Origin of the sequence: Pseudomonas sp. DCB_BI, assembly GCF_026240995.1 — a bacterium.
Lineage (GTDB): Bacteria > Pseudomonadota > Gammaproteobacteria > Pseudomonadales > Pseudomonadaceae > Aquipseudomonas.
The window spans coordinates 1-55,448 of record NZ_JAPFCG010000018.1 but is presented as its reverse complement, the minus strand read 5'-3'; the positions used below and the strand labels follow the sequence as shown (position 1 = coordinate 55,448).

Annotated in this window: 56 protein-coding genes (1 of these 56 running past the window's edge); 28 read left to right on the top strand and 28 right to left on the bottom strand. The window is 61.7% G+C overall.

The features are described from left to right. The 3 genes in view from yidD to rpmH are tightly spaced (at most 13 nt apart) and all read right to left on the bottom strand, a layout consistent with a single transcriptional unit that may run on beyond the window. On the bottom strand, positions 1-187 hold the 5' portion of the coding sequence (gene yidD, locus OO258_RS19525) for a membrane protein insertion efficiency factor YidD (protein WP_003253169.1). It extends 59 nt beyond the left edge of the window; only the first 187 of its 246 coding nucleotides appear in the window; its start codon is at positions 185-187; its stop codon lies beyond the left edge, outside the window. Then, positions 180-584, bottom strand: a complete 405-nt coding sequence (gene rnpA, locus OO258_RS19520; RefSeq protein ID WP_110743492.1) for a ribonuclease P protein component — start codon at positions 582-584, stop codon at positions 180-182. Before rnpA ends, yidD begins: the two co-directional genes overlap by 8 nt. Before the next feature lie 13 nt (positions 585-597). Next, a complete protein-coding gene (gene rpmH / locus OO258_RS19515; protein ID WP_003253163.1) occupies positions 598-732 on the bottom strand; it encodes a 50S ribosomal protein L34 in 135 nt (44 codons plus the stop codon). 595 nt (positions 733-1,327) lie between these two features. On the opposite strand from rpmH, the gene dnaA reads away from it, so the two are divergent. Genes dnaA through gyrB form a run of 4 tightly spaced genes read left to right on the top strand, consistent with a single transcriptional unit; the run spans position 1,328 to position 7,560 of the window. Continuing rightward, positions 1,328-2,872, top strand: a complete 1,545-nt coding sequence (dnaA, locus tag OO258_RS19510) for a chromosomal replication initiator protein DnaA (RefSeq protein WP_266032103.1) — start codon at positions 1,328-1,330, stop codon at positions 2,870-2,872. A gap of 40 nt (positions 2,873-2,912) precedes the next feature. Then, positions 2,913-4,016, top strand: a complete 1,104-nt coding sequence (gene dnaN / locus OO258_RS19505) for a DNA polymerase III subunit beta (protein ID WP_266032101.1) — start codon at positions 2,913-2,915, stop codon at positions 4,014-4,016. A gap of 15 nt (positions 4,017-4,031) precedes the next feature. Beyond that, entirely contained in the window at positions 4,032-5,135 is a 1,104-nt protein-coding gene (gene recF, locus OO258_RS19500; protein ID WP_110743495.1) for a DNA replication/repair protein RecF, read from the top strand. A gap of 4 nt (positions 5,136-5,139) precedes the next feature. Further along, entirely contained in the window at positions 5,140-7,560 is a 2,421-nt protein-coding gene (gene gyrB, locus OO258_RS19495; protein WP_266032098.1) for a DNA topoisomerase (ATP-hydrolyzing) subunit B, read from the top strand. Positions 7,561-7,621: 61 nt separating this feature from the next. Here the strand turns inward: gyrB and OO258_RS19490 are convergent, their stop codons facing one another. Both OO258_RS19490 and OO258_RS19485 read right to left on the bottom strand, forming a co-directional pair. Further along, positions 7,622-8,029 (bottom strand): RcnB family protein, encoded by a 408-nt coding sequence (locus OO258_RS19490; protein WP_110743497.1) that lies wholly within the window; start codon positions 8,027-8,029, stop codon positions 7,622-7,624. A gap of 129 nt (positions 8,030-8,158) precedes the next feature. Then, entirely contained in the window at positions 8,159-9,457 is a 1,299-nt protein-coding gene (locus tag OO258_RS19485; RefSeq protein WP_266032096.1) for a sigma-54 interaction domain-containing protein, read from the bottom strand. 221 nt (positions 9,458-9,678) lie between these two features. On the opposite strand from OO258_RS19485, the gene OO258_RS19480 reads away from it, so the two are divergent. Genes OO258_RS19480 through OO258_RS19470 form a run of 3 tightly spaced genes read left to right on the top strand, consistent with a single transcriptional unit; the run spans position 9,679 to position 12,685 of the window. Next, positions 9,679-10,563: an MBL fold metallo-hydrolase gene (locus tag OO258_RS19480; RefSeq protein WP_266032157.1), complete on the top strand. Its 885-nt coding sequence runs from the start codon at positions 9,679-9,681 to the stop codon at positions 10,561-10,563. Positions 10,564-10,601: 38 nt separating this feature from the next. Next, positions 10,602-11,870, top strand: a complete 1,269-nt coding sequence (locus OO258_RS19475) for an NAD(P)/FAD-dependent oxidoreductase (RefSeq protein ID WP_266032095.1) — start codon at positions 10,602-10,604, stop codon at positions 11,868-11,870. Then, positions 11,867-12,685, top strand: coding sequence for a sulfite exporter TauE/SafE family protein (locus OO258_RS19470; RefSeq protein ID WP_266032094.1), 819 nt, complete (start codon positions 11,867-11,869; stop codon positions 12,683-12,685). The genes OO258_RS19475 and OO258_RS19470 overlap by 4 nt, the downstream gene beginning before the upstream one ends. On the opposite strand, the gene OO258_RS19465 is transcribed toward OO258_RS19470, so the two are convergent. Further along, positions 12,674-13,561 carry a LysR family transcriptional regulator gene (locus tag OO258_RS19465; protein ID WP_266032093.1) on the bottom strand — a complete coding sequence of 296 codons (888 nt, stop codon included), beginning with the start codon at positions 13,559-13,561 and terminating at the stop codon, positions 12,674-12,676. The two genes, OO258_RS19470 and OO258_RS19465, sit on opposite strands and share 12 nt — an antisense overlap. A 238-nt stretch (positions 13,562-13,799) precedes the next feature. Between OO258_RS19465 and OO258_RS19460 the strand changes: the two genes are divergently transcribed. Together OO258_RS19460 and OO258_RS19455 are read left to right on the top strand one after the other, a co-directional pair. Beyond that, positions 13,800-15,446, top strand: coding sequence for a GMC family oxidoreductase (locus OO258_RS19460; protein ID WP_266032092.1), 1,647 nt, complete (start codon positions 13,800-13,802; stop codon positions 15,444-15,446). Between the two features lie 97 nt (positions 15,447-15,543). Continuing rightward, positions 15,544-17,163, top strand: coding sequence for an MFS transporter (locus OO258_RS19455; RefSeq protein ID WP_266032091.1), 1,620 nt, complete (start codon positions 15,544-15,546; stop codon positions 17,161-17,163). 187 nt (positions 17,164-17,350) lie between these two features. Here the strand turns inward: OO258_RS19455 and OO258_RS19450 are convergent, their stop codons facing one another. From OO258_RS19450 to glyQ, 4 genes are read right to left on the bottom strand one after another with little or no spacing between them, the layout of a single operon-like run. After that, entirely contained in the window at positions 17,351-18,136 is a 786-nt protein-coding gene (locus OO258_RS19450) for a lysophospholipid acyltransferase family protein (protein WP_266032090.1), read from the bottom strand. 46 nt (positions 18,137-18,182) lie between these two features. After that, the gene (gmhB, locus tag OO258_RS19445) at positions 18,183-18,710 is read right to left on the bottom strand and encodes a D-glycero-beta-D-manno-heptose 1,7-bisphosphate 7-phosphatase (protein ID WP_266032089.1); all 528 of its coding nucleotides are present in this window, start codon (positions 18,708-18,710) and stop codon (positions 18,183-18,185) included. A 3-nt stretch (positions 18,711-18,713) separates the two neighbouring features. Further along, positions 18,714-20,768 (bottom strand): glycine--tRNA ligase subunit beta, encoded by a 2,055-nt coding sequence (gene glyS / locus OO258_RS19440; protein WP_266032088.1) that lies wholly within the window; start codon positions 20,766-20,768, stop codon positions 18,714-18,716. Then, complete coding sequence (glyQ, locus tag OO258_RS19435) at positions 20,765-21,712, bottom strand: glycine--tRNA ligase subunit alpha (protein ID WP_003253126.1); 948 nt, start codon at positions 21,710-21,712, stop codon at positions 20,765-20,767. The genes glyS and glyQ overlap by 4 nt, the downstream gene beginning before the upstream one ends. An 83-nt stretch (positions 21,713-21,795) precedes the next feature. Between glyQ and OO258_RS19430 the strand changes: the two genes are divergently transcribed. Together OO258_RS19430 and OO258_RS19425 are read left to right on the top strand one after the other, a co-directional pair. Beyond that, positions 21,796-22,347: a DNA-3-methyladenine glycosylase I gene (locus tag OO258_RS19430; RefSeq protein ID WP_266032087.1), complete on the top strand. Its 552-nt coding sequence runs from the start codon at positions 21,796-21,798 to the stop codon at positions 22,345-22,347. 41 nt (positions 22,348-22,388) lie between these two features. Continuing rightward, positions 22,389-23,276 carry a lysophospholipid acyltransferase gene (locus OO258_RS19425; protein ID WP_266032086.1) on the top strand — a complete coding sequence of 296 codons (888 nt, stop codon included), beginning with the start codon at positions 22,389-22,391 and terminating at the stop codon, positions 23,274-23,276. A gap of 139 nt (positions 23,277-23,415) precedes the next feature. On the opposite strand, the gene OO258_RS19420 is transcribed toward OO258_RS19425, so the two are convergent. Genes OO258_RS19420 through def form a run of 5 tightly spaced genes read right to left on the bottom strand, consistent with a single transcriptional unit; the run spans position 23,416 to position 27,948 of the window. Further along, complete coding sequence (locus OO258_RS19420) at positions 23,416-23,730, bottom strand: tetratricopeptide repeat protein (RefSeq protein ID WP_266032085.1); 315 nt, start codon at positions 23,728-23,730, stop codon at positions 23,416-23,418. An 11-nt stretch (positions 23,731-23,741) separates the two neighbouring features. Beyond that, positions 23,742-25,115, bottom strand: a complete 1,374-nt coding sequence (trkA, locus tag OO258_RS19415; protein ID WP_012269873.1) for a Trk system potassium transporter TrkA — start codon at positions 25,113-25,115, stop codon at positions 23,742-23,744. A 26-nt stretch (positions 25,116-25,141) separates the two neighbouring features. Beyond that, on the bottom strand, positions 25,142-26,452 hold the full coding sequence (gene rsmB / locus OO258_RS19410) for a 16S rRNA (cytosine(967)-C(5))-methyltransferase RsmB (RefSeq protein ID WP_266032084.1): 1,311 nt from the start codon (positions 26,450-26,452) through the stop codon (positions 25,142-25,144). Then, positions 26,449-27,381, bottom strand: coding sequence for a methionyl-tRNA formyltransferase (gene fmt, locus OO258_RS19405; RefSeq protein WP_266032083.1), 933 nt, complete (start codon positions 27,379-27,381; stop codon positions 26,449-26,451). Before fmt ends, rsmB begins: the two co-directional genes overlap by 4 nt. A 60-nt stretch (positions 27,382-27,441) precedes the next feature. Then, positions 27,442-27,948 carry a peptide deformylase gene (gene def / locus OO258_RS19400; protein WP_016712797.1) on the bottom strand — a complete coding sequence of 169 codons (507 nt, stop codon included), beginning with the start codon at positions 27,946-27,948 and terminating at the stop codon, positions 27,442-27,444. Between the two features lie 207 nt (positions 27,949-28,155). On the opposite strand from def, the gene dprA reads away from it, so the two are divergent. Both dprA and OO258_RS19390 read left to right on the top strand, forming a co-directional pair. Then, on the top strand, positions 28,156-29,253 hold the full coding sequence (dprA, locus tag OO258_RS19395) for a DNA-processing protein DprA (RefSeq protein WP_266032082.1): 1,098 nt from the start codon (positions 28,156-28,158) through the stop codon (positions 29,251-29,253). Between the two features lie 42 nt (positions 29,254-29,295). Continuing rightward, positions 29,296-29,853: an L-threonylcarbamoyladenylate synthase gene (locus OO258_RS19390; protein WP_266032081.1), complete on the top strand. Its 558-nt coding sequence runs from the start codon at positions 29,296-29,298 to the stop codon at positions 29,851-29,853. A gap of 417 nt (positions 29,854-30,270) precedes the next feature. Here OO258_RS19390 and OO258_RS19385 read toward each other — a convergent pair whose 3' ends face one another. Continuing rightward, positions 30,271-31,248, bottom strand: coding sequence for an NADPH:quinone reductase (locus tag OO258_RS19385; RefSeq protein ID WP_266032080.1), 978 nt, complete (start codon positions 31,246-31,248; stop codon positions 30,271-30,273). Between the two features lie 134 nt (positions 31,249-31,382). On the opposite strand from OO258_RS19385, the gene hemF reads away from it, so the two are divergent. Together hemF and aroE are read left to right on the top strand one after the other, a co-directional pair. Next, positions 31,383-32,294, top strand: a complete 912-nt coding sequence (gene hemF, locus OO258_RS19380; RefSeq protein ID WP_266032079.1) for an oxygen-dependent coproporphyrinogen oxidase — start codon at positions 31,383-31,385, stop codon at positions 32,292-32,294. Positions 32,295-32,319: 25 nt separating this feature from the next. Beyond that, positions 32,320-33,144 (top strand): shikimate dehydrogenase, encoded by an 825-nt coding sequence (aroE, locus tag OO258_RS19375; protein ID WP_266032078.1) that lies wholly within the window; start codon positions 32,320-32,322, stop codon positions 33,142-33,144. Positions 33,145-33,182: 38 nt separating this feature from the next. Here aroE and OO258_RS19370 read toward each other — a convergent pair whose 3' ends face one another. The 3 genes from OO258_RS19370 to betC form a co-directional block, all read right to left on the bottom strand. Further along, entirely contained in the window at positions 33,183-34,748 is a 1,566-nt protein-coding gene (locus OO258_RS19370; protein ID WP_266032077.1) for a SulP family inorganic anion transporter, read from the bottom strand. A gap of 126 nt (positions 34,749-34,874) precedes the next feature. Next, positions 34,875-35,804: a choline ABC transporter substrate-binding protein gene (gene choX, locus OO258_RS19365; protein ID WP_266032076.1), complete on the bottom strand. Its 930-nt coding sequence runs from the start codon at positions 35,802-35,804 to the stop codon at positions 34,875-34,877. Between the two features lie 14 nt (positions 35,805-35,818). Further along, complete coding sequence (gene betC, locus OO258_RS19360) at positions 35,819-37,336, bottom strand: choline-sulfatase (RefSeq protein WP_110743518.1); 1,518 nt, start codon at positions 37,334-37,336, stop codon at positions 35,819-35,821. 108 nt (positions 37,337-37,444) lie between these two features. Here betC and OO258_RS19355 point away from each other — a divergent pair, with 108 nt between their 5' ends. Continuing rightward, the gene (locus tag OO258_RS19355) at positions 37,445-38,344 is read left to right on the top strand and encodes a choline sulfate utilization transcriptional regulator (protein WP_266032075.1); all 900 of its coding nucleotides are present in this window, start codon (positions 37,445-37,447) and stop codon (positions 38,342-38,344) included. Between the two features lie 20 nt (positions 38,345-38,364). Here the strand turns inward: OO258_RS19355 and OO258_RS19350 are convergent, their stop codons facing one another. Next, positions 38,365-38,919 carry an NAD(P)H-binding protein gene (locus tag OO258_RS19350; protein WP_266032074.1) on the bottom strand — a complete coding sequence of 185 codons (555 nt, stop codon included), beginning with the start codon at positions 38,917-38,919 and terminating at the stop codon, positions 38,365-38,367. Between the two features lie 52 nt (positions 38,920-38,971). Here OO258_RS19350 and OO258_RS19345 point away from each other — a divergent pair, with 52 nt between their 5' ends. Further along, positions 38,972-39,304, top strand: coding sequence for a DOPA 4,5-dioxygenase family protein (locus OO258_RS19345; protein ID WP_110743521.1), 333 nt, complete (start codon positions 38,972-38,974; stop codon positions 39,302-39,304). 101 nt (positions 39,305-39,405) lie between these two features. Here OO258_RS19345 and trpA read toward each other — a convergent pair whose 3' ends face one another. Both trpA and trpB read right to left on the bottom strand, forming a co-directional pair. After that, positions 39,406-40,215, bottom strand: a complete 810-nt coding sequence (trpA, locus tag OO258_RS19340) for a tryptophan synthase subunit alpha (RefSeq protein ID WP_110743522.1) — start codon at positions 40,213-40,215, stop codon at positions 39,406-39,408. Next, a complete protein-coding gene (trpB, locus tag OO258_RS19335) occupies positions 40,212-41,429 on the bottom strand; it encodes a tryptophan synthase subunit beta (RefSeq protein ID WP_110743523.1) in 1,218 nt (405 codons plus the stop codon). Before trpB ends, trpA begins: the two co-directional genes overlap by 4 nt. A gap of 110 nt (positions 41,430-41,539) precedes the next feature. Between trpB and OO258_RS19330 the strand changes: the two genes are divergently transcribed. Beyond that, on the top strand, positions 41,540-42,436 hold the full coding sequence (locus tag OO258_RS19330; RefSeq protein WP_266032073.1) for a LysR family transcriptional regulator: 897 nt from the start codon (positions 41,540-41,542) through the stop codon (positions 42,434-42,436). On the opposite strand, the gene OO258_RS19325 is transcribed toward OO258_RS19330, so the two are convergent. After that, positions 42,433-42,756: a DUF883 family protein gene (locus tag OO258_RS19325; RefSeq protein ID WP_110743525.1), complete on the bottom strand. Its 324-nt coding sequence runs from the start codon at positions 42,754-42,756 to the stop codon at positions 42,433-42,435. The genes OO258_RS19330 and OO258_RS19325 overlap by 4 nt on opposite strands. Positions 42,757-42,906: 150 nt before the next feature. Between OO258_RS19325 and OO258_RS19320 the strand changes: the two genes are divergently transcribed. Both OO258_RS19320 and OO258_RS19315 read left to right on the top strand, forming a co-directional pair. Next, positions 42,907-43,122: a dodecin gene (locus tag OO258_RS19320; protein WP_003253076.1), complete on the top strand. Its 216-nt coding sequence runs from the start codon at positions 42,907-42,909 to the stop codon at positions 43,120-43,122. Positions 43,123-43,223: 101 nt separating this feature from the next. Next, complete coding sequence (locus OO258_RS19315) at positions 43,224-43,445, top strand: DUF1161 domain-containing protein (protein ID WP_110743526.1); 222 nt, start codon at positions 43,224-43,226, stop codon at positions 43,443-43,445. Between the two features lie 93 nt (positions 43,446-43,538). Here OO258_RS19315 and OO258_RS19310 read toward each other — a convergent pair whose 3' ends face one another. Continuing rightward, complete coding sequence (locus tag OO258_RS19310) at positions 43,539-44,543, bottom strand: LLM class flavin-dependent oxidoreductase (protein WP_266032072.1); 1,005 nt, start codon at positions 44,541-44,543, stop codon at positions 43,539-43,541. 152 nt (positions 44,544-44,695) lie between these two features. Here OO258_RS19310 and OO258_RS19305 point away from each other — a divergent pair, with 152 nt between their 5' ends. Together OO258_RS19305 and OO258_RS19300 are read left to right on the top strand one after the other, a co-directional pair. Continuing rightward, positions 44,696-45,121 (top strand): OsmC family protein, encoded by a 426-nt coding sequence (locus OO258_RS19305; protein ID WP_110743528.1) that lies wholly within the window; start codon positions 44,696-44,698, stop codon positions 45,119-45,121. 74 nt (positions 45,122-45,195) lie between these two features. Then, entirely contained in the window at positions 45,196-45,429 is a 234-nt protein-coding gene (locus OO258_RS19300) for a DUF1161 domain-containing protein (RefSeq protein WP_266032071.1), read from the top strand. A 36-nt stretch (positions 45,430-45,465) separates the two neighbouring features. Here the strand turns inward: OO258_RS19300 and OO258_RS19295 are convergent, their stop codons facing one another. Next, positions 45,466-45,879: a hypothetical protein gene (locus tag OO258_RS19295; protein ID WP_110743530.1), complete on the bottom strand. Its 414-nt coding sequence runs from the start codon at positions 45,877-45,879 to the stop codon at positions 45,466-45,468. Between the two features lie 55 nt (positions 45,880-45,934). Further along, positions 45,935-46,348 (bottom strand): hypothetical protein, encoded by a 414-nt coding sequence (locus OO258_RS19290; RefSeq protein ID WP_110743531.1) that lies wholly within the window; start codon positions 46,346-46,348, stop codon positions 45,935-45,937. Positions 46,349-46,434: 86 nt separating this feature from the next. Here OO258_RS19290 and OO258_RS19285 point away from each other — a divergent pair, with 86 nt between their 5' ends. Further along, positions 46,435-47,508 (top strand): aminopeptidase, encoded by a 1,074-nt coding sequence (locus OO258_RS19285; RefSeq protein WP_266032070.1) that lies wholly within the window; start codon positions 46,435-46,437, stop codon positions 47,506-47,508. A 105-nt stretch (positions 47,509-47,613) separates the two neighbouring features. On the opposite strand, the gene OO258_RS19280 is transcribed toward OO258_RS19285, so the two are convergent. Next, complete coding sequence (locus tag OO258_RS19280) at positions 47,614-48,264, bottom strand: HAD family hydrolase (RefSeq protein WP_266032069.1); 651 nt, start codon at positions 48,262-48,264, stop codon at positions 47,614-47,616. 121 nt (positions 48,265-48,385) lie between these two features. Further along, the gene (locus OO258_RS19275; protein WP_266032068.1) at positions 48,386-48,934 is read right to left on the bottom strand and encodes a gamma carbonic anhydrase family protein; all 549 of its coding nucleotides are present in this window, start codon (positions 48,932-48,934) and stop codon (positions 48,386-48,388) included. A 102-nt stretch (positions 48,935-49,036) separates the two neighbouring features. Between OO258_RS19275 and prlC the strand changes: the two genes are divergently transcribed. The 5 genes from prlC to OO258_RS19250 all read left to right on the top strand — a co-directional run bounded on the left by prlC (position 49,037) and on the right by OO258_RS19250 (position 55,260). Beyond that, a complete protein-coding gene (gene prlC / locus OO258_RS19270; protein ID WP_266032067.1) occupies positions 49,037-51,088 on the top strand; it encodes an oligopeptidase A in 2,052 nt (683 codons plus the stop codon). Further along, entirely contained in the window at positions 51,085-51,363 is a 279-nt protein-coding gene (locus tag OO258_RS19265) for a YheV family putative zinc ribbon protein (protein WP_110743536.1), read from the top strand. The genes prlC and OO258_RS19265 overlap by 4 nt, the downstream gene beginning before the upstream one ends. 81 nt (positions 51,364-51,444) lie before the next feature. After that, positions 51,445-52,503, top strand: coding sequence for a PA0069 family radical SAM protein (locus tag OO258_RS19260; RefSeq protein ID WP_266032066.1), 1,059 nt, complete (start codon positions 51,445-51,447; stop codon positions 52,501-52,503). A gap of 312 nt (positions 52,504-52,815) precedes the next feature. Next, positions 52,816-53,535 carry a carbonic anhydrase gene (locus OO258_RS19255; RefSeq protein ID WP_110743538.1) on the top strand — a complete coding sequence of 240 codons (720 nt, stop codon included), beginning with the start codon at positions 52,816-52,818 and terminating at the stop codon, positions 53,533-53,535. 192 nt (positions 53,536-53,727) lie between these two features. Next, the gene (locus OO258_RS19250) at positions 53,728-55,260 is read left to right on the top strand and encodes a SulP family inorganic anion transporter (RefSeq protein ID WP_266032065.1); all 1,533 of its coding nucleotides are present in this window, start codon (positions 53,728-53,730) and stop codon (positions 55,258-55,260) included. Positions 55,261-55,448: the final 188 nt, after the last annotated feature.

The window sequence follows — 55,448 nt, the reverse complement described above, 5'->3', positions numbered from 1 at the left end:
CGTCATTCCACGGATGACAACGCCCCAGGCGACGAACGGCCAGCCACCCACCACGCCAGATGCCATGGTTTTCGATGGCTTCATACGCGTAACAGGAGCAACTGGGGAAGAAACGACAGTGATTGGCCATCAGAGGACTAATGGCATAACGGTAAAACTGGATCGGAACGAGTGCCAGTTTACGCATCTTGGCTGTCTACCCCTGCGGAATCGGCGATTACTGCTGGGGTTGGCCGGCTGCGCGCCAGGCGTTTCCAGAGCTTGCCAAAGTGTTGGTGCAATTCCGGGTTTTCTACCTCACCCAATCCCTTGCGCGCGACGATCACGATGTCCAACCCGGCAAGCATGTGCTGGTTCAGACGAAAGGAATCGCGCATCAAGCGCTTGAGGCGATTGCGTTGAACGGCGAGCTTGACGCTCTTCTTGCCGATCACCAGGCCGAGGCGTGGGTGATCAAGGCCGTTCTCGCGAGCAAGGATCAGCAGGTTTTTCCCTGGAACCTTGCCGGTTGGGGAGTCGAAGACCGCTTTGAAGTGCCGGGGTGTAAGCAGTCGCTTTTCCCGACTGAAGTCCTGACTCACCACCTGTGCCGAAAAATCAAATGGCCAGACGCTTACGGCCTTTGGCACGACGACGCGACAGAACAGCACGGCCGTTCTTGGTAGCCATACGGGCACGGAAACCGTGAGTGCGCGCGCGCTTGATGGTGCTTGGTTGGAAAGTACGTTTCATGGCGTGTTACCTGGTTTGTCGACGACGGGCCGGGATGGCCCCCTTTTTAAGAGACCGGCGATTCTAGAGAAAGCAAGCCCGTAGGTCAATTTCCAACCAGTCTTTCCATATAGAGCATGTGATGGACGGTGCCTATGGGTGGATCACCGACTGCTGCTTGATCGGACACATGAATCGGGGACAACATGAAAAAAAAAGAGAGACATATAAAAAGCTTTTCTGAAGAACTTATAAATCTTAGGTAGGCGACTATCTGTGGATAACATGCTATAGGCCAGTAAATACGGGCTGTACAGAATTTCACAACCGTGTTCTCAACCGGTGCTCCGCTTGTTCCCATCGTGCGCAGAAGCTGTGGATGAAATCGGTGATTATCCACAAGCAAGTTATCAACAGGCTGACACCCAGGGTTGTGCATAGCCCTCAGTGTCGGTTATCCACAGGGTTTATTCACAGCGCGGTAAAGACGTTTTGGTCGATAAATGGCTGTTTTGTCATGGATCCTAACGTGTCCACATGTGGATAACTGAACGCTCGACCGGTACAATGGCGGTTTGTTTTTGCCTCATCCGGCTTTCAAACTCAGGGGATATCCGTGTCAGTGGAACTTTGGCAGCAGTGCGTAGAGCTTCTGCGCGATGAACTGCCTGCCCAGCAATTCAACACCTGGATCCGTCCGCTACAGGTCGAAGCCGAAGGCGACGAGTTGCGCGTCTATGCGCCTAACCGTTTCGTTCTCGATTGGGTCAATGAAAAGTACCTGGGCCGCTTGCTCGAGCTGTTGGGGGAAAATGGCAGCGGTATTGCACCGGCCCTCTCCTTGTTGATAGGCAGTCGTCGCAGTTCTGCGCCCCGTGCTGCACCCAACGCGCCGGTAAGCGCGGCGGTGGCGGCTTCGCTGGCGCAAAACCAGGCGCAGAGCCAGCCCCAAAAACCTGTGTCGGCAGTACCGGCGGTCGATCCGGTCCCGGTCACCCTTGCCGAGCCTGCGCTCGTCGATGAAATGGCTGAGGCGTCCACACGCGACAGCTTCGATGCCATGGCTGAACCGGCCACGGCGCCGGCCAGCAGTGGCCGGACCGAGCAGCGCACTGTGCAGGTTGAAGGTGCGCTCAAGCACACCAGCTACCTGAACCGAACTTTCACTTTCGACACCTTTGTCGAAGGCAAGTCGAACCAGCTGGCACGCGCGGCTGCCTGGCAGGTAGCGGATAACCCTAAGCATGGTTATAACCCGCTGTTCCTTTATGGTGGCGTGGGCCTGGGTAAAACCCACCTGATGCATGCTGTGGGTAACCACCTGCTGAAGAAGAACCCGAATGCCAAGGTCGTGTATCTGCATTCGGAGCGTTTCGTGGCCGACATGGTCAAGGCGCTACAGCTCAACGCCATCAACGAATTCAAGCGCTTCTATCGCTCGGTGGATGCGTTGCTGATCGACGATATCCAGTTCTTCGCCCGTAAAGAGCGCTCACAGGAAGAGTTTTTCCACACCTTCAATGCCCTGCTTGAGGGTGGTCAGCAGGTAATCCTTACCTCCGACCGCTACCCCAAGGAGATCGAAGGCCTGGAAGAGCGCCTGAAGTCACGCTTTGGCTGGGGCCTGACGGTTGCTGTCGAGCCGCCAGAACTGGAAACACGCGTGGCGATCCTTATGAAGAAGGCCGACCAGGCCAAGGTCGAGCTGCCGCATGATGCCGCCTTCTTCATTGCCCAGCGCATCCGTTCCAACGTACGTGAACTGGAAGGTGCACTGAAGCGGGTGATCGCGCATTCGCACTTCATGGGTCGCGACATTACCATCGAGCTGATTCGCGAGTCGCTGAAGGATCTGCTGGCGCTGCAAGACAAGCTGGTCAGTGTGGATAACATTCAGCGTACCGTCGCTGAGTACTACAAGATCAAGATCTCCGATCTGTTGTCCAAGCGGCGTTCGCGTTCTGTCGCGCGTCCGCGGCAGGTGGCCATGGCCCTGTCCAAGGAGCTGACCAACCACAGTCTGCCGGAAATCGGCGACATGTTCGGTGGCCGCGACCATACGACCGTGCTGCACGCCTGCCGCAAGATCAATGAACTGAAGGAATCCGACGCGGACATCCGCGAGGACTACAAGAACCTGCTGCGGACGCTGACGACCTGATGGCCGTCTGCGCAGCTAATTGAAGGCAAGGGACTAGACCATGCATTTCACCATTCAACGCGAAGCCCTGTTGAAACCCCTGCAACTGGTCGCCGGTGTCGTCGAGCGCCGTCAGACCTTGCCGGTCCTGTCCAACGTATTGCTGGTCGTGCAAGGCCAGCAACTGTCGTTGACCGGTACCGACCTGGAGGTCGAACTGGTAGGCCGCGTGCAACTTGAAGAACCAGCCGAGCCTGGCGAGATCACCGTCCCGGCGCGCAAGCTGATGGACATCTGCAAAAGCCTGCCTAACGACGCCCTGATCGATATCAAGGTCGATGAGCAGAAATTGTTGGTAAAGGCCGGCCGCAGCCGCTTCACCCTGTCGACCCTGCCAGCCAATGACTTCCCGACTGTGGAAGAAGGCCCTGGTTCGCTGACCTGCAACCTGGAGCAGAGCAAGCTGCGCCGCTTGATCGAACGCACCAGCTTCGCCATGGCTCAGCAGGACGTGCGGTATTACCTCAATGGCATGCTGCTGGAGGTGTCCCGCAACACCCTACGTGCAGTGGCTACTGATGGTCACCGTCTGGCGCTGTGCTCCATGACCGCGCCGATCGAGCAGGATGATCGCCACCAGGTGATCGTACCGCGCAAAGGCATCCTGGAACTGGCGCGCCTGCTGACCGATCCGGAGGGCATGGTTAGCATCGTCCTGGGCCAGCATCACATCCGCGCGACCACCGGTGAGTTCACCTTCACCTCCAAACTGGTCGATGGCAAATTCCCTGACTACGAGCGCGTATTGCCCAAAGGTGGCGACAAACTGGTTGTCGGTGATCGTCAGGCGCTGCGTGAAGCATTCAGCCGCACTGCAATTCTTTCCAACGAAAAGTACCGCGGTATTCGCCTGCAACTGGCTGCCGGTCAATTGAAGATCCAGGCCAACAACCCCGAGCAGGAAGAGGCTGAAGAAGAAATCAGTGTGGACTACGAAGGTAGCTCGCTGGAAATCGGCTTCAACGTCAGCTATCTGCTGGACGTGCTGGGCGTGATGACTACCGAGCAAGTTCGTCTGATCCTGTCGGATTCCAACAGCAGCGCTTTGCTGCAGGAAGCCGGCAATGACGATTCTTCCTACGTTGTCATGCCGATGCGCCTGTAACCGTAGCCAGGCGACATGTCCCTTCGACGTATCATGGTCACCGCGGTGCGCAACTTGCACCCGGTGACTCTCTTACCCTCCCCCCGCATCAACATCCTTTACGGCGCCAATGGCAGTGGCAAGACCAGTGTACTGGAGGCCGTGCACCTGCTTGGGCTCGCGCGCTCATTCCGCAGTACCCGCTTGAACCCCGTCATTCAGTACGAGCAGTCTGCTTGTACCGTGTTTGGCGAGGTGCTGCTGACTGAGGGTGGCACCAGCAACCTCGGTGTGTCACGGGAGCGTCAGGGGGAGTTCACTATTCGCATTGATGGGCAGAACGCGCGCAGCGCTGCCCAGCTGGCAGAGTTGTTACCGTTGCAGCTCATCAACCCGGACAGTTTTCGGCTGTTGGAGGGAGCCCCCAAAATACGTCGCCAGTTTCTGGATTGGGGGGTGTTCCACGTGGAACCTCGCTTTTTGCCAGCCTGGCAACGGCTGCAGAAGGCGCTGCGGCAGCGGAACTCATGGTTGCGGCATGGTACACTTGACCCAGCTTCGCAAGCCGCCTGGGACCGGGAATTGTGCCTGGCCAGTGCGGAAATAGATGAATACCGTCGCAACTACATCAAGGCCTTGAAGCCCGTCTTCGAGCAAACCCTGAGCGAACTGGTCGAGCTGGACGGGTTGACCCTGAGCTACTACCGAGGCTGGGACAAGGACCGGGAACTGCAGCAAGTACTCGCCTCCTCTCTCCTTCGCGATCAGCAGATGGGCCATACCCAGGCCGGTCCGCAGCGTGCTGATCTGCGTCTTCGTCTGGCTGCCAACAACGCAGCAGACATCCTGTCGCGTGGTCAGCAAAAGCTGGTGGTGTGCGCATTGCGCATTGCCCAAGGCCACCTCGTCAGTCAGGCTCGCCGCGGTCATTGTATTTATCTCGTGGATGACTTGCCGTCCGAGCTGGACGACCAGCATCGCCGCGCATTGTGCCGCTTGCTTGAAGAATTACGCTGCCAGGTGTTTATCACCTGTGTAGATCACGAACTACTGAGGGAAGGCTGGCAGACGGAAACGCCAGTTGCTTTGTTCCACGTGGAACAAGGCCGTATCACCCAGACCCACGACCATCGGGAGTGAAGGCATGAGCGAAAATCAAACGTACGACTCCTCCAGCATCAAGGTGCTGAAAGGTTTGGATGCCGTACGCAAGCGTCCCGGCATGTACATTGGCGACACCGATGATGGTAGCGGCCTGCACCACATGGTCTTCGAGGTGGTCGACAACTCCATCGACGAAGCCCTCGCCGGTCACTGCGATGACATCACGGTCATCATCCACCCGGACGAATCCATCAGTGTGCGCGACAACGGTCGCGGCATTCCGGTTGACGTGCATAAAGAAGAAGGCGTTTCCGCAGCTGAAGTCATCATGACTGTGCTGCACGCTGGCGGTAAATTCGACGATAACTCCTACAAGGTATCCGGCGGTCTGCACGGTGTAGGTGTTTCGGTTGTGAACGCCCTGTCCGAGCAGCTGGTACTGACCGTTCGCCGTAGTGGCAAAATCTGGGAGCAGACCTACGTTCACGGTGTTCCACAAGCGCCAATGGCGGTTGTCGGTGACAGTGAAACGACGGGTACCCACATCCACTTCAAGCCATCGGCTGAAACCTTCAAGAACATCCACTTCAGCTGGGACATCCTGGCCAAGCGTATCCGCGAGTTGTCGTTCCTGAACTCGGGCGTGGGCATTCTGCTGAAGGATGAACGCAGCGGTAAGGAAGAGTTCTTCAAATACGAAGGCGGCCTGCGTGCATTTGTCGAGTACTTGAACACCAACAAGACTCCAGTCAACTCCCAGGTGTTCCACTTCAACGTCCAGCGTGAAGACGGCGTGGGTGTAGAAGTTGCTCTGCAATGGAACGACAGTTTCAACGAAAACCTGCTGTGCTTCACCAACAACATTCCGCAGCGTGATGGTGGTACTCACCTGGTGGGCTTCCGTTCTTCCCTCACCCGTAGCCTGAACAGCTACATCGAGCAGGAAGGCCTGGCCAAGAAGAACAAGGTGGCGACCACTGGCGACGACGCCCGTGAAGGCCTGACCGCGATTATCTCGGTGAAGGTCCCAGACCCTAAGTTCAGCTCGCAGACCAAAGACAAGCTGGTTTCCTCGGAGGTGAAAACCGCCGTGGAACAAGAGATGAATAAATACTTCGCCGATTTCCTGCTGGAGAACCCGAACGAAGCCAAGGCCGTCGTTGGCAAGATGATCGACGCTGCCCGTGCACGGGAAGCGGCCCGTAAAGCCCGTGAGATGACTCGCCGCAAAGGCGCGCTGGATATCGCCGGCCTGCCGGGCAAACTGGCTGACTGCCAGGAAAAAGACCCTGCCCTTTCCGAACTGTATCTGGTGGAGGGTGACTCCGCAGGTGGTTCGGCCAAGCAAGGTCGAAACCGCCGCACCCAGGCGATCTTGCCGCTGAAGGGCAAGATCCTCAACGTCGAGAAGGCTCGTTTCGACAAGATGATCTCGTCCCAGGAAGTGGGCACGCTGATCACGGCACTGGGCTGCGGGATCGGTCGCGAAGAGTACAACATCGACAAGCTGCGCTATCACAACATCATCATCATGACCGATGCTGACGTTGACGGTTCGCACATCCGTACTTTGCTGCTGACCTTCTTCTTCCGTCAGTTGCCGGAGCTGGTCGAGCGCGGCTACATCTACATTGCCCAGCCTCCACTGTACAAGGTGAAAAAAGGCAAGCAGGAGCAGTACATCAAGGACGACGAGGCCATGGAAGAATACATGACCCAGTCGGCTCTGGAGGACGCGAGCCTGCACCTGGACGAGTCAGCGCCAGCAGTTTCTGGTGTGCAGCTGGAAAGCCTGGTGAATGAATTCCGCAGTGTCATGAAGACACTCAAGCGCCTGTCGCGTTTGTACCCGGAAGAACTAACCGAGCACTTCGTCTACCTGCCTGAGGTGACCCTGGAACAGTTGGGTGACCACGCGGTGATGCAAGCATGGCTGGCCCAGTTCCAGGCGCGTCTGAACTCCAACCAGAAGTCTGGCCTGGCTTACAGCGCCAGCCTGCGCGAAGACAAAGAGCGCAACGTATGGCTGCCGGAAGTAGAAATCACCTCCCACGGCCTGGCTAGCTACATCACGTTCAACCGTGACTTCTTTGGCAGCAATGACTACCGGACCGTAGTCAACATCGGTGCCAAGCTCTCTAGCCTGCTGGGTGAAGGTGCTTACGTGCAACGTGGTGAACGCCGCAAGGCAATTGTCGAGTTCAAGGAAGGCCTGGACTGGCTGATGAACGAGACCACCAAACGTCATACCATCCAGCGATACAAAGGGCTGGGTGAGATGAACCCGGACCAGTTGTGGGAAACCACCATGGACCCGGCTGTCCGCCGCATGCTCAAGGTCACCATCGAGGATGCGATCGCTGCCGACCAGATCTTCAACACCTTGATGGGTGACGCAGTCGAGCCGCGTCGTGAGTTCATTGAGAGCAACGCGCTGTCGGTCTCGAACCTGGATTTCTGATCAGGTTGTAGTTTGCAGACACTAAAAAGCCCGCTGATGCGGGCTTTTTAGTGTCTGATGATCAGTAGCCGGTAAGAATGTTAACGATCACGCCACTGGCAATAGCCACCAGCACGTAGTCCCCGTTCACATACAGCCAGCGATGATCACGTGGTGGCGCATACAGGTGGCGCGCTTTCCAGTCGGTTACCCAGTAACGGTCGCCACGGTAATGTGGATCAACTGCATGACCACGCTGCCACTGCTGGTGCGGTACTGGCATGCCTTGTTGTGGACGGAAGTTCGGGTCACGGTAAGCAGGACCGTGGCCATTGTCATGTCGGCCCTGTTGCTGGGGCTGACCATGTGGCGGGTTGCCCTGATGCGATGGCCCGCCATCATGGCGGTCGGGTGGGCCCGGCTGCGCGAAGCTGGCCAGCGGTGCGCTGAACATGAGCGCCGCGCAGATCACGGTTAGGGTCTTTTTCATTTGATGCGGTCCTCTGCCTGTTATCGCCTGGCCAGTATGAATTGCCAGATTCGGTTAACTGATAAGACCACGCTTTTTTCCGTTTAATGTCAGGACTCAGGTAAAGGTCCGGTAAAGTCTGCCGCTGTTTCAGTTAAGCCCAAGCGCTTTCAAGCGGCGATACAGCGTGCGCTCACTGATGCCAAGATGGCTGGCCAGTTCGCTGCGCGAGCCCTTGAACTGTTCCAGTGCCTGCGCCACCTCACCTAGGTTGTAGCGACGGCTACCTGCCATAGTCGCCCCGGCTGGCCCGATATCTTCCTGCAAGTGTTCAGGTCGGATCAGCCCGTCATCGGCGAACAGACGGGCTCTTTCCAGTATGTTGCGCAGCTCGCGGATATTGCCCGGAAACGGATGTAACCCCAGTTGCTGTAAGGCATCGTCACTCAGCCTGGGCGTTGGCTTGCCAGTCATGGCCATCCGCTGCAGCAGGCTCTGTGCGAGCAGGGGTAGATCTTCCACCCGCTCGCGCAATGCCGGCAGGCGGATCGGAAAGCCGCTGATGCGGTAGTACAGGTCCTCACGGAAGGAGCCCTGCGCAACCATCTGCTTGAGCGGCTTGTGGGTGGCCGATACCAGGCGGAAATCCGAATGCACCGTGCGCAGGCTGCCCACCGGGCGGAAGCTGCCAGACTCGATCAGACGCAGCAACTTCACCTGCATCGCCAGCGGTACTTCGCCAATTTCATCGAGGAACAGGGTGCCCCCATGGGCCGCCTCAGCCAGGCCGATCTTGCGTTGGTTGGCACCGGTGAATGCACCCTTCTCGTAACCAAACAGCTCGCTCTCGAACAACGACTCAGACAGACCTGTGCAGTCGACCACCACCAGCGGGCCATTCGCTCTGGGACTGCCCATGTGTACCGCGCGAGCGAACAGTTCTTTACCGCTCCCCGACTCCCCCTGCAGCAGCACCGGAATCTGCGCTGGCGCCGCCCGTTGCAGGCTGGCCAAGGCGGCCTTGAAGGCGGGGGCGCGCCCCACCAAGCCCTGCTCCTGAGGCTGCGCTGACGCGAGGGTGATGGTGGTCAGTCGTTCGACAAAGGCCACCACGCTGCCCTGTTCATCCAGGATCGGCCGCAGTTCCACATCCACATGTTCGGGGCCACGTGGGGTGTGATGAATGTGCAACACACGCTCCGGCACTTTGCTCTCCCACGCCTTGCGCATTGGGCAATGCTCACCAGCCTGGTCGCATGGCACGGCATAGTGGTGCGAGACCTTGTGGCACTTTTCGCCCAGCGGCGCCTGGTCATGCTGGCCGAACTGGCGGCGGTAGGCCGCATTGGCAGCCAGGATGTTGTAGTGAGTGTCCAGCACGATGGTCGGCAGGGCATCGTGCTCAAGGTAGGAAACCAGAGCTAGGATGATGGGATGGGTTTGAGGCATGACGACACCATTGGGATGACCGGCGCAGGTTAACAAGGACTGCCAAACACTGCCATTGGCTGACAGTCGACTGCCATCCACGCTGTCAGTTTCGCCAACCGCTGTCAGCAACGGGCCGGATTCATTGGACCATGGGCCGACTGAAGCCTGGCATGCATCTTGATGAACCTCCTGGCACTGCCTACGCCCCACAAGGCGTGGCGGATAAATTGGAGAACGTGATGATCATCGGCAACAACCTTCACGTGGACGCCTTCTTTGACAAGGCGACCTCGACCATCAGCTACCTGGTCATGGACCGTGAAACCCGGCAATGCGCATTGATCGACAGCGTGCTGGATTACGACCCGAAGTCCGGGCGCACCTGCAGCGCCTCGGCGGATCGGCTGATCGAGCGTGTGACCGAATTGAATGCCAGCGTGCGCTGGATTCTGGAAACACATGTGCACGCCGACCATCTTTCAGCAGCGGCCTACCTGAAGGAAAAACTTGGGGGGCATACCGCCATCGGCGCGCACATCACCCAGGTGCAGAAAGTGTTCGGTGCCCTGTTCAACGCCGAGCCTGGCTTTGCACGCGATGGTAGCCAGTTCGATGTGCTGCTCGAAGACGAAGAAGTCATCCGCATTGGTAACCTGCTCGCACGGGCACTGCACACGCCTGGGCATACGCCCGCGTGCATGAGTTTCATGATCGAGGACGCCGGCGAGATCGCGGTGTTCGTGGGCGACACCCTGTTCATGCCCGACTACGGTACTGCCCGCTGCGACTTCCCAGGGGCAGATGCCCGTACCCTGTACCGTTCGATCCGTCGTCTGCTGGCTTTCCCCGACCAGACCCGGCTGTTCATGTGCCACGACTACCTGCCAGGTGGCCGCGACATGCAGTACGTCACCACCGTAGCCGAGCAGCGCGCCAGCAACGTTCATATTCACCAGGGCGTCGACGAGGACAGTTTCGTCGCCATGCGCGAAGCCCGTGACAAAACCCTCGACATGCCCGTGCTGATCCTGCCTTCGGTGCAGGTGAACATGCGCAGCGGCCAGCTCCCCGCGCCGGAAGAAAACGGCGTGAGTTACCTGAAAATTCCGCTGAACAAGCTGTAACCGCCCTGCCCCATAATCAGATTCCAGGATTTACCGCCATGCCCGCCTTGTTGTCCCCTGCCAATACCGATCACCACAAAGTACTCATCGTCGGTGCCGGTGCCGCTGGTATCGCCACTGCTTCCAGCCTGATCAGCCGTGACCCGTCTCTGGACATTGCCTTGATTGACCCCGCCGAAGTGCATTACTACCAACCCGGCTGGACCATGGTCGGTGCCGGTGTGTTCAAGGCACCGAGCACCGCGCGCACCATGGCCTCGACCATTCCGCGCGGTGTGCGCTGGATCAAGGCGCGCGTTCAGGGCTTCGATCCGTTGGGCCTGCTGGTCATGCTCGACGATGGCCGCGCCATCAGTTATGAACAACTGGTGGTCTGCCCCGGACTCAAGCTGGACTGGGCGGCCATCAATGGGCTCAGCGAGACCCTTGGCCGTAACGGTGTCACCTCCAATTACCGCTACGACTTGGCGCCCTACACCTGGGAGCTAGTGCAAAAGCTCAAGCAAGGCCGTGCCCTGTTCAGCCAGCCGCCCATGCCGATCAAGTGCGCCGGCGCGCCGCAGAAGGCGCTGTACCTGTCGTGCGACCATTGGCTTCGCAACGGCCATTTGGGGGCGGTGAAAGCCAGCTTCTTCAACGCCGGTGCCGTGTTGTTCGGTGTGGCGGACTACGTCCCTGCGCTGATGAAGTACATCGAAAAGTATGCGGTGGACCTCAATTTCTCCCATCGGCTGACAGCCGTGGACGGCCCGAACCAGCGCGCCACCTTCGTCCGTAGCCTGGCCGACGGCAGCAGTGAGACGCGCATTGAAGCCTTCGATGTGCTGCATGTGGTGCCGCCGCAGGTAGCGCCGGACTTCATTCGCGAAAGCCCGTTGGCCGATGACGCCGGTTGGGTCGATGTCGACCCGCACACCCTGCGCCACCGCAAATACACTAACGTTCATGCCCTGGGCGATGTCGCCAACACCAGCAATGCCAAGACCGCTGCAGCTGCACGTAAGCAGGCCCCCGTCGTGGCCAACAACGTGCTGGTTGCGCTGGGCAGGTTGCCGACCCTGGCCCGTTACGACGGCTATGGCTCGTGCCCGCTTACCGTCGAGCGCGGCAAGATCGTTTTGGCCGAATTCACCTACGGCGGCAAGCTGGCGCCGAGCTTCCCTGGTTGGCTGCTGGATGGTCGCAAGCCGACGCGCCTGGCCTGGTGGCTCAAGGCGCAGGCGCTGCCCCCGCTGTACTGGCAAGGCATGCTCAAGGGCCGTGAGTGGCTGGCCCGCCCGCATCTGGTAACCGAGGATGGGCAGTGATCGAACATCAATTATTGGGGGCGGGCCTGGGCGCAATCATCGGTGCCGTGCTGGCGCTGACCGGCGCAGGCGGAGGCATTCTCGCCGTGCCGTTGCTGGTATTTGGCCTTGGGCTATCAATGGTCGAGGCGGCCCCGGTAGGCCTGCTGGCAGTGGGCATGGCGGCGGCGGTGGGCGCTGTTCTGGGTTTGCGCCAAGGCTTGGTACGCTACCGCGCAGCGCTGTTCATTGCAGTCATTGGTGTCGCGGCAGCGCCGTTGGGGTTGATGCTGGCGCACCGTTTGCCGAATACGCCCTTGCAGTTGGTGTTCGCCGGGGTGCTGGTTCATGCCTGCCTGCGTATCTGGCGCAAGGCGGCCAAAGAGCTGCGCGGCGAAGCCAACGATGCCCATCGCTACATTGAGCCGTGTGTGCTGAACCCGCTACAGGGCCGGTTACGCTGGACCCTGCCTTGCGCAAGAGCATTGGCGTTAACGGGGGCTCTATCCGGGTTATTGTCCGGTCTGCTTGGCGTCGGTGGAGGGTTCGTCATTATCCCTGCCCTTAACCGTTACACCAACCTGCGTATGGCCAGCATCGTTTCCACGTCATTGGCTGTGATCGCCCTGGTCTCTACCGGCAGTGTGGTCAGCGCCAGCCTTGCGGGTGTCCTGCATTGGCAAATTGGCGGCCCGTTTGCCGTCGGTGCAGTGCTTGGCCTGCTGTTGGTAAGGCCGCTGGCGAGGAGGTTGGCCGGGCCGCGCCTGCAGCAGATGTTTGCGGTAGCAGGTTGGGCCGCTGCCCTGCTGCTGGGCAGCAAGGCGCTACTGAGCTAGCAGCTCGCTTTGTTGTTCTGCGCACAGCGCCAGCAGATAGTCCCACACTACCCGCAGTCTTACCGACTTGTGCAGCTCGCGGCGGGTGCAGATCCAGTAGCTGCGCTGGATGGTCTCGCCAGGCAGCACACGTACCAGGGTCGGGTCCTGGCGGGCCATGTAGTTGGGCAGCACGGCAATGCCAAGACCGGCGCGGGCGGCGGCTTGCTGGGCGATCACGCTGGTGCTGCGAAACACCACGTTGGGTGCTCGGCAGAAGCTGTTGAGAAACAGCAACTCCTGGCTGAACAGCAAGTCGTCGACGTAGCCAATCCAGCTGTGCCGGGCCAGGTCCTCTCGGTTGCGCAGTGGCGGTGCGCGGTCCAGGTAAGCCTGGCTGGTATACAGCGCCAGCCGATAGTCGGTGAGTTTGCGAGTGATCAGCAGGTCGGCGTTGGGCCGCTCAAGGTGGATGCTGATCTCCGCTTCGCGGTTGAGGATGCTGACGAACCTTGGCACTGCGACCAGTTCCACCTCCAGCCCGGGGTAACGCTCGAACAATGCGTTCATGCGGGGGGTGAAAAACATGATGCCGATGCCTTCGGTAACCCCCAGGCGAATCTTGCCGAGCGGGGTGATGGCCTGGGTGATCTCTTCCTGGGCCAGCAGGGCGACGTTCTCCATGGCTTCGGCGTGCTTGAGCAGCGCCTGCCCCGAGGGGGTCAGCTCATACCCTTGGGCGTGCTGCACGAAAAGCGCTGTACCCAAGCTCTGCTCGATGTTCTCGATGTGCCGGGCCACGGTGCTGTGAGTGGTGTTGAGGCGTTTGGCGGCGCTTAGCAGGCGGCCGCTGCGCTGCAACTCGAGGAAAAACCGCAGATCGTTCCAGTCGAACATGCTGATCCTTGTGGCTGTTCGTCCCGACCTCTTCGCAGGCATACCGGCTCCCATAGAGACAGCGAAACCTGACGGTGACGCGATCCCTCTGGGGAGTGGGCGAGCCCGCGAACAGGTCGGTCCAGGATTACCCCTGTGCTAAAACGCACAACGGCTGCGCGAAATCTCGTGTTTCCTCCACGAAATTACTCACTAAGATGAATCGGGACAAGAATAATAATCAGGCCCGAGGTTGCACATGCCATCAGCCGATTCTGTCTTCGATTACGTGGTCGTTGGGGCCGGTCCAGCCGGGTGCTTGCTGGCCAACCGTTTGTCCGCCAACCCTGATTGTCGGGTGCTGCTGCTGGAAGCGGGCGGTCGCGACAACTATCCGTGGATTCACATTCCGGTGGGTTACCTCTACTGCATCGGCAACCCACGCACCGACTGGTGTTTCAAAACCGAGGCACAGCCTGGCCTGGGCGGTCGCTCATTGGGTTATCCACGCGGCAAGGTGCTCGGTGGCTGTTCTTCTATCAATGGCATGATCTACATGCGTGGTCAGGCTGCCGACTACGACCATTGGGCCGAGCAAGGCAACGACGGTTGGGCATGGAGGGACGTGCTGCCGCTGTTCAAAGCCAGTGAAAACCACTTTGCCGGCGCCAGCGAACATCATGGCGGCGACGGCGAGTGGCGGGTCGAGCGCCAGCGCTACAGTTGGCCGATCCTCGATGCCTTCCGCGATGCCGCCGAGCAAAGCGGCATTGGCAAGGTCGATGACTTCAATACCGGCGACAACCAGGGCTGTGGATACTTTCAGGTGAACCAGCGCAGCGGTGTACGCTGGAACGCTTCCAAGGCTTTTCTGCGGCCGATCAAGCACCGCGCCAACCTTACCGTGCTGACCGGTGTGCAGGTTGACCAGATACTGCTCAACAACACTCGCGCCCGTGCAGTGAAGGCATTCTGGCAAGGTGCCTGGCACGAGTTTCCCGCGCGTCGCGAGATCATCCTCTGCGCTGGGGCAGTCGGTTCGCCCGGCATCCTGCAGCGCTCCGGTATTGGCCCGCGGCAGTTGCTGGAAAGTTTGGGTATTGGCGTGCGCCACGACATGCCCGGGGTTGGTGGCAACTTGCAGGATCACTTGCAGCTGCGGCTGATCTACCAAATTCGCAACACCCGTACCTTGAACCAGATGGCCAACAGCCTGTGGGGCAAGATGGGCATGGGCCTGCGCTACCTCTACGACCGCAGCGGTCCGCTGGCCATGGCGCCGAGCCAGCTGGGCGTGTTTGTACGTTCCAGCCCGGATCAGGCCACCGCAAACCTGCAGTACCACGTGCAGCCACTGTCTCTTGAGCGCTTCGGCGAGCCCTTGCATCAGTTCCCGGCCTTCACCGCTTCGGTATGCAACCTGCGCCCGGCCAGCCGCGGACGGGTCGATATCCGCAGCACCGACATGAACAGCCCCCCGCTGATCGACCCCAACTACCTGAGTGACCCCCAAGACCTGCGCGTCGCCGCCGATGCCATCCGGCTTACCCGGCGCATCGTTCAGGCCCCTGCCCTGGCCGCCTTCGAACCCAAGGAATACCTGCCGGGCCCGACCCTGCAATCCGAGCAGGACCTGTTCGAGGCTGCCGGTCAGATCGGCACTACCATTTTTCACCCGGTGGGTACCTGTCGCATGGGCAATGGGGAAACGGACGTTGTGGATAACCAGTTGCGCGTACGTGGCATCCCTGGCTTGCGCGTGGCCGACGCCTCGATCATGCCGCAGATCACCTCGGGCAATACCTGTTCCCCCACCCTGATGATCGCCGAGAAGGCGGCCCAACTGATCCTCAAAGGAGCTGCTACCCAAACCTACTTGAACGAAGACGCGTTACCGACCCCCTGACCCGGGTGCGTGCAGTAGCGGCAGCTTGCGGTCGAAAGCTGCCGACAGTGGAACAACAAGAATAATCACTGTGGCCTGCGGGCCGAGGACAGCAACGATGTCGGATTACATCCAAGAGCAGGGTGCGGCGGCCAGCAGCTCCAGCCGCCGTGAAGAACGCAAGATCATTTTCGCGTCATCCCTCGGGACGGTTTTCGAGTGGTATGACTTTTTTCTCTATGGCGCGCTGGCAGCGGTCATCAGTAAGCAGTTCTTCGCTGGCGTGAACGACACCACCGCTTTCATCTTCGCCCTCATGGCGTTTGCTGCCGGCTTTCTGGTGCGGCCGTTCGGCGCGCTGGTGTTCGGCCGCCTGGGCGACATGATCGGGCGCAAATACACCTTTCTGGTCACTATCGTCCTGATGGGCCTGTCCACCTTCGCCGTTGGCTTGTTGCCCACCTACGCCAGCATCGGCATTGCCGCACCGATCATCCTGGTGATCCTGCGCATGCTCCAAGGGCTGGCGCTGGGCGGTGAATATGGCGGTGCGGCTACCTATGTGGCCGAACATGCGCCGCCCGGCAAGCGTGGCTTCCATACCGGTTTCATTCAGTCCACCGCTACTTTGGGCCTTTTGCTGTCGTTGCTGGTGGTACTGGGGAGCCGCTATGTCAGTGGGGACCAGTTCGAAACCTGGGGCTGGCGCCTGCCGTTCCTGCTGTCGATCGTGCTGCTGGCTATCTCCACCTGGATCCGCATGAGCATGCATGAGTCGCCGGCCTTCGTGAAAATGAAGGCCCAGGGTAAGGTCAGCAAGTCGCCAATCCGAGAGTCGTTCACTTCCTGGCCAAACCTTAAAGTAGTGCTTACCGCGCTGTTCAGTATCAATGCCGGTCAAGCGGTAACTTTCTACACCGCACAGTTCTACGTGTTGTTCTTCATGACCCAGATGCTGAAGATGGACCCGGCCCAGGCCAACACCCTGCTGATCATCAGTGTGGTGATCGGTGCTCCGTTCTTTGTGTTCTTCGGGTGGTTGTCGGACCGTATCGGGCGCAAGCCGATCCTGATGCTCGGCTTGCTGCTGGCCACCGTGCTGTACTTCCCGCTGTTCAAGGCGCTGAGCCACTACGCCAACCCACAGATCGATGCCGCCAGCCGGCAGGCGCCGATCGTGGTTACTGCTGACCCACAAGGTTGTACCTTCCAGTTTGACCCGGTCGGCAAGGCACGTTTCGATAGCCCGTGCGATAAGGTCAAGACCTTCCTCGTCAAGCAGGGCCTCCCCTACCGCGCGGTAAGCGTGGCTGGCAGCGAGGTGGTGGTCAACATTGGTGACAAAATCATCAACGGCTTCGACGAAGCGGCCATGCGATCGGCGGTGGAGCAGGCGGGCTATCCGGCCAAGGCCGACCCTGCACAGGTCAACCAGGTGATGGTGGTGGTGCTGATCGTAGCGATGATCCTGATTGCGACCATGACCTACGGCCCGTTGGCGGCGGTGATGGTCGAGCTGTTCCCGACCCGTATCCGCTACACCTCTATGTCGTTGCCCTACCACATCGGTAATGGCTGGTTCGGTGGCTTCTTGCCGACCGTGTCGTTCGCGCTGGTGGTGTACACCGGGGATATATTCTACGGTCTGTGGTACCCAGTGCTGGTGACCGGGATTAGCCTGGTTGTGGGGATTTTCTGCCTGAAAGAAACCAAGGATGTAGATATCGACAAGCTCTGAAGGCCATTCATGCTGGCTGCAGGGCATAAAAAAACCGGCTGTAAAAGCCGGTTTTCTTATGCCCTGAAAAAACTTATGCACGTTTTTCAAGAAAATGTCATACAAAAAAATAAACAGCTAATTCAACGAGTTAGGCATCACTCCGAGCATTTTGTCGAAAAACTGCTCACAAGTTATCCACAGATGGTCAGGCCATCTGCTCCTGGGGTTTTTCCTCCGCTGGCGGCAGCGAACCCATGGCCCGCTGTGTCGCTTCGTTCCACGCTGCAGCACGGTCGTTGAGTTCGGCAATGGCGCGTGGCCCCGTACCGTTGGCATACATCGGCTCGCCAATCACCACCTCGATGGTGCCGGCGCGCTTGCCCCACCCGGTCTTCGGCCAGAACTTACCCGCATTGTGGGCAATCGGCAGAACCGGCAGCCCGGCATTCACCGCCAGCGCGGTACCGCCGCGCGAGAACTTGCCGACGGTGCCAAATGGCACGCGGGTACCTTCCGGGAAGATCAGCACCCAAGTCTTCTGCTTGAGCAGCTCGTCACCCTTGCTGGCCACCTGGCGCAGCGCCTCCTTCGGGTTATCGCGGTTGATCGCGATCGGCCGCAGCATGGCCATGGCCCATCCGAAGAACGGCACATACAGCAGCTCGCGCTTGAGCACTTGGCTCAGCGGCGAGAAGTACTGGGATAGGAAAAAGGTTTCCCAGGTGCTCTGGTGGTTCGACAGGATCACGCAAGGCTCAGCCGGCACGTTCTCGGCGCCAGTGATCTTGTAGTCAATGCCCAGAACGGTGCGCACCAGGAACAGCGCGCAGCGGCACCAGTACACGTTGATGAACTTGTAGCGCTTGGGGAACGACAAAAATGGCGCGACGAAGAAGCTCAGCGAGCACCACAGCAGTGAACTGGTGCCCAGCAGCAGGTAAAAAAGAAAGATTCTGATCGCCTGCAGGATCGACATAGTGGCTCGTACCATTGCGGGGCATGCCCGCCTGAGGAAAATGCGCCTGAAGGCGCACTGTTTAAATTAGTTCTCTGGCGATAGCTGCCAGATCGTCGAAAATCAGTGTAGTTTCCGGGACGCCTTTTTCCAGGGTCCGCTCACCCTTGCCGGTTTTCACCAACACGGGTTGTGCACCGACGGCCAGGGCGGCCTCCAGGTCACCTTTGCTGTCGCCAACGAACCAGACGCCTTCAAGGCAAACCTGGTAATGCTCGGCGATCGCCCGCAGCATGCCGGGCTTGGGCTTGCGGCAATCGCAGCCTTCGTCCGGCCCGTGAGGGCAATAGACGATGTGGCCCACCTCGCCACCCTGCTCTGCCACCAGCGCGCGCAGGCGCGCGTGCATGGCTTCGAGGGTTGCCAGCGGATAGTAGCCACGGGCAATGCCGGACTGGTTGGTGGCCACGGCCACCGTCCAGCCCGCCTTGCTCAACTGCGCGATCGCTGCGACCGAGCCAGGGATCGGAATCCACTCTTCCAGCGTCTTGATGTAGGCGTCGGAGTCGTAGTTGATCACCCCGTCACGGTCGAGAATCAGCAGTTTCAAGGTTTACCCCAGCAGCGAAATGTCAGCCACACCCAGGAACAGGCCGCGCAGGCGGCTGAGCAGGGCATAACGGTTGGCACGTACCTTGGCGTCTTCGGCGTTGACCATCACCGCCTCGAAGAAGGCGTCGACCGGGTCGCGCAGGGCTGCCAGGCGGGCCAGCGATTCACTGTACTGGCGTGCAGCAGCCATCGGTTGCACGGCCTGGTCGGCCTGCTGGATGGCCGAGTACAGGGAGAACTCGTTGGCATTGTCGAAGTACTTCGGCTCGACCTGCTCGGCGATGGCGCCCTCGGCTTTGCTCAGCAGGTTCGACACGCGCTTGTTCACCGCTGCCAGGGCCTCGGCTTCCGGCAGCTTGCGGAACGCCTGCACGGCCTGAACGCGCTGGTCGAAGTCCAGTGCGGAGCCTGGCTGCAGGGCACGTACCGACAGGTAGGTGGCGACGTCGATACCTTCGTCTTCGTAGCGCGCACGCAGGCGGTCGAAGATGAATTCCAGCACCTGGTCAGCCAGGCCGGCGGCCTTGACCTTGGCGCCGAACTGCTTGACCGCGAACTCGACTGCACCGGTCAGGTCCAGGTCCAGTTGCTTCTCGATCAGAATTCGCAGCACGCCCAGGGCGGCACGGCGCAGGGCATAGGGGTCTTTACTGCCGGTAGGCAGCATGCCGATGCCGAAGATGCCCACCAGGGTGTCGAGCTTGTCGGCGATGGCTACGGCAGCACCGGTGAGGGTCTGCGGCAGCTCGGCGCCTGCACCGCGCGGCATGTACTGCTCGTTCAGGGCCAGTGCGACGTCTTCCGGCTCACCGTCGTTGAGCGCGTAGTAGTAACCGGCAACACCCTGCATTTCAGGGAATTCGCCGACCATCTCGGTGGCCAGGTCGCACTTCGACAGCAGGCCGGCACGGCCAGCGCGCTGGGCGTCGCCGCCGATCAGCGGGGCAATGAAGGCGGCCAGCTTGGAAACACGTTCCGCCTTGTCGTACACGGTGCCGAGCTGAGCCTGGAACACCACGTTCTTGAGGCGCTCGTTGAAGGTTTCCAGTGGCTGCTTCTTGTCCTGCTTGAAGAAGAACTCGGCGTCGGTCAGGCGCGGGCGTACGACCTTTTCGTTGCCTTGCACGATCTGCTTCGGGTCGCGGCTTTCGACGTTGGCCACGGTAATGAAGCGCGGCAGCAGCTTGCCTTCGCTGTCCAGCAGGCAGAAGTACTTCTGGTTATCCTGCATGGTGGTGATCAGGGCTTCTTGCGGCACGTCGAGGAAACGCTCCTCGAACGAGCACACCAGCGGCACCGGCCACTCGACCAGTGCGGTCACTTCGTCCAGCAGCGCAGGTGGAACGATGGCCGTGCCTTCCTGCTGCATGGCCAGCTCTGCGGTACGCTTGCTGATCAGCTCGCGGCGCTCGGCGAAGTCGGCCAGGACGTAGGCCTTGCGCAGGTCTTCGACGTAGTTGGCCGGGGTGGTGATGAGCACGTTTTCTGGATGGTGGAAGCGGTGGCCACGGGATTCACGGCCGGCCTTTTGCGACAGGATGGTGCAGTCGACCACCTGATCGCCCATCAGCATCACCAGCCATTGGGTCGGGCGCACGAACTCTTCACGGCTGGCCGCCCAGCGCATGCGCTTGGGAATCGGCAGGTCGTTCAGCGAATCTTCGACGATGGTCGGCAGCAGCCCAACGGTAGCCTTGCCCGGGATGTGCTGGGAGAAGCGCAGCTTGGGGCCGCTCTGGTCGATCTCGGCCAGATCCACGCCGCACTTCTTGGCGAAGCCCAAGGCAGCCTGGGTTGGCTCGCCTTCGGCGTTGAAGGCAGCTTGCAGGGGTGGGCCATCGATATTGATGCTGCGGTCAGGCTGCTGCACGTCCAGCTGGCGGATGAGCACCGCCAAGCGACGCGGCGCGGCGTATACCTGCTTGCCGGTGTAATTCAGGCCAGCCGCCTGCAGGCCTTTCTCGATGCCGGCCAGGAAGGCGTCGCCGAGGCTGGCGAGGGCCTTGGGAGGCAGCTCTTCGGTGCCCAGTTCTACCAGGAAATCTTGAGCACTCATTGTGCAGCCTCCAGCTTAGCCAACACTTCGTCACGCAGTTCAGGGGTGGCCATCGGGAAGCCCAGGCGTGCGCGGGCTTGCAGATAGCTTTGCGCCACGTCCCGGGCCAGGGTACGGACACGCAGGATGTAGCGCTGGCGCTCGGTTACCGAGATGGCGCGGCGGGCGTCCAGCAGGTTGAAGGTGTGCGAGGCCTTCAGCACCATTTCATAGGTCGGCAGCGGCAGTTCCAGCTTGATCAGGCGGTTGGCTTCGCTTTCGTAGAAGTCGAACAGTTCGAACAGCTTGTCGACGTTGGCGTGTTCGAAGTTGTAGGTCGACTGTTCCACCTCGTTCTGGTGGAAAACATCACCGTAGGTGACCTTGCCGAACGGGCCGTCGGCCCACACCAGGTCGTACACCGAGTCGACGCCCTGGATGTACATGGCCAGGCGCTCGAGGCCGTAGGTGATTTCACCAGTGACCGGGTAGCACTCGATACCACCTACCTGCTGGAAGTAGGTGAACTGGGTGACTTCCATGCCGTTCAGCCAGATTTCCCAGCCCAGGCCCCAGGCGCCGAGGGTTGGCGATTCCCAGTTGTCTTCGACGAAACGAATGTCGTGCACCAGCGGGTCCAGGCCAATGGCTTTCAGCGAGCCGAGGTACAGCTCCTGGAAGTTGGCCGGGTTCGGCTTGAGCACCACCTGGAACTGGTAGTAGTGCTGCAGGCGGTTGGGGTTTTCGCCATACCGCCCGTCGGCAGGGCGACGGCTAGGCTGCACGTAGGCGGCGTTCCAGGTTTCTGGACCCACCGCGCGCAGGAATGTAGCGGTGTGGAAAGTGCCGGCGCCTACTTCCATATCGTAGGGCTGAAGCACCACACAACCTTGAGCTGCCCAGTAGTTTTGCAGGGCGAGGATCAGGTCTTGGAAGGTACGCACGGCTGGCGTAGGCTGGCTCACGAAATTCACCTGTATCTGGGGATGCGGATGTAAAGAGCGGGAGTATAACCTGATTCGCCTCGCCCTCTACTCATTGGAGCCTTATGCCACGCTGCTTTTGGTGTACCGACGATCCGTTGTACCAGGCCTACCATGACCAGGAATGGGGAACGCCCCAGCGTGACCCGGCGTTGCTGTTCGAGATGCTTTTGCTCGAAGGGTTCCAGGCAGGGCTGTCTTGGATCACCGTTTTGCGCAAACGCGAGCGTTATCGTGAGGTGATGTTCGGCTTCGATCCGGTAAAACTTGCCGCCATGCGCGATGAACGCATCGAAGAGTTGATGCAGGACGCCGGCATCATTCGCAACCGCCTGAAGCTCAAGGCTGCCCGGCGCAATGCGCAGGCCTGGCTGGCTGTGGATAACCCCGTCGATTGGCTGTGGTCGTTCGTTGGTGGCGTGCCGAAGGTCAACCACTTCACCGACCGCAGCGAAGTGCCAGCGGTGACCGATGAAGCCAAGGCCATGAGCAAGGCCCTGCAAAAAGCCGGCTTCACGTTCGTCGGCCCGACCATTTGCTACGCCTTCATGCAGGCCACCGGCATGGTCATGGACCACACCACCGATTGCGATCGCTACGCCGCCTTGGTGCGCTGAGGGGTTACAATGCGCGCCTTGCTGAAATAAGGAATTCGCCTGTGGAAAAGTTCAAGGGCGCCCTGATGGTCGGGGTGCTGCGTCTGTTCGCCAAGCTGCCCTGGGGCGCAGTTCAGCGCGTGGGTGCCGGTATCGGCTGGCTGATGTGGAAGATCCCCAACGGTTCGCGCAACGTGGTGCGGATCAACCTGGCCAAGTGTTTTCCCGAAATGGACCCGGTTGCCCGTGAGCAACTGGTCGGCCAGGCCCTGCGGGATATCGGCAAATCCTTTGTCGAAAGCGCCTGTGCCTGGATCTGGCCGCCCCAGCGTTCGCTGGAACTGGTCAAGGAAGTGCATGGCCTGGAAGTGCTGCAGCAGGCTCTGGCCTCGGGCAAGGGCGTGGTTGGCATCACCAGCCACCTGGGCAACTGGGAAGTGCTGAACCACTTCTATTGCAACCAGTGCAAACCGATCATCTTCTACCGCCCGCCGAAACTGAAGGCGGTGGATGACCTGCTACGCGAGCAGCGTGTGCAGATGGGCAACCGCGTGGCGCCTTCGACCAAGGAAGGCATCCTCAGCGTGATCAAGGAAGTGCGCCGAGGGGGCCAGGTGGGGATCCCGGCCGACCCGGAGCCGGCGGAATCGGCAGGCGTGTTCGTGCCGTTCCTCGGCACTCAGGCGCTGACCAGCAAGTTCGTGCCGAACATGCTGGCGGGAGGCAAGGCGGTGGGCGTGTTCCTGCATGCCTTGCGGCTGCCGGATGGCTCGGGTTTCAAGGTGTTCCTCGAAGCTGCGCCGGAAGAAATGTACAGCACCGACGTGAACGTGTCGGCGGCGGCGATGAGCAAAGTGGTCGAGCGTTATGTGCGCGAGTACCCGAGCCAGTACATGTGGAGCATGAAGCGCTTCAAGAAGCGCCCGGCTGGCGAGCCGCGCTGGTACTGAGTTATCGACTGCGCTTACAGCAGGCTGAATGCAATCCTGCCTGCTGTAGCAGGGACCCTGTGGGAGCGGGTTTACCCGCGAATGCAATGTTGGCTTCACCGACGCATTCGCGGGTGAACCCGCTCCCACAGGGACCGCGTCAACCTGCTGTTTTATTGATTTTCTTCAGGAACACAGTCATCTCTTTTTCGGCCTGCTTGTCACCATGGGCCTGCGCCGCCACGATACCGTCTTCCCAGGCCTTACGCGCCGCCGCCAGGTCACCCTGCAACTGATACGCTTTGCCCAGCAGCTTCCACGCCGCGGAATACTTCGGGTCCTGCTCTACACAGCGCGCCAGGTGCACCGCCGCTTCAGCACCATTGCCTTCATCCAGCCAGGCCTTGCCCAGGCCGAACCGCAGCAACGGGTTATCCACACCCTTGGCCAGCATCTTCTCCAGCGACTCGCGCATGCCCTTTTCTCCTAGAAGAAACTCAAGCCGACGTGGAACAGCTTCTCCACATCACGAATATGCTTTTTATCCACAACGAACAGGATCACATGGTCACCCGATTCGATCATGGTGTCGTCGTGGGCAATCATTACCTCTTCGTCACGGATGATCGCGCCGATGGTGGTTCCCGGTGGCAGGGCAATGTCCTCGATGGCCTTGCCGACTACCTTGCTCGACTTCGAATCGCCATGTGCCACCGCCTCGATCGCTTCGGCCGCACCGCGGCGCAGTGAGTGCACGCTGACAATGTCGCCCCGGCGCACGTGCGCCAGCAGGGTGCCGATGGTGGCCAGCTGCGGGCTGATGGCAATGTCGATATCGCCGCCCTGCACCAGGTCTACATAAGCCGGGTTGTTGATGATGGTCATCACCTTGCCCGCGCCCAGGCGCTTGGCCAGCAGCGACGACATGATGTTGGCTTCGTCGTCGTTGGTCAGCGCCAGGAAAATATCCGCGTCAGCGATGTTCTCTTCAAGCATCAGGTCTTTGTCAGAGGCGCTGCCCTGCAGCACCACGGTGCTTTCCAGGGTATCGGAGAGGTGCCGGCAACGGGCCGGGCTCATCTCGATGATCTTCACCTGGTAGCGGCTTTCGATGGCTTCGGCCAGGCGCTCGCCAATTTGTCCGCCGCCCGCGATGACGATGCGCTTGTTGGTTTCGTCGATACGGCGCAGCTCGCCCATCACCGCACGGATGTCCTTCTTCGCCGCAATGAAGAACACCTCGTCGTCGGCTTCGATCACCGTGTCGCCTCGCGGGGTAATCGGCCGGTCGCGGCGGAAGATGGCCGCCACGCGGGTGTCGACGTTGGGCATGTGGGCGCGGATCTGGCGCAGCTGCTGTCCGACCAGCGGGCCGCCATAGTAGGCCTTTACCGCCACTAGCTGAGCCTTGCCTTCGGCAAAGTCGATGACCTGCAGCGAGCCCGGGTGTTCGATCAGGCGCTTGATGTAGTTGGTCACTACCTGCTCGGGGCTGATCAGTACGTCGACCGGGATATGGTCATTGTCGAACAGCTCTTCACGGGTCAGATAGGACGACTCGCGCACCCGGGCGATTTTGGTCGGGGTGTGGAACAGCGAATAGGCCACCTGACAGGCGACCATGTTGGTCTCGTCGCTGTTGGTTACCGCCACCAGCATGTCAGCGTCGTCGGCACCGGCCTGGCGCAGCACTGTCGGCAGCGAGCCGCGGCCCTGCACGGTGCGTATGTCCAGGCGGTCGCCCAAATCGCGCAGGCGGTCGCCATCGGTGTCGACCACAGTAATGTCGTTGGCTTCGCTGGCCAGGTGTTCCGCCAGCGTACCGCCCACCTGCCCTGCGCCGAGGATGATGATTTTCATCCGCTACTCCCTACCCTTTTGTGTGCTTACCCGCGCGAGGCGGCGATCTTGATCAGCTTGGCATAGTAGAAACCGTCGTGGCCGCCTTCCTGGGCGAGCAACTGGCGGCCGTGGGGCTGGCGCAGGCCGGCTTCGGTGGCCAGGTCCAGCTCCCGGGCGCCCGGGGTGCGGGCGAGGAAGGCGCCGATTACTTCGGTATTCTCGGTTGGCAGGCTGGAGCAGGTGGCATACAGCAGCATGCCGCCTACTTCCAGGGTCGGCCACAGGGCATCGAGCAGCTCGCCTTGCAGGGCGGCCAGGGCCGGGATGTCGTCGGCCTGGCGGGTGAGCTTGATGTCCGGGTGGCGGCGGATCACGCCGGTAGCCGAGCAGGGCGCGTCGAGAAGGATGCGCTGGAATGGCTTGCCGTCCCACCAGCTGGCGGTATCGCGGGCATCGCAGGCGATCAGTTCGGCGTCCAGTTGCAGGCGGTCGAGGTTCTCGCGCACGCGGGTCAGGCGCTTGGCTTCGAGGTCGATGGCCGTCATGTGGGCCAGGCCCGGTTCGGCTTCAAGCAGGTGGCAGGTCTTGCCGCCAGGCGCGCAGCAAGCGTCGAGCACGCGCTGGCCGGGCGCCAGTTCGAGCAGGTCGGCGGACAGCTGCGCGGCTTCGTCCTGCACGCTCACCCAGCCTTCGGCAAAGCCCGGCAGGCCGCGCACGTCACAGGCTTCGGCCAGGACGATGCCGTCACGGCTGTACTGGCAGGCGCTGGCACCAATGCCCGCTTCGGTCAGCAGCGCCAAGTAGGCATCGCGGCTGTGGTGGCGGCGATTGACCCGCAAAATCATCGGCGGGTGAGCGTTGTTGGCAGCGCAGATGGCTTCCCACTGCTCTGGCCAGAAGGCCTTCAGCGATTTTTGCAGCCAGCGCGGGTGAGCGGTGCGCACCACCGGGTCGCGCTCCATGCTGGCGAGCAGGTCCTCGCCCTCGCGCTGGGCGCGGCGCAGTACGGCATTGAGCAGGCCCTTGGCCCACGGCTTCTTCAGTTTGTCGGCGCAGCCTACCGTTTCACCGATGGCGGCATGGGCCGGAATACGGGTGTAGAACAGCTGGTACAGGCCAACCAGCAGCAGCGCTTGCACATCGGCGTCGGCGGCCTTGAATGGCTTTTGCAGCAACTGCGCGGCCAGCAGGTCGAGGCGAGGCTGCCAGCGGGCGGTGCCGAACGCCAGGTCCTGGGTCAGGCCACGGTCGCGTTCGTCGACTTTGTCCAGTTGGGCCGGCAGCGAGCTGTTCAGCGACGCTTTGCCGCTGAGTACAGCGGCAAGGGCCCGGGCGGCGGCGAGGCGCGGGTTCATTGGCCCAGCACCTTGCCGGCGGCGAACTTCTCGCGGCGGCTGTTGAACAGGTCGCTGAAGTTCAGTGCCTTACCGCCAGGCAGTTGCAGGCGGGTCAGGCTCAGCGACTGGTCACCGCAGGCGACCACCAGGCCGTCCTTGCTGGCGGAAAGGATCTCGCCGGGGGCGCCGTTGCCTGTGGACAAGTTGGCGGCCAGCACCTTCACGCTTTCGCCATCCAGGGTGCTGTGGCACACCGGCCACGGGTTGAAGGCACGGATCAGGCGCTCCAGTTCGAGGGCCGGACGGCTCCAGTCGATGCGCGCTTCGTCCTTGTTCAGCTTGTGCGCATAAGTGGCCAGTGCATCGTCCTGCACCTCGCCTTGCAGCGAACCGTCGGCCAGGCCGGCAATGGCCTGTACTACTGCCGACGGGCCCATCTGCGCAAGGCGGTCGTGAAGGCTGCCGCCCGTGTCGTCGGCGCTGATAGGGGTGACCACCTTGAGCAGCATCGGGCCTGTGTCCAGGCCGGCTTCCATGCGCATCACGGTCACGCCGCTTTCGGCGTCGCCGGCTTCCACGGCACGCTGGATCGGCGCCGCACCGCGCCAGCGTGGCAGCAGGGAGGCGTGGCTGTTGATGCAGCCCAGGCGCGGGATATCCAGCACGGCTTGCGGCAGGATCAGGCCATAGGCGACCACCACCATCAGGTCGGGCTTGAGCGCGGCCAGTTCGGCTTGGGCATCGGCGTTGCGCAGGGTCTGTGGCTGGAACACCGGGATGTCATGGGCCACGGCCAGCGCCTTGACCGCGCTTGGCATCAGCTTCTGGCCACGGCCGGCAGGGCGGTCAGGCTGGGTGTAGACAGCCACGACCTCGTACGGGCTGTCGAGCAGGGCCTTGAGGTGTTCGGCGGCAAACTCTGGAGTGCCTGCAAAGACGATGCGCATGGAGTTCTCGCTTCAAAAAAGAAAAAGGCTTGCCGGAGCAAGCCTTCTGGAAGGTGGGGATCAGGCTTGCTGGCGGTGCTGTTTTTCCAGCTTCTTCTTGATCCGGTCGCGCTTGAGCTGCGACAGGTAGTCGACGAACAGCTTGCCGTTGAGGTGATCGAACTCGTGCTGCACGCAGACCGCCAGCAGGCCTTCACATTCCAGTTCGTACGGCTTGCCATCGCGGTCCTGGGCCTTCACCCGTACCCGCAGCGGGCGGTCGACGTTCTCGTAGAAGCCGGGTACCGACAGGCAGCCTTCCTGGTACTGGCCCATGTCGTGGGTCAGCTCTTCGACCGTGGGGTTGATGAAGACGCGCGGTTCGCTACGGTCTTCGCTGAGGTCCATGACCACGACCTGCAGGTGCACGTTGACCTGGGTGGCGGCCAGGCCGATGCCAGGGGCTTCGTACATGGTTTCAAACATGTCGTCGATCAGCTGACGCAGGGCGTCGTCGAACACCGTCACCGGCTTGGCGATGGTGCGCAGGCGCGGGTCCGGGAATTCGAGAATGTTCAAGATGGCCATAAGGTCAGGCAGTCACTGTGCGTTCGGTTGAAAACTGAGCACACATAATAAAGGGAAAAGGGGATTTCAGCACCTGTGAAAGCTGGTCTAGGGTTTTCAGAGCTTGCTTATGGCCCATTCGATGGACAGGTTGTCAAAGCGTTATCAACAAAGTTATCCACAGTTTGTACCACGTCGATGGCCCTTTTTTGATCAAGGATGATCCCCATGTTGAGTCACCATTCGTCGCCTCTTCCACCTGCCGAGCTGGAGGCGCGATTACGCCTGCATCGTCTGCCGGAGACCGGATTGCGACGCTTTCGTACCTTGTTGGAGGCCTTCGGCAGTGCCTCTTCTGCACTGTGCGCACCAGCCGGCGCCTGGCGCGCGTTGGGCGTACCCCAGGCCAGTATCGATGCCCGGCGCAGCGCCGAAATTCGCGAGGGCGCATTGGCCGCAATGGCCTGGCTAGAGCGCCCTGGCCAGCATTTGCTGATGTTTGACGGCCCTGGCTACCCGCCACTGCTGGGCGAAATCGATGACGCTCCGCCGCTGCTTTTCGTCGCCGGTGACCCTGCCCTGCTCGAACGCCCGCAGCTGGCAATTGTGGGTAGCAGGCGTGCTTCACCCCCGGCAATCGACACCGCTGCAGCATTTTCCCGATACCTGTCGCAGGCAGGTTTCACTATCACCAGCGGGCTGGCCGTGGGGATTGACGGTGCCGCTCATCGGGCTGCACTCCAGGCCGGTGGGGGCACGATCGGGGTGCTTGGCACGGGGTTGCAAAAACTTTATCCACAGCGTCACACAGCCCTTGCGCAGGCGATGATCGACAACGGTGGCGCGTTGGTTTCGGAGTACCCGCTGGATGCCGGGCCATTGCCTGGCAACTTCCCTCGTCGCAACCGCATCATCAGCGGGCTTTCGCTTGGTGTGCTGGTGGTCGAAGCCAGCTTGGCCAGTGGTTCGCTTATCACGGCGCGCCTGGCGGCAGAACAAGGCCGCGAGGTGTATGCCATACCGGGCTCCATCCACCACCCCGGCGCCAAGGGCTGCCATCAGTTGATTCGCGACGGCGCGTTGCTGGTGGAAACTGTGGAGCAGATCATGGAAAGCCTGCAGGGCTGGCAGAACCTACCGCCTGCAGTTGTGGATAAATTCGAGCACCCGCTGCTTGCCTTGCTGCATGCCGCGCCTCAAACCACTGAAAGCCTGGCCCACTGCAGCGAGCAGCCACTGGCCGAAGTGCTGGCGCAGCTGACCGAGCTCGAGCTCGAAGGCCGTGTCAGCAATGAAGCCGGGCGTTGGTTTGCCCGCGCGGGCTAAGTACACTGCTCACAGGCAATGTTTATAGGCGGAGTAACAGCAATGGTGAGCAGTTTTCGTGTGCAACAAGCCGCACGTGAGATCCGGGCGGGTGCAGTGATCGCCTACCCGACGGAAGCGGTCTGGGGCCTGGGCTGCGATCCATGGAATGAGGACGCGGTGTATCGCCTGCTGGCGCTGAAGTCGCGCCCTGTGGATAAAGGGCTGATTCTGATCGCCGACAACATCCGTCAGTTCGACTTCCTGTTCGAGGACTTCCCCGAAGACTGGATCGACCGCATGGGCAGCACCTGGCCGGGGCCGAACACCTGGCTGGTGCCGCACCAGGACCTGTTGCCCGAGTGGGTGACCGGGGAGCATGACACGGTGGCGCTACGGGTCAGTGATCACCCGGTGGTGCGTGAACTGTGCGCACTGGTGGGGCCGCTGATTTCCACCTCGTGCAACCCTGGCGGGCGCCCGGCGGCGAAGACCCGGTTGCGGGTGGAGCAGTACTTCCACGGCCAGCTGGACCTGGTGCTTGGCGGGGCGCTGGGGGGCCGGAAGAACCCGAGTGTGATTCGCAACCTGGCAACCGGCGAGGTCGTTCGGCCGGGCTGACATCTTTCCACAAGCCTTCCGCAGATTTTTCTGATTTGTCTCGGTTGGCGGGTGATTGTGTGAGGGCTGACGGGTGCCAGCCTTGAAGCTCTCTTCGCCTATGAGATCGAGCGCCGCCCGCGCGGCGCATCGCGGGGCAAGCCCGCTCCCACATTTGTTTCGGGCCAATCCCTTCTGGGAAGTCACCGCTGCCCGCTTTGTTTGTTCCATTTGATATCGAGGGTTGCGCAACTGCAGTTCCTTGATCTGCAGCCATGTACCAAAGCTGCAACCCACCTGACACAGGAATAATTGGCCCGAAACAGATGTGGGAGCGGGCTTGTCCCGCGAAGCGCCGCGCGGGCGGCGCTCGATTTCACAGGCGCTGAAACTCTCAAGGCAAGCGCCTGGCCGCCCTGACGCAATTCCCCGCGTTTCTCAAGGCAACAAGACAGTCGACCCCACAGTCCTGCGCGCCGACAGCTCTGCCTGCGCTTTGGCCGCTTCGCTCAACGGATACCGCTGCTGGATATCCACAACCAGCTTCCCGCTCGCAATCATCGCAAACAGGTCATCGGCCATGGCCTGGGTGTTCTCGGCATTGTTGGCATAGGTGGCCAAGGTCGGCCGGGTGACATACAGCGAGCCCTTCTGCGCCAGGATCCCCAGGTTCACCCCGCTCACCGCACCGGAAGCGTTGCCAAAGCTCACCATCAACCCGCGCGGCTGCAGGCAGTCCAGCGAGGTCAGCCAGGTGTCGGCGCCCACGCCGTCATACACCACCGGGCATTTCTTGCCGTCGGTCAGCTCCAGCACCCGCTTGGCCACGTCTTCATGGCTGTAGTCGATGGTCGCCCAAGCCCCCAGCGCCTTGGCGCGCTCGGCCTTCTCGGCAGAACTCACGGTGCCGATCAGCTTGGCGCCCAGGGCCTTGGCCCACTGGCAGGCCAGCGAACCGACCCCACCCGCTGCGGCGTGGAACAGGATCACATCCCCCGCCTTCACCTCGTAGGTCTGCTTCAGCAGGTATTGCACGGTCAAACCTTTGAGCATCACCGCTGCCGCCTGCTCGAAGCTGATGTTGTCGGGCAGCTTGACCAGGTTGGCTTCCGGCAGCGTATGCACCTCGCTGTATGCACCCAGCGGGCCACCGGCATGGGCCACGCGGTCACCCACCTTCAGGCGGGTCACTCCCTCGCCCACGGCCTCGACCACGCCGGCCGCCTCGGTACCCAGGCCCGAAGGCAGGGACGGCGGTGCATACAGCCCGCTGCGAAAGTACGTGTCGATGAAATTCAGGCCGATTGCATGGTTGCGCACACGCACCTGCTGGGGCCCGGGTGGGGCGGGTTCGAAGTCCACAAACTGCAGCACTTCCGGGCCGCCATGCTGGCTGAACTGGATACGCTTGGCCATCTCGCACTCCTGTAGTCGGGATCGGAAAAGGCCTTCTATCGGACGCCTTTGCTTGATCGCCGTCAACTGCGGCGCGCGCGCTGGCGGTGGTATGCTACGCGGCGAATTCTTCCCTGCCCGTTCCTGGTGACCCGATGACTAGCCGCACCGAGGCCGTGAAAGCCTACCTGCTCGACCTGCAAGACCGCATCTGCTCTGCCCTCGAAACCGAAGACGGCGGCGCCCGTTTCGTCGAGGATGCCTGGGTGCGCGAAGCCGGGGGTGGGGGCCGTACGCGGGTGATCGGTGACGGCAAGCTGATCGAGAAGGGCGGGGTCAACTTCTCGCACGTATTCGGCGCAGGCCTGCCGCCATCGGCCAGCGCCCACCGCCCCGAACTGGCGGGCCGTGGCTTTGAGGCCTTGGGGGTGTCGCTGGTGATCCACCCGCACAACCCGCATGTGCCGACCTCCCATGCCAACGTGCGGTTCTTCATCGCCGAAAAAGAAGGTGAAGAGGCCGTATGGTGGTTCGGTGGCGGCTTTGACCTGACGCCGTACTACGGCAATGAAGAAGACTGCATTCACTGGCACCGTGTGGCCGAGCAGGCCTGCGCGCCGTTCGGCGCCGACGTGTACCCGCGCTACAAGGCCTGGTGCGACCGCTATTTCCACCTCAAGCACCGTGGCGAGCCACGCGGCATCGGCGGCCTGTTCTTTGATGACCTGAACGAGTGGGACTTCGACACCTGCTTTGCCTTCATCCGCGCCATTGGCGATGCCTTCGTCGATGCCTACCTGCCGATCGTCCAGCGCCGCAAGGACACGCCCTACACCCCGCAGCAGCGCGAGTTTCAGGAGTACCGTCGCGGCCGCTACGTTGAGTTCAACCTGGTCTACGACCGTGGCACCCTGTTTGGCCTGCAGTCGGGCGGGCGTACCGAGTCCATTCTCATGTCGCTGCCACCGCAGGTACGCTGGGGCTATGACTGGAAGGCCACGCCTGGCAGTGAAGAAGCACGCCTGACCGAATACTTCCTGCAAGACCGCGACTGGCTTGGCCAGTAAGCCTGTGGACAACCAAGGAGCCGTCATGGACCAGTACGTCGTTTTTGGTAACCCGATCGGCCACAGCAAGTCGCCGCTGATCCACCGCCTGTTCGCCGAGCAGACCGGCGAAGACCTGCAATACGCCACTCTGCTCGCGCCACTGGATGAGTTCAGCGACTGCGCGCGCGGCTTTTTCAAGCAAGGCAGCGGCGGCAACGTCACCGTGCCGTTCAAGGAAGAGGCCTACCGCCTGTGCGACAGCCTGACCCCCCGGGCCCAGCGCGCGGGTGCAGTGAACACGCTGAGCAAGCTGGCTGATGGCACCCTGCAGGGCGACAACACCGATGGTGCAGGCCTGGTGCGTGACTTGACGGTGAATGCCGGGGTCGAGCTGGCCGGCAAGCGTATTCTTATCCTGGGTGCCGGTGGCGCGGTACGTGGGGTGCTGGAGCCGATTCTGGCCCACAAGCCGCAGTCGCTGGTCATCGCCAACCGTACTGTGGAAAAGGCCGAGCAGCTGGCGCGTGAGTTCGATGAACTCGGGCCGGTGGTGGCCAGCGGGTTCGCTTGGTTGCAGGAGCCGGTGGATGTGATCATCAACGCCACTTCGGCGAGTTTGGCCGGGGAATTGCCGCCTATTGCCGACAGCCTGGTCGAGGCAGGTCGGACGGTTTGCTACGACATGATGTATGGCAAGGCGCCGACGCCGTTTTGCCAGTGGGCTACCAAGTTGGGGGCTGCCAAGGTAATGGATGGCTTGGGGATGCTGGCTGAGCAGGCGGCCGAAGCCTTCTTTATCTGGCGTGGCGTGAGGCCGGACACGGCGCCGGTATTGGCTGAATTGCGCCGGCAACTTGCTCGGGGCTGAGATTGCCGGGGCTGCAAAGCAGCCCCAGAATCCCAACCTCACTCCTCAAACCGGATTGGGCACAACTCCACCCCTTCCAGCTTCTGCAATTCCTCGATCACCTGCGGCCTGGCCCGGTGCAAGGTCAAGCTCCCCCCCAATCGACGCAACCGCCGTGCCTCGCGGTGCAACATATCCACACCGGAATAATCGATAAAATTCACCTGCCGCGCATCGATCACCACATGCGGCCCCTGGCAGCGCTGCAGGCGCACCTGCAGGTAATGCGCTGCGCCAAAGAAGATCGACCCGCCCACCCGCAGCACATCCGCCTCCCCTTCGCGGCTTTGCTGCACCCGTGGCCGTGAGGTGCGCTTCAGATAGAAGAACAGCGACGCCAGTACCCCGGCATAGATCGCCGTCTGCAACTCCAGCAGCAAGGTCGCCGCCGCCGTCAATGCCATCACCAGGAACTCTGAGCGGCTGACCCGGAACAGCGCGCGGATGGCCCTGTGGTCAACCAACCCCCAGCAGATCAGCAGAATACTGCCAGCCATCGCTGGAATCGGCAGGTGCGCGATCAACCCGGCGCCGCCAACGGCGAACAGCGCCACCCACAGCGCCGAGAACACCCCGGCCATGGGCGAGCGGGCGCCGGCCTCATAGCTCAGGCCCGAGCGGGTGAAGGAACCGGCAGACAGGTAACCAGAGAAAAACGCCCCGGCAATGTTGGACAGGCCCTGTGCTCGAATTTCCTGGTCAGGGTCGATCAGCTGTTCCGACCGTGCCGACAATGAACGGGCAATCGACAGACTGGTGACCAGCCCCAGCATGCCCACCGCAACGGCACTGGGCAGCAGCCGCAGTATCAATTCCACGTCCAACAAGGGCAGCGGGCTGAAGGGCGGCAGTTGCCCGGTGAAGGCGGTCACCCTCGGCACATGGCCAAACAAACCCGGCAGCAGCCAGGCCAGCAGGCTGACTACGATCAGGCTTATCAACAGGCTGGGCCAGCGTGGGCGCCACAGTTTGAATACCACGCCGATCACCACAGTGGCCAGGCCAAGGACCAGCGACGGCAGATCGACCTCACCGGCATGGCTGGCCAGGTCTTGCACGGTCTTCAGCGCCGTGGACTGGCTGGGCAGGTCCATGCCCAGCAGGTTCGGCAGTTGGCCCAGGGCGATGACGATGGCTGCGCCGAGGGTGAAACCCAGCACCACGGAATGCGATACGAAGTTGACCAACGCGCCAAAGCGCAGCAGCCCCAGCAGCAATTGGAAGATGCCGCCGAGGAAGGTGAGCAGCAGCACCAGGGTGATGTAGTCGGCACTGCCGGCCACGGCCAGTGGGCTGATGCTGGCGTAGAGCACGATGGAAATGGCCGCGGTCGGGCCGCAGATCAGGTGCCAGGAGGAACCCCAAAGGCAAGCGATCAGCACTGGGACGATGGCCGCGTACAGGCCGTACTCGGCGGGCAGGCCGGCGATCAGAGCGTAAGCGATGGATTGCGGCAGGGCGAGGATGGCACCGCTCAGGCCCACTAGCAGATCCTGGCGCAGGCTGCGGCCCGACTGGCGGGGAAGCCAGGTGAGGAAGGGCAGCAAGTGGATGATGCGATGCATGAGATATTCACATTTCCAAAGGTCCACTGTCCCCTGTGGGAGCGGGTTTACCCGCGAATGCGTCGGTACATTCCATACGGCATTCGCGGGTGAACCCGCTCCCACAGAAGCGTGTCGTGTCTGAGATTACAGTTTGGCTTGGACGGCCTCCAGGGCATCACCATCAGCCTTGGTGGTAACTCCGGCCAACCACCCCTCCAACTGTTCAGGATGCGCTTTCACCCATGCCCTGACCGCCTCATCGAAGCTGATCTTCTTGTCCACCACCTCTGCCATGATGCTGTTTTCCATGTCCAGTGTGAACTTGAGGTTACCCAGCAGCTTCGCGGCATTCGGGCAGGCTTGTGGATAACCTTTGCGGGTCAGCGTGTACACCTCGCCCTTGCTGCCGAACCACTTTTCCCCACCGGTCAGGTAGTGCATTTTCAGCTTCACGTTCATCGGGTGCGGGGTCCAGCCGAGGAAGGTGATGAACTGCTGCTTTTTCACCGCACGGTCGACCTGCGCCAGCATCGCCTGCTCACTGGACTCGACCAGCTTCCACTGGCCGAGGTTGAATTCATTCTTGTCGATGATTTCCTTCAGCGACAAGTTGGCAGGTGCACCAGAGCCGATCCCGTACAGCTTGTTGTCGAACTGGTCGGCATGCTTCTGCAGGTCGGCAAAATCCTTCACCCCGGCATTCCACACGTAGTCGGGCACTGCCAGGGTGAACTCGGTGCCTTCCAGGTTACGTGACAACTGCTGCACATCGCCATTCGCGATGAACTTGTCATGGAAGCCCTGTTGCGCCGGCATCCAGTTGCCAAGGAACGCATCGACCCGGCCGTCCTTGAGGCCGCCGTAGATGATCGGTACGGCGAGGCTGTCGATCTTCACCTGGTAGCCCAGGCTTTCCAGCAACAGGCGGGCCACAGCGTTGGTGGTGGCGATGTCGCTCCAGCCGGGGTCGGCCATTTTCACGGTGCTGCATTGCGCATCGCTGTCGGCGGCGTGGGCTGTGGCGGTACCCAGGCCCAAGGCCAGGGTGAATACGGCGGCGGAGAACTTGTGCATGACGGCCTCTCTTCTCAATCCATGGGTGCGGGCTGTGGATAACGTGCCTTGCGCTCGAGGTCGTCGAGATCGATGTGGTTACGCATGTACTGTTGGCTGGCGTCCACCAGCGGTTGATGGTCCCAGCTTTTCAGCTTGCCGATGGCCAGCGCCTCGGCCACCAGGCGGCGGCGCCGCTGGCTGGCCAGTACCTGCTGGCGCAGGCTGGGGATGTCCCAGCGCTGCCGCGCTTCATCGACAAATGCCTGCAGCAGCGCCTGGTGGTCCGGGCTGCTGGTGAGGTTCTCCCGCTCGTGCGGGTCGCGGCTCAGGTCATAGAGTAGGCAAGGGTCGTCTTCGCTGTACACGAATTTATAAGGCCCACGGCGGATCATCATGAGTGGGCCGACGGTGCCTTCGGCCATGTACTCGCCAATCACTTCGTCGTGGCCGCCCTGCCCCTGGAGGTGGCCAAGCAGCGAGTGGCCGTCCAGGTGCAGCTGGTTATCCACACCACCACCGGCCAGTTCGACCAAGGTCGGCAGCAGGTCGCAGGTCGATACCGATGCACTGACCCGGCCTGCGGCAAAGCGTGTGGGGGCATGGACCAGCAACGGCACCCGTGCCGACATCTCGAACCAGTGCATCTTGTACCAGAGGCCCCGCTCGCCAAGCATATCGCCGTGGTCGCCGGAGAACACGATCACGGTGTCATCGGCCAGGTTGCATTCCTCCAGTGTCTGCAACAGCTGGCCGATGTTGTCGTCGATGTAGCTGCAGGCACCGAAGTAGGCTCGGCGGGCATCGCGGATCTTTTCCACAGGCAGCGGCTTGTTCCACAGGTCGTATACCTTCAGCAGGCGCTGGGAATGCGGGTCGAGCTCTGCCTGGCTGAATTCGGCGCGGGGCATAGGGATATCCACACCCTCGTAGCGATCCCAATAGCGCTTTGGAATGGTGTACGGATCATGCGGGTGGGTCATCGACACGGTCAGGCAGAACGGCCGGCCATCGTTCTCGCGCACATGGTCATAAAGGTACTGGCGCGCCTTGAACACCACTTCTTCGTCGAAATCCAGCTGGTTGGTGCGTACGCATGGCCCCGCCTGCAATACCGAGGACATGTTGTGGTACCAGCTTGGGCGCACGTCGGGCTCATCCCAGTTCACCGCCCAGCCATAGTCGGCCGGGTAAATGTCGCTGGTCAGGCGTTCTTCGTAGCCGTGCAACTGGTCCGGGCCGCAGAAGTGCATCTTGCCCGACAGCGCGGTGCGGTAGCCCAAGCGGCGCAGGTAGTGGGCGTAAGTGGGTACGTCGGCGGGGAAATCGGCAGCGTTGTCGTAGGCGCCGATGCGGCTGGGCAACTGCCCGCTGACCAGGGTGAAGCGCGACGGTGCGCACAGCGGGCTGTTGCAGTAGGCCGAGTCGAACACCACCGCCTGCTCGGCCAGGCGGCTCAGGTGTGGCATTTGTATCGGCGACGGGCCGTAGATCGGCAGCAAGGGTGCGGCCATCTGGTCGGCCATGATGAACAGGATATTCGGGCGCGTCATGGTGGCTTCCATCGTTGAGGATTATGCGAACCGCTTGCCTATCAAGATGCGACTGTGAATAACATGGGTAAAGCCCATGGCGGGCAATGACTGGGATTAGCCAAGCTTATGTTTGAGCACCTTGCCGAGCTGTCGCTGGATACCTTGCGCGTCTTCGAAGCTGCTGCGCGTCTGCGCGGCTTTACTGCAGCGGCGCTGGAGCTGGGCACTACGCAGCCGGCCGTCAGCCAGCAGGTGAAACGGTTGGAGGCGCAGTTGGGTACGCGCCTGTTCGATCGTATTTACCGGGGTATCGCACTGACCGAGGCCGGCCAGGTGTTGTTCGAACAGGTGCACCAGGGGCTGCAGGCCATGGATGACGGTATTGCCCAGGCCGGCGGGCGCGGCCAGCGCGAAGTGCTGCAGGTGGCCACCGACTTTGCCTTTGCGGCGTTCTGGTTGATGCCAAGGCTGCAGCGCTTTCATGAGGCTTATCCACAGGTGGATGTGAGCTTGGTGACGGGTGAGCGCAGCCAGGGCATGTTGCGCCCGGACATTGATGTGGCGGTGCTGTTTGGCGATGGACGCTTTCACCAAGGAGAAAGCCGCTGGCTATTCGATGAGGAAGTGTTCCCGGTGTGCAGCCCCCATCTGATTCATGGCAAAGCCTTGTCTGCTTTGGCTTTGCAACGATTGCCGCTGCTGCATTTGAAGGGTGAGCAGGCCAGCCGCTGGTTTGACTGGGCGGGGGTATTTCGTGGGTTTGGTGTGGACAGCCCACCGCCGGCGGGGCAGTTGCGGTTTGATAACTATACCTTGCTGATTCAGGCAGCGATTGCCGGGCAAGGGGTGGCGATTGGCTGGGCGCACCTGGTGGATGGGTTGGTGGAGCAAGGGTTGCTGTGTCGGCCGCTGGAGGGGAGTTTGCGCTCGGAACGCGGTTATTACGCGGTGTTGCCACCGCGCAAGCGGCGTGGGGCGTTGATCGAGCGGTTTGTGGATTGGCTGGAGCAGGAGCGCAGCCATTGAGGTCTTGCGGCCCGGACGGTCTAGATGACGAAGTTCAGATGCTCGCCGCGGTGCAGATCCAGCTCCAGCATATCAACCATCCCTGCCGCAACACGTGCCCACCCCGCCTCTGGCAGCTCCTGTGGCGCATTGATCAGTGTCCAGCGCAATGCACTGCGCTGCAGCCCATCAACCACGTGGTCGACACATTCCCGCTCCCCTTCGCTGTACTTGGCCGGCTGATCCAGCACATCGAAATCGCCCACCAACAACAGCCGGCGTATAGTCGTACGCGCAAGTCCCACTATCAGCGCCTCGCTCAAGCGCGCCTGCCCCGGCAGGTCATCTGGCGCCAGCGCTGGTAACACGGCAATCACCGCCGAGCCGCCCGCTGCGCCCTGCTCCGCCTGGTCGGCATCACCCAGCCCGCCTATCTTGAAATGCAAGCCAGGGCGCGGCGAATGACGGTTGAGGTCGTCGACCACGGCGGTGACTTCGTGCTGGCGCGACAGCAGCTCGAGCGTCAGGGCATTGCCCAGGCTGCTTTCAGGCCCGAACAAGACCAGCTTGAACACTGGGGTTTCGGCGTTTTTCACTGCATCACTCCCTTTGCAGGTGGTGATGGTTGGACCGCACTCAGGAGTTATCGTGCAGAGGATCAAGGGTTACCACGCCCACATTTACTACGATGCGTCGACCATGGAGCAGGCGCGTGAACTATGCGAGGAAGCGGCGCGGCTATTCCCTGTGACCATGGGGCGCATGCACCAGAAACCGGTGGGGCCGCACCCGGACTGGAGTTGCCAGCTGGCATTCGGGCCTGAAGTGGTAGGGGTAGTCTTGCCTTGGCTGGCGTTGTACCGCAAGGGCTTGGTGGTGTTCATGCATCCGGAAACCGGGGATGAACTGGCGGACCATCGGGATCATGCGATCTGGATGGGGGCCGTGCGGCCGTTGAAGCTGTCGATTTTTGGTGGGTAGATTTGCCGGCCTCGTTCGCGGCACAAGGCTGCTCCTACAGGGTATTGCGATCACCTTGTAGAAGCGGCCTTGTGCCGCGAACGAGGACGGAGCCCTCGCAATCAATTGCGAGCTGAGCGCACCCCTTCAGCCAGTGCCGAGCACAGGCTCAATACATCGGTCACCGCCTGATCTGCACGCTTGGCCTGAGCGATCTTGTCGACCAGCGCCGAGCCCACCACCACGCCATCAGCCAGGCGGGCGATGTTCGCTGCCTGTTCCGGCGTGCGAATGCCGAAGCCAACGCTGATCGGCAGATCGGTATGCCGGCGCAGGCGGTCAATCGCCTCGGTCACATGCTCGGTAGTCGCCGAGCCGGCACCGGTCACACCGGCCACCGACACGTAGTAGACGAACCCGGAGCTGCGCTCCAGCACCCGCGGCAGGCGGGCATCGTCGGTGGTCGGGGTGGTCAGGCGGATGAAGTCGATGCCCGCAGCCTGGGCCGGGGTGGCCAGTTCGGCGTCGTGCTCTGGCGGCAGATCGACGATGATCAAGCCATCGACGCCTGCTTCCTTGGCTTCAGCCACGAACGTGTCCACGCCAAAGCGATGGATCGGGTTGTAGTAGCCCATCAGCACGATCGGCGTGGTCTGATTATCCACACGGAATTCGCGAACCATCTGCAGGGTTTTTGCCAGGGTCTGGCCAGCCTCCAAGGCGCGCAGGGTGGCGAGCTGGATGGCGACGCCGTCCGCCATTGGGTCGGTGAACGGCATGCCCAGTTCGATGACGTCGGCGCCAGCGGCCGGCAGGCCCTTGAGGATCTGCAGTGAGGCGTCGTAGCCCGGGTCGCCTGCGGTGACGAAGGTGACCAGTGCCGAGCGGCCTTCGGCCTTCAGCTCGGCGAAGCGTTGTTCAAGGCGGCTCATGCCTGTTTCTCCTGGGCGGCCATGTGGTTCATGACGGTTTGCATGTCTTTGTCACCGCGCCCCGACAGGCAGATCACCATCAGGTGGTCCTTGGGCAGCTTCGGTGCGCGCTTGATCGCTTCGGCCAGGGCGTGGGAGCTTTCCAGGGCCGGGATGATGCCTTCCAGGCGGCAGGTGGCGTGGAACGCATCCAGCGCCTCGTCGTCGGTGATGCTGACGTATTCCACGCGCTTCACTTCGTGCAGGTAGGCGTGCTCCGGGCCGATACCCGGGTAGTCGAGGCCGGCGGAAATCGAGTGGGCGTCGGTAATCTGGCCGTCTTCGTCCTGCAGCAGGTACGTCCGGTTGCCGTGCAGCACGCCCGGTACACCGCCGTTCAGGCTGGCGGCGTGCTTGTCGGTGTGCACACCGTGGCCACCGGCTTCGACGCCGATGATCTGCACGCTTGGTTCCTCGAGGAACTCATGGAACAGCCCCATGGCGTTGGAGCCACCGCCAACGCAGGCGATCAGGCTGTCCGGCAGACGGCCTTCCTTCTCCTGCAACTGGGCGCGGGTTTCCTTGCCGATGATCGACTGGAAGTCGCGGACCATTGCCGGGTATGGGTGCGGGCCTGCCACGGTGCCGATCAGGTAGAAGGTGTCGTCGACGTTGGTCACCCAGTCACGCAGGGCTTCGTTCATGGCGTCTTTGAGGGTGCCGGTGCCAGCGGTAACCGGGACGATTTCGGCGCCCAGCAGCTTCATGCGGAACACGTTGGCCTGCTGTCGCTCGATATCGGTGGCGCCCATGTAGATCACGCATGGCAGACCGAAGCGTGCGGCCACGGTGGCAGTGGCCACGCCGTGCATACCGGCGCCGGTTTCGGCAATCAGGCGTTTCTTGCCCATGCGCTTGGCCAGCAGTACCTGGCCAATGCAGTTGTTCACCTTGTGCGCGCCGGTGTGGTTGAGTTCTTCACGCTTGAAGAAGATTTTTGCGCCGCCGCAGTGTTCGGTGAGGCGCTCAGCGAAGTACAGCGGGTTGGGGCGGCCAATGTAGTCGCGCTGGAAGTAAGCCAGTTCTTCGAGGAACTTAGGGTCTGCCTTGGCCGCTTCGTACTCGCGGGCCAGGTCCAGCACCAGTGGCATCAGGGTTTCGGCCACGTAGCGGCCGCCGAACGAGCCGAACAGGCCGTTGGCGTCGGGGCCGGGGCGGTATTGGGACTGGGTCATATGGCGCTCCAGGGCGTAATGAATGAGTGATGGGCTTTACTCTAACCACGGCAAGCCCGTCTGAAAACCGATAAGATTGCGCAAACTTGTCAGAAAAACTCACAGGTACCATGGCCCACGACCTCCCTCCCCTGAATGCCCTCCGCGCCTTTGAGGCAACCGCCCGGCTCAACAGCGTCAGTCAGGCGGCCGAGGCGCTGCATGTCACTCATGGCGCCGTGAGTCGGCAGATCAAGGTGCTGGAAGAACACCTTGGGGTGGCCCTTTTCGAAAAGGACGGGCGTGGCATCAAACTCACAGATGCCGGCGTGCGCCTGCGTGATGCCAGTGGCGAAGCCTTCGACCGCCTGCGCAGCGTGTGTGCCGAACTGAGCCGGGATGTCAGTGAAGCGCCATTTGTACTGGGCTGCTCGGGAAGCCTGCTGGCGCGCTGGTTCATCCCGCGGCTTGGACGGCTCCAGGCGGATTTACCCGAGTTGCGTCTGCATCTTTCAGCCGGTGAAGGTGACCTCGACCCGCGGCGGCCGGGGCTGGACGCGCTGCTGGTGTATGCCGAGCCGCCGTGGCCGGCGGACATGCAGGTACATGTACTGGCTGAAGAACGAATAGGGCCGGTCTTGAGCCCACATTTCTCAGGTTTCGAACGTTTGCAGGGGGCACCTGCCCGAGCGCTGATGGGGGAAGCCCTGCTTCACACCACATCGCGGCCGCAAGCCTGGCCTACCTGGGCGGAGCAGCAGGGGCTTGAGCCAACGGCCATCCATTATGGTCAGGCCTTTGAGCACCTTTACTACCTGCTGGAAGCCGCAGTGGCGGGTCTGGGCGTGGCGATCGCGCCACAGCCGCTGGTCGCCGATGACCTGCGGGCGGGTCGCCTGAGTGCGCCGTGGGGCTTCTCCCCTACCCCAGCGGCGCTGGCGCTATGGGTGCCCCGACGCGCCGCAGACGGGCGCGCCGAGCAGCTGGCGCAATGGTTACGGGCGGAGTTGGTGCGGCAGGGCGCTTAGTTGCGCTTGGTCAGCAGGTACGCCGCGAGCAGACCCAGCGCCCCAATGGCTACACCTGCGGTGGTATAGGGATGTTCCTGGGCGTAGTCGCGGGTGGCGATACCGGTCTGGCGGGTGCGCTGTTTCACTTCTTCATACGCATCGCTCAGCAGGCTGCGCGAGTGGCGCAGGGCACTCTCAGCGTTGCTGCGCATGGCCTTGACTGACTTCTGGGTTTCTTCGGAGGCATCGTGCTTCAGGTTCTCCAGGCTTTTCAGCAGGCTTTCGATCTCTGCTTCCATGCTTTCCAGGGACGTTTTACGCAGCGAGTTGCGGTGCATGTTGACTCTCCTTTGCAGTATGGGCTGTAAGGATTGCGACCCTTCGGCTGCGGGAAAGTGCGATCGAACTTTCGCTGACGGTGACAGCTCGCAGGTAAACCAGGCCTGCGCTGCTAGGCTCAATTTCACTGTCACCCAAGGAGAGCGCTCATGACCGATCATCACACCTACAAGAAGATCGAACTGGTGGGGTCTTCCCCAACCAGCATCGAAGAGGCGATCAACAATGCCCTGGCCGAAGCCGGCAAGAGCATCAAGCACCTGGAGTGGTTTGAAGTGGTCGATACCCGTGGCCATATTCGCGATAACAAGGCTGCACATTTCCAGGTCACGCTGAAGGTTGGCTTCCGTATCGCCAATAGCTGATACATCGCCAGGCTGGAACAGCCTGGCGGGATGGGGTATTTAGGAAAAGGGCGCCTAGGCGGGCGCCCTTTCTGATTTCATCTGCACAAGGAATGCGAGTGATGACCAAACTGATTCTGGCGCTGGGCCTGATGACCTTGGCTGGCAGTGCGCTGGCAGCGGGCAAACCGTGTGAGGAGCTGAAGGCGGAAATTGCCGCCAAGCTGGATGCCAAGGGCGTTACCGGTTACAAGCTTGAGATCGTCGATAAAGGCGAACCGGCAGGCAAGGTGATTGGTAGCTGCGAGGCGGGTACCAAGGAAATTGTGTATCGCCGCGGTTGAGTGCTGGCGTGTTCACGGGTTTGCCCGCTCCCACAGGTTCGCCACAGATTCAAGCGTCCGTGCAGTTCCTGTGGGAGTGGGCAAGCCGCAAGCTCACTCGGTTTTCAGGGCCTGCGCCAACAATTCATAGGACCGGATCCGGTCGGCATGCTCGTACAGGTCGCAGGTAAAGATCAGCTCATCCGCCCCGGTCTGCTCCAGCAGCACCTCCACCTTGGCCCGCACCTTCTGCGGGCTGCCGATCATCGCCAAGCCCAGGAAACTGCTCACCGCATCGCGCTCGTGGGGTAGCCACAAGCCATCCATGCTCTCCACCGGCGGCTTCTGCATCAGGCTTTGCCCGCGAATCAGCGCGAGAATGCGCTGGTACACCGAGGTCGCCAGGTACTCGGCCTTCTCATCTGTCTCTGCCACAACCATGGGAATGCCCAGCATCACATAGGGTTTGTCCAGCGTGGTGGAAGGCTTGAAGTGATTGCGGTACACGCGGATCGCCTCGTGCATGTAGCGTGGCGCAAAGTGCGAAGCGAAGGCATAAGGCATGCCGCGCATGCCGGCCAGCTGGGCGCTGAACAGGCTGGAGCCCAGCAGCCACATCGGCACTTCGGTGTCGTGCCCAGGCACGGCGATCACTTTTTGATCATCAGTTCGCGGGCCGAGATAGCGTGACAACTCCTCGACATCGTCCGGGAAGTCGTCAGGGCTGCCCGCGCGATCGCGGCGCAGGGCATAGGCGGTCATCTGGTCGGAACCTGGGGCACGGCCCAGGCCCAGGTCGATACGCCCAGGGTACAGGCTGGCCAGGGTGCCGAACTGCTCGGCAATTACCAGCGGCGCATGGTTGGGCAGCATGACACCACCAGAACCCACGCGAATAGTCGAAGTGCCCCCGGCCAGGTAGCCGATCAGCACCGAAGTGGCAGAGCTGGCGATGCCGTCCATGTTGTGGTGTTCGGCCACCCAGAAGCGGTTGTAGCCAAAGCGCTCGACGTGCTGCGCCAGGTCCAGCGAGTTGCGCAGCGACTGTGCCGGGCCGGCGTCGGCGCGAACGGGCACCAAATCGAGGGTGGAAATCTTCAAGTCACGCAGCTGCGTCATGGGGCCTCCGCAAGAGTGATTGGCCAGAGGCCTTTAAGACTCTGTATGGGCGTATTCGACGGATTCAATGGTTGCCGTGTGATTGCTCTGAACTTGCCGTAAGCGACTGACCTCTGAACCCATAAGCACGTAACCAGCGACAAGGAGGCATCATGAAAAAGACAGCATCGGCAATATGGCAAGGTGGTTTGAAAGAAGGCAAGGGCTTGCTTTCGACTGAAAGCGGCGCACTCAAGCAGAACCCTTATGGCTTCAATACCCGTTTCGAGGGCACGCCAGGAACGAACCCGGAAGAGTTGATCGGGGCGGCGCATGCGGGGTGCTTTTCGATGGCACTGTCCATGATGCTAGGCGAGGCAGGGCTCACTCCTGACAGAATCGACACGGCAGCCGAAGTGACGCTCGAAAAGCAGGCAGATGGCTTTGCCATTACCGCTGTGCACTTGGTGCTCAGGGCCAAGGTGCCTGGCGCCACCGAGGCGCAATTCATGGAGATCGCCAACAAAGCGAAGGAAGGCTGCCCGGTGTCCAAGGTACTGAATGCAAAGATCAGCCTGGATGCTGCGTTGGTGGGCTGAGGCGGCGCAACGATGGCAGTTTGCTGTAGTCTAAACAGCGTCGGCAGCACAACTGCCCTTTCAGGAGCCGTTCCATGATTCGCGTAGCAATCGCCGTGATGGCTTCGCTGGTCGCCACGTCCGCGTTGGCGGCGGTGAAGCCGTGCGAGGAACTAAAAGCCGAGATCGAGGCCAAGATCCAGGCCCAAGGGGTAGCATCCTACACCCTCGAAATCGTGCCCAACAGCGAGGTCAAGGACCAGAACATGGTGGTCGGGACTTGCGATGGTGGGACCAAGAAAATCATTTACCAGAAGAATGATCGGTAGGGTCCCGGACCTTGGGGCCGCTTTGCGGCCCCAGGTTCACGGAATGCAGAACACCTCGCTAGGCTCATTCACCAACACCTTGCGGCTTGCGTCATACAGCAGCACCTGCGGCTCCATCACCGGCGCCCGTGCCTCCAGACGATAACGCTCACCGGCCTTGAAGTCGTCAAAGCGCACGGTCAGGTAGCAGGTACGGTCCCGCGGCTCACTCATGATGCCGCCCGAGTAAATCTCGTAATCGAAGCGCACCACCAGTTCGTGCTTGCCCGGTGTTACCTGGAAATAGCGGCCGTCATCCAGACGCTTGCCATCCAGGCGGTCGGCCATGATCACCCGGCCAGGGGTCATGGTGTAGAGGTCGACCCAGGCTTGCTTGGGGTCGACGGGCGGCAAGGGGCTGGCGCAAGCCCCCAGTGCACTGAGGGCGATCAGCATCATGGGCTGGCGCATGGCAAAGCTCCCACTTGCGATTTACACGCTATAAGCATAGCGCCGTTTGCGCGTGTCAGGTGCGCTGGCAACCCGCCGGCAGGCCTTGGCCAAGCAGTTTCTGCTGCTGGTCGTAGAGTTTGATCCAGGGACGAAAGCCGATGCTGCCGGCCTGCAGTTGGTAGCGCTGCCCGGCGCTGAAGTCCTTGAAGGTCAGTTTCACCTGGCAATCGCGCCACAGCGGCTCTTCGACCGGGCCGATGTTGCTGGGGGTAACCGGGAACTGGTAGCGCACGGTCAGCTCATGGCTACCGGGTTGCACTTCAAAATACCGGTTGTCGGCCCAGTCACGTTCATCCACCTGCACCGCATCAAGCGAAGTGTTGTCGTAGGGGGTGAGGTCGATCCAGGCCTGGTTAGGGTCGGGATCTGGCAATGTCGAACAGGCAGATATCAGCATCAGTGAACCGGCGACCCACAATGCACGCATGGCGAAACTCCCCCTTGGCGAGATAGTCTTGGAGCGAAGTCAGCCTTGAGCGAGTCAGACAGTCCCGGATGCTTCGACTTTTTCTTATGCAGCGCTCAGGCCCTGGGGCACTCGACCGCGTTTTCACCCATTTGGTTCCGCTGGCGGCTGCGCTTCTGCTGAGCGGTTGCAGCAGCGCCGCCTACTACGGGCAGCTGGCGCAGGGGCAGTGGCAGTTGTTGCAGGCGCGGCAACCGGTGGAACAGGTAGTCGCTGACCCGGCTACCCCGCCAGCGTTGCGCGCCCACCTGCAACGGGCTGAACAGGCGCGGGTTTTTGCCAGCCAGCAATTGAAACTGCCCGACAACCGCAGCTACCGGGTCTATGCCGACCTGGGCCGCCCCTACGTGGTGTGGAACGTGTTCGCCACGCCCGAGCTGTCGTTGCAGCCGGTGACGCACTGCTTCCCGATTGCCGGATGCGTGGCTTACCGTGGCTACTATCAGCAAGGGGCAGCGCGTGGGGCGGCGGCACTGATGCGCCAGGGCGGGCTGGATGTGTACGTCGGCGGGGTGGAAGCCTATTCGACTTTGGGCTGGTTCGATGACCCGATCCTGTCTTCGATGGTGGGCTGGGGTGACGAGCGCCTGGCGACCTTGATCTTCCATGAGCTGGCCCATCAGCGTTTCTATGTGCAGGACGACACCGAGTTCAATGAGTCATTTGCCTCGTTTGTCGAGCAGGAAGGTACGCGGCAATGGCGAGCGGCACGTGGCCTTGCGGCGGTTGGCGGGGATCAGGGAAAGCAGCGCGACCAGTTTATCCGCCTGGTGCTGGGCAGCCGTGAGCGATTGCAGGCGCTTTATGCAGGGCCATTGGATGATGCACACAAACGCCAGGCCAAACAGGCCGAGTTTGAGCGTTTGAGGGGTGAATACCGGCAGGTGCGTGATGGCCAGTGGGGCGGTGACAAGCGCTATGACGCCTGGATGTATGGGCCGATGAATAACGCCAAGCTGTTGCCGTTCGGGCTGTATGACCAGTGGGTGCCGGCGTTTGCGGCGCTGTTTCGTGACGCGGGTGGGGATTGGGCTCGGTTTTACAAGCGGGTCGAGCAGTTGGGGCGGTTGTCTACTGAAGAAAGAAAAGCGGCGCTGCAGCGTCTGATGGTTAGCCAGTGAGGTAAGGGGCCGCTTTGCGGCCCATCGCGACACAAGGCCCCTACAAAGGCCCTGCGTACGCCGATCGATGTGGAAGGGCCGGCAGCAAAGCAGCCCTGCTGGCACTCACGGCTTGCTAAAAGCCTGATGCAAATCGGCTACCGTGGCGAAGTGGAAAGCGGGTTCTTCCGCCATCAACTCTGCGCTGGTACCAAACCCATACCCCACCGCTACGGCCTGCAAACCATTGCTGTGCGCGCCGATCAGGTCATGCTTGCGGTCCCCGATCATCAGGGTTTGCGCCGGGTCCAGCCGTTCTTCATCCAGCAAATGGCGAATCAGCTCGACCTTGTTGGTGCGCGTGCCGTCCAGTTCGCTGCCGTAGATCACCTTGAAGTGGTGGTCGAAGGCGAAATGCCGGGCGATTTCGCGGGCGAACTCCCACGGCTTGGAGGTAGCGATGTACAGCGTCCGGCCCTGCCCGTTCAGGGCTTCGAGCAACTCCGGCACACCTTGGAACACCAGGTTTTCGTATAGGCCGGTGACGCGGAAACGCTCCCGGTAGAAGTTCACCGCATCCCAGGCTTTGGCTTCGTCGAAGCTGTAGAACTGCATGAAAGCCTGCAGCAGGGGTGGGCCGATGAAGTGTTCGAGGCGGGCCAGGTCCGGTTCGTCGATGCCCAGCTTGGCCAGGGCGTACTGGATCGAGCGGGTGATGCCCAGGCGTGGGTCGGTCAGGGTACCGTCGAGGTCGAAAAGGATGTTTTGCTGGTGCATGTACAGGGTTCCACTTGAGTGCTGCGTGGCCATCTTCGCGGACCTGCTCGCCCCCACTGGTACAGCGCAGGCCTTGAAGGCTCCACTCAACCTGTGGGAGCGGGCGAGCCCGCGAATACGGTCATTCAGGTTGATCGTAGCCTTCGGCCAGGTGCTGGTCCTTGAGCTTCACATAATTGCCGGCGCTGTAGGCGAAGAACGCACGCTCGTTGTCGTTCAGCAACCGGGCCTGTTTTACCGGGCTGCCCATGTACAGGTAGCCACTGACCAGGCGTTTGCCGGGCGGCACCAGGCTTCCGGCACCGATGACCACTTCATCCTCGACGATGGCGCCGTCCATGATAGTGCTGCCCATACCCACCAGGATGCGATTGCCCAGGGTGCAGCCATGCAGCATCACCTTGTGACCGATGGTCACTTCGTCGCCGATGATCAAGGGGAAGCCGTCGGGGTTGAACGGGCCAGCGTGGGTGATGTGCAGCACGCTGCCATCCTGCACGCTGGTGCGCGCGCCGATACGGATGCGGTGCATGTCGCCGCGTATCACGGTCAGTGGCCAGATCGAGCTGTCTTCGCCGATCTCCACGTCGCCCAATACCACCGCCGAACGGTCGACGAACGCCTTGGGCCCCACTTTTGGAGTGTGTTGCTGGAAGCTGCGAATGGCCATGATAGCGTCTCTCATCTGTGCCGATAGGCAGGCTGCCTGCTGCGGTCGGCGTCGATTGTAATTAAGATGGGGCAGTGTTTCTTCTGCCAAGGTATCCGAACCGTGAGTGCGAACAACCCACTTCTGCAGTCCTACGATCTGCCGCCCTTCTCGCAAATCCGTGCCGAACACGTGTTGCCGGCGATCGAAGCGATCCTGGCCGACAACCGTAAAGCCATTGCCGAGATCCTCGAAAAGCAGGGCAACAACCCTACCTGGGCCGGCCTGGTGCTGGCCATGGACGAACTGAACGACCGCCTCGGCGCCGCCTGGAGCCCGGTCAGCCACCTCAATGCGGTGTGCAACAGCGCCGAGCTGCGCGAGGCTTACGAGTCTTGCCTGCCGGCCCTGAGCGCCTACTCTACCGAACTGGGCCAGAACCGTGCGTTGTTCGAAGCCTACCAGGCGTTGATCAACAGCCCTGAGGCTGCCAGCTTCGACGTGGCGCAAAAGACTATCCTCGAGCACGCCCTGCGTGACTTCCGCTTGTCGGGTATCGACCTGCCGGCGGATAAGCAGCAGCGCTACGCCGAAGTGCAGAGCAAGCTCAGCGAGCTGGGCAGCCGCTTCTCCAACCAGCTGCTCGACGCCACTCAGGCCTGGACCAAGCACGTTACCGATGAAGCTGCACTGGCCGGCCTGACCGACTCGGCCAAGGCGCAGATGGCCGCCGCCGCCCAGGCCAAGGGCCTCGATGGCTGGCTGATCACCCTGGAGTTCCCCAGCTACTACGCAGTCATGACCTACGCCAGCGACCGCGCTCTGCGCGAAGAGGTGTACGCGGCCTATTGCACCCGCGCCTCGGACCAGGGCCCGAACGCCGGCCAGAACGACAACGGCCCGGTGATGCAGGACATCCTCGACCTGCGCCAGGAGCTGGCCGAGCTGCTGGGTTACCAGAACTATGCAGAGCTGAGCCTGGCGACCAAGATGGCTGAGTCCAGCGACCAAGTGCTGAGCTTCCTGCGTGACTTGGCCAAGCGCTCCAAGCCGTTCGCCGCCCAGGACCTGCAGCAGCTCAAGGCCTATGCTGCCGAGCAGGGCTGCCCTGAGTTGGCCAGCTGGGACGCCGGCTACTATGGCGAGAAACTGCGTGAGCAGCGCTACAGCGTGTCGCAGGAAGCCCTGCGTGCCTACTTCCCGATCGACAAGGTGCTGGGCGGCCTGTTCAGCATCGTGCAGCGCCTGTACGGCATTGAAATCGCCGAGCTCAAGGGCTTCGACAGCTGGCACCCGGACGTGCGCCTGTTCGAAATCAAGGAGAACGGCCAGCATGTCGGCCGCTTCTTCTTCGACCTGTATGCCCGCGCCAACAAGCGCGGCGGTGCCTGGATGGACGGCGCCCGCGACCGTCGCCGCACGGCCGCCGGCCAGCTGCAGAGCCCAGTCGCCAATCTGGTGTGCAACTTCACCCCCGCCGCGCCTGGCAAACCAGCGTTGCTGACCCACGATGAGGTCACCACCCTGTTCCACGAATTTGGCCATGGTCTGCATCACATGCTGACCCGCATCGAGCATGCCGGTGTGTCCGGCATCAATGGCGTGGCGTGGGATGCGGTCGAGCTGCCAAGCCAGTTCATGGAAAACTGGTGCTGGGAGCCTGAAGGCCTTGCGCTGATCTCCGGCCATTATGAAACCGGTGCTGCCCTGCCCCAGGACCTGCTGGACAAGATGCTGGCGGCGAAGAACTTCCAGTCGGGCATGATGATGGTGCGTCAGCTGGAGTTCTCGCTGTTCGACTTCGAGCTGCATGCCAGCCATGGCGATGGCCGCAGCGTGCTGCAGGTGCTTGAAGGCGTGCGCGATGAGGTGTCGGTCATGCGCCCTCCCGCGTATAACCGCTTCCCGAACAGCTTTGCGCACATCTTTGCGGGCGGTTACGCGGCCGGCTACTACAGCTACAAATGGGCCGAAGTGCTGTCGGCTGACGCCTTCTCGCGCTTCGAGGAAGAAGGCGTACTGAATGCCGAGACAGGCCGGGCCTTCCGTGAGGCAATTCTGGCCCGCGGCGGCTCGCGCGAGCCGATGGAGCTGTTCGTCGACTTCCGTGGCCGTGAGCCATCCATCGATGCATTGCTGCGCCACAGTGGCCTGACCGAGGCCGTGGCGGCATGAGTGAGGTAGCTGTGAACAAAACCAAGAAACGCTTCATTGCCGGGGCCGTGTGCCCGGCATGCAGCGAGCCCGACAAGTTGATGATGTGGAACGAAGACGATGTACCGCACCGCGAGTGCGTGGCCTGCGGCTTTACCGACACCCTCAACGAGCAGGGCTTGTCGGTGCCGAAGGAACTCGGCACCCGGGTCAACCATCTGCAACCGAAAGCCGCCCCGGCCAAGGTTCAGACGGTGCAATTCTTCCCTAATCCGAAGCTGAAGAAGCCTGAGTAGGGCCACTCCTGTCGGACCAGAGGCGCTGGTGGAATCACGGTTGACGATATACTGTATGTAAATACAGTATTGGAGTTGACCATGATTCCTCCTGCACCGCAAAAGGGCCGTGGTACGGCACATAACCCCCACAACCGCTTCGCGCCGAACCACTCGGTAGCAGAGGATGACGGCTGGTACCAAGAAGTGCCGCAAAGCCAAGGGACCGAGGTGCGGATCGAGACGGCAAAGTCCGTGATCAGCCGCAACACCTCACCTGATCTGCCCTTCGACCGATCCATCAACCCTTACCGCGGTTGCGAACACGGCTGTATTTATTGCTATGCCCGCCCCTCCCACGCGTACTGGGATCTGTCCCCTGGGCTGGATTTCGAGACCAAGCTCATTGCCAAGACCAACGCTGCCGAGGTGCTGGCGCAGCAATTGAGCAAACCGGGCTATGTGTGTGCGCCGATCAACCTGGGCTCCAATACCGATCCATACCAGCCCATTGAGCGGGATCAGATGCTGACGCGTCGCCTGCTTGAGGTGCTGCTGCGTTTTCGCCATCCGGTGACCATCGTCACCAAGGGCTCGCTGGTATTGCGCGACCTCGACCTGCTCGCCGAGATGGCCCGCCAGCGCCTGGCAAGGGTGATGATCAGCCTGACCACGCTGGACGACGACCTTAAGCGCGTGCTCGAACCCCGGGCGGCCTCACCCGGTGCGCGGCTGCGTGCCATCCGGGTACTGCGTGACGCGGGCGTGCCTGTGGGGGTGCTGTGCTCGCCGATGATTCCGATGATCAACGACAGTGAATTGGAACGCCTGCTGGAGGCTGCCAAGGAGGCCGGTGCGCAAAGTGCGGCCTACATGATGCTGCGGCTGCCGCTGGAGGTGGCGCCGTTGTTTGAGCAGTGGTTGCAGGACCATTACCCGCAGCGGGCAACGCATGTCCTGAGCCTGATTCGCCAGAGCCGTGGTGGCGAGCTGTATGACAGCCGCTTCGGCGCGCGCATGCGCGGTGAAGGGGTGTTTGCCGAATTACTGGCCCAGCGCTTCGCCAAGGCCATGAAACGCCTTGAGTTCCAGGGGCGGGATGCGCAGGCGCTGGATTGCTCCGCATTCTGCCGGCCGGGTGGGCAGATGGCGTTGTTCTGAAATACCACAGGGCTGCGCTCCTGCAGTGGGCGTATTGCCAGCCCCGAATCCCACTCATCCAAGTTGATAATTGCGCTAATACATATTGGCAACTGATGTTTTTTTGCTATTATCCAGTTCCCGCCTTTTTCATCTGGAACGCCCGTTCTAGAGCCCTCGAATTAAGTTTCAGTTAAGTTTTCCCCGCTAGCGTAGGAAACCAGTCCACACCGACTGTGATCTATGGTCCGTGCGAGTCATCTAATACCCTGCATAGCCAGAATCTTTCACCGGTAAAATGGATTTACCTACACACCGTCAAGAGGATGAATCATGCCCGTCAAGGACCCATCCAAGGTCGTACCGCAGGTCCCCGCGGAAAGCGCCGATGCTGCTTTTAAGCACATCGTCGACGGCTTCCTGCGCTTTCACCATGATGTGTTCCCCGATCAGCAAGAGCTGTTCAAGAAACTCGCCACCGCGCAAACGCCTCGCGCCATGTTCATCACCTGCGCCGATTCGCGCATCGTGCCCGAGCTGATCACTCAGAGCTCGCCAGGCGACCTGTTCGTGACCCGTAACGTGGGTAACGTGGTACCGCCTTACGGCCAGATGAACGGCGGCGTTTCCAGCGCCATCGAATACGCCGTAATGGCGCTTAAAGTGCACCACATCATCATCTGTGGTCACTCTGACTGTGGCGCCATGCGTGCCGTACTCAACCCGCAGTCGCTGACCAAGATGCCTACCGTTGGCGCCTGGTTGCGCCACGCTGAAGTGGCTCGCACCGTGGTCGAGAACAATTGCTCCTGCGGCAGCGAGCACGAGACGATGCAAGTGCTGACCAAAGAGAACGTCATCGCCCAGCTGCATCACTTGCGCACCCATCCTTCGGTGGCTTCGCGCCTGGCAGCTGGTGAGCTGTTCATTCATGGTTGGGTGTACGACATCGAGACCAGCAAGATCGAAGCCTACGACGCTGCCAGCGACAGCTTCATGCCCTTGGCCGCTGGTGAACCAGTTCCCTGCGCCACTCCGAGAGGCCGCTACTAAGCGACCCGTCCGCCGCTAGAACCTTGATAGCCGGCTGCACCCTGTAGGGGTGTGGCGCGGCCTTCGGCTGCCTTGAATTCCCTGACTGCCCTGCCGGCGTGCTCGCTGGCGGCCCGCGCCTGCGCGCCTGTCAGGGGCAAACGTGCCCACGGCCAGGGGAATGGCCGTGCGACTAGAGAAAGGAGAAATACGGTGAACATTACACAGTTGAAAGCGGCCCTGCCGCGTGAGTTGCTGGCGTCGGTGGTGGTCTTCCTGGTGGCCCTGCCGTTGTGCATGGGCATTGCGATCGCTTCTGGCATGCCGCCGGCAAAAGGCCTGATTACCGGGATTATCGGCGGTATTGTCGTCGGTTTCCTGGCCGGGTCCCCGCTACAGGTCAGCGGCCCCGCTGCCGGTCTGGCGGTACTGGTGTTCGAGCTGGTACGCCAGCACGGCATGGCCATGCTCGGGCCAATTCTGCTGCTGGCCGGCCTGTTGCAGTTGCTGGCCGGTCGCTTGCGCCTGGGCTGCTGGTTCCGCGTGACCGCGCCGGCGGTGGTTTACGGCATGCTCGCGGGGATTGGCGTGTTGATCGTGCTTTCGCAGGTGCATGTGATGTTCGACACCGCGCCGCAACCGTCGGGCCTGCAGAACCTGCTGGAATTCCCGGCAACTTTGTCGGCAGCCCTGCCACAGGAGAGCACGGGCTCCGGCTGGATGGCCGGTGCGCTGGGGCTTGGGACCATCGCCATCATGTGGGGCTGGGAGCGCTTGCGGCCGCAGCGGCTGCGTTTCGTGCCGGGTGCATTACTCGGCGTGGCCAGCATGACCGCTATCAGCATGTGGCTGGCCTTGCCGGTGAACCGTGTGCAGGTACCGGCTGACCTGTCCGAGGCCATCGACTGGCTTCGTCCGGAGGACCTGATGCAGCTGGCCGACCCTACCCTGCTGGTCGCCGCCTTTGCCCTGGCGTTCATTGCCAGCGCAGAAACCTTGCTGTCGGCCGCAGCAGTGGACCGCATGCACAGCGGCCAGCGTTCGGACTTCGACCGCGAGCTGTCGGCCCAGGGTATCGGCAATATGCTGTGCGGGGTGCTCGGTGCCCTGCCGATGACCGGGGTGATCGTGCGCAGCTCAGCCAACGTCCAGGCCGGGGCACAAACCCGGGCGTCGGCGATCTTCCATGGCTTGTGGTTGCTGGCCTTCGTGGTAGCGCTGAGCAGCGTGCTGCAGCAGATCCCGGTGGCGAGCCTGGCGGGGGTGCTGGTGTTTACCGGGGTCAAACTGGTCGACTTCAAGGCATTTCGCGGGCTGGGCCGTTATGGGCGCATGCCGATGTTCACGTACGCGGCGACTGCGCTGGCGATCATCTTCACCGACCTGCTGACCGGTGTACTGCTGGGCTTTGCCCTGACCTTGCTGAAGCTGGCGTTCAAGGCGGCGCGGCTGAAGATCAACCTGGTGAGCCTGGCCAAGGATGGGCACATGGAGTTGCGCCTCAGCGGCGCGGCGACGTTCCTGAAGGTGCCGGCGCTGACCCAGGTGCTGGATACCGTACCGGCGGGCACCACGCTGCATGTGCCGCTGGGCAACCTGAGCTATATCGACCACTCGTGCCTTGAGTTGCTCGAGGATTGGAGCCGCAGCAATTCTGCCAATGGGTCACGGTTGCTGATAGAGCAGCGGCGCCTGAAGCGGCGGATCGAGGGGCGCTTGCGGACCACGGCGGGGGTTGGGGCATAGGGGCGCAGTCATTGTTGCCTGATCCGGCCTCTTCGCGGGGGCGCCCGGGGCCCCCCGTAAAACACCGGTGGGGGAGCGGGGGGGGCGGGGGGGGCCGCGGGGTGGGGGGGGGCGGGGGGTGAGGGGGGGGGTGCGAGGGCGGCCCCGAGCGTGGGCGCCCCGCCATGCCAGCGGGGACCCGCCGCGCC

Excerpts from the sequence above, each read along its gene's own strand:
- OO258_RS19355 (WP_266032075.1), top strand. The coding sequence starts at position 37,445 with ATGTTTGAGCACCTTGCCGAGCTGTCGCTGGATACCTTGCGCGTCTTC.
- betC (WP_110743518.1), bottom strand. The coding sequence starts at position 37,336 with ATGACGCGCCCGAATATCCTGTTCATCATGGCCGACCAGATGGCCGCA.
- OO258_RS19325 (WP_110743525.1), bottom strand. The coding sequence starts at position 42,756 with ATGCACCGCAACTCGCTGCGTAAAACGTCCCTGGAAAGCATGGAAGCA.
- OO258_RS19460 (WP_266032092.1), top strand. The coding sequence starts at position 13,800 with ATGCCATCAGCCGATTCTGTCTTCGATTACGTGGTCGTTGGGGCCGGT.
- OO258_RS19430 (WP_266032087.1), top strand. The coding sequence starts at position 21,796 with ATGCCACGCTGCTTTTGGTGTACCGACGATCCGTTGTACCAGGCCTAC.
- OO258_RS19310 (WP_266032072.1), bottom strand. The coding sequence starts at position 44,543 with ATGACGCAGCTGCGTGACTTGAAGATTTCCACCCTCGATTTGGTGCCC.
- OO258_RS19420 (WP_266032085.1), bottom strand. The coding sequence starts at position 23,730 with ATGCGCGAGTCGCTGGAGAAGATGCTGGCCAAGGGTGTGGATAACCCG.
- OO258_RS19285 (WP_266032070.1), top strand. The coding sequence starts at position 46,435 with ATGCAGCGCTCAGGCCCTGGGGCACTCGACCGCGTTTTCACCCATTTG.
- OO258_RS19475 (WP_266032095.1), top strand. The coding sequence starts at position 10,602 with ATGCCCGCCTTGTTGTCCCCTGCCAATACCGATCACCACAAAGTACTC.
- OO258_RS19455 (WP_266032091.1), top strand. The coding sequence starts at position 15,544 with ATGTCGGATTACATCCAAGAGCAGGGTGCGGCGGCCAGCAGCTCCAGC.
- aroE (WP_266032078.1), top strand. The coding sequence starts at position 32,320 with ATGGACCAGTACGTCGTTTTTGGTAACCCGATCGGCCACAGCAAGTCG.
- OO258_RS19305 (WP_110743528.1), top strand. The coding sequence starts at position 44,696 with ATGAAAAAGACAGCATCGGCAATATGGCAAGGTGGTTTGAAAGAAGGC.
- OO258_RS19280 (WP_266032069.1), bottom strand. The coding sequence starts at position 48,264 with ATGCACCAGCAAAACATCCTTTTCGACCTCGACGGTACCCTGACCGAC.
- OO258_RS19290 (WP_110743531.1), bottom strand. The coding sequence starts at position 46,348 with ATGCGTGCATTGTGGGTCGCCGGTTCACTGATGCTGATATCTGCCTGT.
- OO258_RS19390 (WP_266032081.1), top strand. The coding sequence starts at position 29,296 with ATGGTGAGCAGTTTTCGTGTGCAACAAGCCGCACGTGAGATCCGGGCG.
- OO258_RS19485 (WP_266032096.1), bottom strand. The coding sequence starts at position 9,457 with ATGCCTCAAACCCATCCCATCATCCTAGCTCTGGTTTCCTACCTTGAG.
- fmt (WP_266032083.1), bottom strand. The coding sequence starts at position 27,381 with ATGCGCATCGTCTTTGCAGGCACTCCAGAGTTTGCCGCCGAACACCTC.
- OO258_RS19330 (WP_266032073.1), top strand. The coding sequence starts at position 41,540 with ATGGCCCACGACCTCCCTCCCCTGAATGCCCTCCGCGCCTTTGAGGCA.
- OO258_RS19300 (WP_266032071.1), top strand. The coding sequence starts at position 45,196 with ATGATTCGCGTAGCAATCGCCGTGATGGCTTCGCTGGTCGCCACGTCC.
- dnaN (WP_266032101.1), top strand. The coding sequence starts at position 2,913 with ATGCATTTCACCATTCAACGCGAAGCCCTGTTGAAACCCCTGCAACTG.
- trpA (WP_110743522.1), bottom strand. The coding sequence starts at position 40,215 with ATGAGCCGCCTTGAACAACGCTTCGCCGAGCTGAAGGCCGAAGGCCGC.
- hemF (WP_266032079.1), top strand. The coding sequence starts at position 31,383 with ATGACTAGCCGCACCGAGGCCGTGAAAGCCTACCTGCTCGACCTGCAA.
- dprA (WP_266032082.1), top strand. The coding sequence starts at position 28,156 with ATGTTGAGTCACCATTCGTCGCCTCTTCCACCTGCCGAGCTGGAGGCG.
- OO258_RS19465 (WP_266032093.1), bottom strand. The coding sequence starts at position 13,561 with ATGTTCGACTGGAACGATCTGCGGTTTTTCCTCGAGTTGCAGCGCAGC.
- OO258_RS19370 (WP_266032077.1), bottom strand. The coding sequence starts at position 34,748 with ATGCATCGCATCATCCACTTGCTGCCCTTCCTCACCTGGCTTCCCCGC.
- rpmH (WP_003253163.1), bottom strand. The coding sequence starts at position 732 with ATGAAACGTACTTTCCAACCAAGCACCATCAAGCGCGCGCGCACTCAC.
- OO258_RS19260 (WP_266032066.1), top strand. The coding sequence starts at position 51,445 with ATGATTCCTCCTGCACCGCAAAAGGGCCGTGGTACGGCACATAACCCC.
- gyrB (WP_266032098.1), top strand. The coding sequence starts at position 5,140 with ATGAGCGAAAATCAAACGTACGACTCCTCCAGCATCAAGGTGCTGAAA.
- def (WP_016712797.1), bottom strand. The coding sequence starts at position 27,948 with ATGGCCATCTTGAACATTCTCGAATTCCCGGACCCGCGCCTGCGCACC.
- rsmB (WP_266032084.1), bottom strand. The coding sequence starts at position 26,452 with ATGAACCCGCGCCTCGCCGCCGCCCGGGCCCTTGCCGCTGTACTCAGC.
- trpB (WP_110743523.1), bottom strand. The coding sequence starts at position 41,429 with ATGACCCAGTCCCAATACCGCCCCGGCCCCGACGCCAACGGCCTGTTC.
- glyS (WP_266032088.1), bottom strand. The coding sequence starts at position 20,768 with ATGAGTGCTCAAGATTTCCTGGTAGAACTGGGCACCGAAGAGCTGCCT.
- OO258_RS19265 (WP_110743536.1), top strand. The coding sequence starts at position 51,085 with ATGAGTGAGGTAGCTGTGAACAAAACCAAGAAACGCTTCATTGCCGGG.
- choX (WP_266032076.1), bottom strand. The coding sequence starts at position 35,804 with ATGCACAAGTTCTCCGCCGCCGTATTCACCCTGGCCTTGGGCCTGGGT.
- recF (WP_110743495.1), top strand. The coding sequence starts at position 4,032 with ATGTCCCTTCGACGTATCATGGTCACCGCGGTGCGCAACTTGCACCCG.
- OO258_RS19490 (WP_110743497.1), bottom strand. The coding sequence starts at position 8,029 with ATGAAAAAGACCCTAACCGTGATCTGCGCGGCGCTCATGTTCAGCGCA.
- OO258_RS19295 (WP_110743530.1), bottom strand. The coding sequence starts at position 45,879 with ATGCGCCAGCCCATGATGCTGATCGCCCTCAGTGCACTGGGGGCTTGC.
- trkA (WP_012269873.1), bottom strand. The coding sequence starts at position 25,115 with ATGAAAATCATCATCCTCGGCGCAGGGCAGGTGGGCGGTACGCTGGCG.
- OO258_RS19450 (WP_266032090.1), bottom strand. The coding sequence starts at position 18,136 with ATGGTACGAGCCACTATGTCGATCCTGCAGGCGATCAGAATCTTTCTT.
- OO258_RS19315 (WP_110743526.1), top strand. The coding sequence starts at position 43,224 with ATGACCAAACTGATTCTGGCGCTGGGCCTGATGACCTTGGCTGGCAGT.
- OO258_RS19275 (WP_266032068.1), bottom strand. The coding sequence starts at position 48,934 with ATGGCCATTCGCAGCTTCCAGCAACACACTCCAAAAGTGGGGCCCAAG.
- OO258_RS19385 (WP_266032080.1), bottom strand. The coding sequence starts at position 31,248 with ATGGCCAAGCGTATCCAGTTCAGCCAGCATGGCGGCCCGGAAGTGCTG.
- OO258_RS19255 (WP_110743538.1), top strand. The coding sequence starts at position 52,816 with ATGCCCGTCAAGGACCCATCCAAGGTCGTACCGCAGGTCCCCGCGGAA.
- OO258_RS19480 (WP_266032157.1), top strand. The coding sequence starts at position 9,679 with ATGATCATCGGCAACAACCTTCACGTGGACGCCTTCTTTGACAAGGCG.
- OO258_RS19320 (WP_003253076.1), top strand. The coding sequence starts at position 42,907 with ATGACCGATCATCACACCTACAAGAAGATCGAACTGGTGGGGTCTTCC.